This is a genomic window from Streptomyces sp. NPDC053541 (genome assembly GCF_044544705.1).
Lineage (GTDB): Bacteria > Actinomycetota > Actinomycetes > Streptomycetales > Streptomycetaceae > Streptomyces.
In genome coordinates, this window is record NZ_JBITXM010000003.1 from 43,945 (window position 1) to 99,433 (window position 55,489).

The 55,489-nt window shown below is 74.3% G+C and carries 54 protein-coding genes and 1 pseudogene (1 of these 55 cut by a window edge); 33 read left to right on the plus strand and 22 right to left on the minus strand.

Annotated features, from left to right (window positions below):
• The first annotated feature begins 282 nt into the window (after positions 1–282).
• The 8 genes from ACIGW2_RS07505 to ACIGW2_RS07540 all read left to right on the plus strand — a co-directional run bounded on the left by ACIGW2_RS07505 (position 283) and on the right by ACIGW2_RS07540 (position 12,650).
• Positions 283–798, plus strand: coding sequence for a hypothetical protein (locus tag ACIGW2_RS07505; protein ID WP_391652335.1), 516 nt, complete (start codon positions 283–285; stop codon positions 796–798).
• Positions 799–910: 112 nt separating this feature from the next.
• On the plus strand, positions 911–2,236 hold the full coding sequence (locus tag ACIGW2_RS07510) for a glycosyltransferase (protein ID WP_399841807.1): 1,326 nt from the start codon (positions 911–913) through the stop codon (positions 2,234–2,236).
• A gap of 225 nt (positions 2,237–2,461) precedes the next feature.
• Positions 2,462–3,445 carry an alpha/beta hydrolase gene (locus ACIGW2_RS07515; RefSeq protein WP_399841810.1) on the plus strand — a complete coding sequence of 328 codons (984 nt, stop codon included), beginning with the start codon at positions 2,462–2,464 and terminating at the stop codon, positions 3,443–3,445.
• Positions 3,442–5,709, plus strand: a complete 2,268-nt coding sequence (locus tag ACIGW2_RS07520; protein WP_399841813.1) for a hypothetical protein — start codon at positions 3,442–3,444, stop codon at positions 5,707–5,709. Before ACIGW2_RS07515 ends, ACIGW2_RS07520 begins: the two co-directional genes overlap by 4 nt.
• Positions 5,706–6,662 carry a MoxR family ATPase gene (locus tag ACIGW2_RS07525; protein ID WP_361575926.1) on the plus strand — a complete coding sequence of 319 codons (957 nt, stop codon included), beginning with the start codon at positions 5,706–5,708 and terminating at the stop codon, positions 6,660–6,662. The genes ACIGW2_RS07520 and ACIGW2_RS07525 overlap by 4 nt, the downstream gene beginning before the upstream one ends.
• Entirely contained in the window at positions 6,655–11,430 is a 4,776-nt protein-coding gene (locus ACIGW2_RS07530; RefSeq protein ID WP_399841818.1) for a NaeI family type II restriction endonuclease, read from the plus strand. Before ACIGW2_RS07525 ends, ACIGW2_RS07530 begins: the two co-directional genes overlap by 8 nt.
• A gap of 28 nt (positions 11,431–11,458) precedes the next feature.
• On the plus strand, positions 11,459–12,220 hold the full coding sequence (locus ACIGW2_RS07535; RefSeq protein ID WP_399841821.1) for a hypothetical protein: 762 nt from the start codon (positions 11,459–11,461) through the stop codon (positions 12,218–12,220).
• A gap of 52 nt (positions 12,221–12,272) precedes the next feature.
• Positions 12,273–12,650, plus strand: coding sequence for a DUF1304 domain-containing protein (locus ACIGW2_RS07540; protein WP_399841824.1), 378 nt, complete (start codon positions 12,273–12,275; stop codon positions 12,648–12,650).
• Between the two features lie 148 nt (positions 12,651–12,798).
• On the opposite strand, the gene ACIGW2_RS07545 is transcribed toward ACIGW2_RS07540, so the two are convergent.
• From ACIGW2_RS07545 to ACIGW2_RS07555, 3 genes are read right to left on the minus strand one after another with little or no spacing between them, the layout of a single operon-like run.
• Positions 12,799–13,953 carry an NAD(P)/FAD-dependent oxidoreductase gene (locus ACIGW2_RS07545; protein ID WP_399841827.1) on the minus strand — a complete coding sequence of 385 codons (1,155 nt, stop codon included), beginning with the start codon at positions 13,951–13,953 and terminating at the stop codon, positions 12,799–12,801.
• Entirely contained in the window at positions 13,950–14,195 is a 246-nt protein-coding gene (locus ACIGW2_RS07550; RefSeq protein WP_399841830.1) for a helix-turn-helix domain-containing protein, read from the minus strand. Before ACIGW2_RS07550 ends, ACIGW2_RS07545 begins: the two co-directional genes overlap by 4 nt.
• A complete protein-coding gene (locus ACIGW2_RS07555; RefSeq protein ID WP_391652326.1) occupies positions 14,195–14,686 on the minus strand; it encodes a DUF2975 domain-containing protein in 492 nt (163 codons plus the stop codon). Before ACIGW2_RS07555 ends, ACIGW2_RS07550 begins: the two co-directional genes overlap by 1 nt.
• Before the next feature lie 294 nt (positions 14,687–14,980).
• Between ACIGW2_RS07555 and ACIGW2_RS07560 the strand changes: the two genes are divergently transcribed.
• On the plus strand, positions 14,981–15,397 hold the full coding sequence (locus tag ACIGW2_RS07560; RefSeq protein WP_399841833.1) for an EF-hand domain-containing protein: 417 nt from the start codon (positions 14,981–14,983) through the stop codon (positions 15,395–15,397).
• The gene (locus tag ACIGW2_RS07565; RefSeq protein ID WP_399841836.1) at positions 15,398–15,547 is read left to right on the plus strand and encodes a hypothetical protein; all 150 of its coding nucleotides are present in this window, start codon (positions 15,398–15,400) and stop codon (positions 15,545–15,547) included.
• Between the two features lie 59 nt (positions 15,548–15,606).
• Here the strand turns inward: ACIGW2_RS07565 and ACIGW2_RS07570 are convergent, their stop codons facing one another.
• The gene (locus ACIGW2_RS07570; RefSeq protein ID WP_391652324.1) at positions 15,607–15,729 is read right to left on the minus strand and encodes a hypothetical protein; all 123 of its coding nucleotides are present in this window, start codon (positions 15,727–15,729) and stop codon (positions 15,607–15,609) included.
• A complete protein-coding gene (locus ACIGW2_RS07575) occupies positions 15,726–16,502 on the minus strand; it encodes a MerR family transcriptional regulator (protein ID WP_399841839.1) in 777 nt (258 codons plus the stop codon). Before ACIGW2_RS07575 ends, ACIGW2_RS07570 begins: the two co-directional genes overlap by 4 nt.
• Positions 16,503–16,609: 107 nt before the next feature.
• Between ACIGW2_RS07575 and ACIGW2_RS07580 the strand changes: the two genes are divergently transcribed.
• Positions 16,610–17,704 (plus strand): serine hydrolase domain-containing protein, encoded by a 1,095-nt coding sequence (locus tag ACIGW2_RS07580; protein WP_399841842.1) that lies wholly within the window; start codon positions 16,610–16,612, stop codon positions 17,702–17,704.
• A gap of 243 nt (positions 17,705–17,947) precedes the next feature.
• The gene (locus tag ACIGW2_RS07585; RefSeq protein ID WP_399841845.1) at positions 17,948–19,795 is read left to right on the plus strand and encodes an APC family permease; all 1,848 of its coding nucleotides are present in this window, start codon (positions 17,948–17,950) and stop codon (positions 19,793–19,795) included.
• Positions 19,796–19,799: 4 nt separating this feature from the next.
• On the opposite strand, the gene ACIGW2_RS07590 is transcribed toward ACIGW2_RS07585, so the two are convergent.
• Together ACIGW2_RS07590 and ACIGW2_RS07595 are read right to left on the minus strand one after the other, a co-directional pair.
• On the minus strand, positions 19,800–20,120 hold the full coding sequence (locus ACIGW2_RS07590; protein ID WP_399842715.1) for a TetR/AcrR family transcriptional regulator C-terminal domain-containing protein: 321 nt from the start codon (positions 20,118–20,120) through the stop codon (positions 19,800–19,802).
• 390 nt (positions 20,121–20,510) lie between these two features.
• A pseudogene (locus tag ACIGW2_RS07595) lies at positions 20,511–20,748 on the minus strand (potassium-transporting ATPase subunit B); the annotation flags it as partial.
• 328 nt (positions 20,749–21,076) lie between these two features.
• On the opposite strand from ACIGW2_RS07595, the gene kdpF (ACIGW2_RS07600) reads away from it, so the two are divergent.
• The 7 genes from kdpF (ACIGW2_RS07600) to ACIGW2_RS07630 all read left to right on the plus strand — a co-directional run bounded on the left by kdpF (ACIGW2_RS07600) (position 21,077) and on the right by ACIGW2_RS07630 (position 26,699).
• Positions 21,077–21,166, plus strand: a complete 90-nt coding sequence (kdpF, locus tag ACIGW2_RS07600; RefSeq protein ID WP_391652320.1) for a K(+)-transporting ATPase subunit F — start codon at positions 21,077–21,079, stop codon at positions 21,164–21,166.
• Positions 21,167–21,217: 51 nt separating this feature from the next.
• Positions 21,218–21,430 carry a hypothetical protein gene (locus tag ACIGW2_RS07605; RefSeq protein ID WP_391652319.1) on the plus strand — a complete coding sequence of 71 codons (213 nt, stop codon included), beginning with the start codon at positions 21,218–21,220 and terminating at the stop codon, positions 21,428–21,430.
• Complete coding sequence (kdpF, locus tag ACIGW2_RS07610) at positions 21,427–21,516, plus strand: K(+)-transporting ATPase subunit F (protein ID WP_361575965.1); 90 nt, start codon at positions 21,427–21,429, stop codon at positions 21,514–21,516. The genes ACIGW2_RS07605 and kdpF (ACIGW2_RS07610) overlap by 4 nt, the downstream gene beginning before the upstream one ends.
• 8 nt (positions 21,517–21,524) lie before the next feature.
• A complete protein-coding gene (gene kdpA / locus ACIGW2_RS07615; RefSeq protein ID WP_391652318.1) occupies positions 21,525–23,189 on the plus strand; it encodes a potassium-transporting ATPase subunit KdpA in 1,665 nt (554 codons plus the stop codon).
• The gene (kdpB, locus tag ACIGW2_RS07620) at positions 23,186–25,336 is read left to right on the plus strand and encodes a potassium-transporting ATPase subunit KdpB (protein ID WP_391652317.1); all 2,151 of its coding nucleotides are present in this window, start codon (positions 23,186–23,188) and stop codon (positions 25,334–25,336) included. The genes kdpA and kdpB overlap by 4 nt, the downstream gene beginning before the upstream one ends.
• Positions 25,337–25,341: 5 nt before the next feature.
• The gene (locus ACIGW2_RS07625) at positions 25,342–26,025 is read left to right on the plus strand and encodes a potassium-transporting ATPase subunit C (RefSeq protein WP_391652316.1); all 684 of its coding nucleotides are present in this window, start codon (positions 25,342–25,344) and stop codon (positions 26,023–26,025) included.
• A 107-nt stretch (positions 26,026–26,132) separates the two neighbouring features.
• A complete protein-coding gene (locus ACIGW2_RS07630; RefSeq protein WP_399841854.1) occupies positions 26,133–26,699 on the plus strand; it encodes a response regulator transcription factor in 567 nt (188 codons plus the stop codon).
• Between the two features lie 169 nt (positions 26,700–26,868).
• Here ACIGW2_RS07630 and ACIGW2_RS07635 read toward each other — a convergent pair whose 3' ends face one another.
• Positions 26,869–27,054: a hypothetical protein gene (locus ACIGW2_RS07635; protein WP_399841857.1), complete on the minus strand. Its 186-nt coding sequence runs from the start codon at positions 27,052–27,054 to the stop codon at positions 26,869–26,871.
• A 227-nt stretch (positions 27,055–27,281) separates the two neighbouring features.
• On the opposite strand from ACIGW2_RS07635, the gene panD reads away from it, so the two are divergent.
• Positions 27,282–27,707 (plus strand): aspartate 1-decarboxylase, encoded by a 426-nt coding sequence (gene panD, locus ACIGW2_RS07640; RefSeq protein ID WP_361576001.1) that lies wholly within the window; start codon positions 27,282–27,284, stop codon positions 27,705–27,707.
• Positions 27,708–28,134: 427 nt separating this feature from the next.
• Positions 28,135–29,541 (plus strand): transglycosylase family protein, encoded by a 1,407-nt coding sequence (locus ACIGW2_RS07645; RefSeq protein WP_399841861.1) that lies wholly within the window; start codon positions 28,135–28,137, stop codon positions 29,539–29,541.
• Here ACIGW2_RS07645 and ACIGW2_RS07650 read toward each other — a convergent pair.
• Positions 29,422–30,408, minus strand: a complete 987-nt coding sequence (locus ACIGW2_RS07650) for a DMT family transporter (protein ID WP_399841864.1) — start codon at positions 30,406–30,408, stop codon at positions 29,422–29,424. The two genes, ACIGW2_RS07645 and ACIGW2_RS07650, sit on opposite strands and share 120 nt — an antisense overlap.
• 266 nt (positions 30,409–30,674) lie before the next feature.
• Between ACIGW2_RS07650 and ACIGW2_RS07655 the strand changes: the two genes are divergently transcribed.
• From ACIGW2_RS07655 to ACIGW2_RS07665, 3 genes are all read left to right on the plus strand, one after another.
• Positions 30,675–31,445, plus strand: a complete 771-nt coding sequence (locus ACIGW2_RS07655; protein ID WP_391652231.1) for an IucA/IucC family C-terminal-domain containing protein — start codon at positions 30,675–30,677, stop codon at positions 31,443–31,445.
• Positions 31,446–31,497: 52 nt separating this feature from the next.
• Positions 31,498–32,979 carry an SDR family NAD(P)-dependent oxidoreductase gene (locus ACIGW2_RS07660; RefSeq protein WP_361576013.1) on the plus strand — a complete coding sequence of 494 codons (1,482 nt, stop codon included), beginning with the start codon at positions 31,498–31,500 and terminating at the stop codon, positions 32,977–32,979.
• Between the two features lie 281 nt (positions 32,980–33,260).
• Positions 33,261–33,431, plus strand: coding sequence for a hypothetical protein (locus ACIGW2_RS07665; protein ID WP_361576016.1), 171 nt, complete (start codon positions 33,261–33,263; stop codon positions 33,429–33,431).
• A 132-nt stretch (positions 33,432–33,563) separates the two neighbouring features.
• Here the strand turns inward: ACIGW2_RS07665 and ACIGW2_RS07670 are convergent, their stop codons facing one another.
• The 4 genes from ACIGW2_RS07670 to ACIGW2_RS07685 form a co-directional block, all read right to left on the minus strand.
• A complete protein-coding gene (locus ACIGW2_RS07670; RefSeq protein WP_391652230.1) occupies positions 33,564–35,006 on the minus strand; it encodes a lipase maturation factor family protein in 1,443 nt (480 codons plus the stop codon).
• A gap of 55 nt (positions 35,007–35,061) precedes the next feature.
• A complete protein-coding gene (locus tag ACIGW2_RS07675) occupies positions 35,062–35,229 on the minus strand; it encodes a hypothetical protein (RefSeq protein WP_356071312.1) in 168 nt (55 codons plus the stop codon).
• Positions 35,230–35,308: 79 nt separating this feature from the next.
• Positions 35,309–35,860 (minus strand): DUF1990 family protein, encoded by a 552-nt coding sequence (locus ACIGW2_RS07680; RefSeq protein ID WP_391652229.1) that lies wholly within the window; start codon positions 35,858–35,860, stop codon positions 35,309–35,311.
• The gene (locus tag ACIGW2_RS07685; protein WP_399841870.1) at positions 35,857–36,798 is read right to left on the minus strand and encodes a YndJ family protein; all 942 of its coding nucleotides are present in this window, start codon (positions 36,796–36,798) and stop codon (positions 35,857–35,859) included. Before ACIGW2_RS07685 ends, ACIGW2_RS07680 begins: the two co-directional genes overlap by 4 nt.
• A 204-nt stretch (positions 36,799–37,002) precedes the next feature.
• Here ACIGW2_RS07685 and ACIGW2_RS07690 point away from each other — a divergent pair, with 204 nt between their 5' ends.
• The 4 genes from ACIGW2_RS07690 (at position 37,003) to ACIGW2_RS07705 (ending at position 42,210) form a co-directional block, all read left to right on the plus strand.
• A complete protein-coding gene (locus tag ACIGW2_RS07690; protein WP_399841873.1) occupies positions 37,003–38,169 on the plus strand; it encodes a DUF6777 domain-containing protein in 1,167 nt (388 codons plus the stop codon).
• Positions 38,170–38,415: 246 nt separating this feature from the next.
• Positions 38,416–40,455, plus strand: a complete 2,040-nt coding sequence (locus tag ACIGW2_RS07695) for a SpoIIE family protein phosphatase (RefSeq protein ID WP_399842718.1) — start codon at positions 38,416–38,418, stop codon at positions 40,453–40,455.
• A gap of 83 nt (positions 40,456–40,538) precedes the next feature.
• On the plus strand, positions 40,539–41,411 hold the full coding sequence (locus tag ACIGW2_RS07700) for an Fpg/Nei family DNA glycosylase (protein WP_391652226.1): 873 nt from the start codon (positions 40,539–40,541) through the stop codon (positions 41,409–41,411).
• Between the two features lie 40 nt (positions 41,412–41,451).
• On the plus strand, positions 41,452–42,210 hold the full coding sequence (locus ACIGW2_RS07705; RefSeq protein ID WP_356071324.1) for a LytTR family DNA-binding domain-containing protein: 759 nt from the start codon (positions 41,452–41,454) through the stop codon (positions 42,208–42,210).
• 31 nt (positions 42,211–42,241) lie between these two features.
• Here the strand turns inward: ACIGW2_RS07705 and ACIGW2_RS07710 are convergent, their stop codons facing one another.
• From ACIGW2_RS07710 to ACIGW2_RS07720, 3 genes are all read right to left on the minus strand, one after another.
• Positions 42,242–42,718, minus strand: coding sequence for a hypothetical protein (locus ACIGW2_RS07710; protein ID WP_391652225.1), 477 nt, complete (start codon positions 42,716–42,718; stop codon positions 42,242–42,244).
• Between the two features lie 189 nt (positions 42,719–42,907).
• A complete protein-coding gene (locus ACIGW2_RS07715) occupies positions 42,908–43,321 on the minus strand; it encodes a PaaI family thioesterase (RefSeq protein WP_391652470.1) in 414 nt (137 codons plus the stop codon).
• Between the two features lie 20 nt (positions 43,322–43,341).
• The gene (locus ACIGW2_RS07720) at positions 43,342–43,929 is read right to left on the minus strand and encodes a sigma-70 family RNA polymerase sigma factor (protein ID WP_391652224.1); all 588 of its coding nucleotides are present in this window, start codon (positions 43,927–43,929) and stop codon (positions 43,342–43,344) included.
• Positions 43,930–44,158: 229 nt separating this feature from the next.
• Here ACIGW2_RS07720 and ACIGW2_RS07725 point away from each other — a divergent pair, with 229 nt between their 5' ends.
• Entirely contained in the window at positions 44,159–45,358 is a 1,200-nt protein-coding gene (locus ACIGW2_RS07725; RefSeq protein WP_399841878.1) for a CapA family protein, read from the plus strand.
• Positions 45,359–45,729: 371 nt separating this feature from the next.
• On the opposite strand, the gene ACIGW2_RS07730 is transcribed toward ACIGW2_RS07725, so the two are convergent.
• Positions 45,730–46,176, minus strand: a complete 447-nt coding sequence (locus ACIGW2_RS07730) for a universal stress protein (RefSeq protein ID WP_356071334.1) — start codon at positions 46,174–46,176, stop codon at positions 45,730–45,732.
• Between the two features lie 90 nt (positions 46,177–46,266).
• On the opposite strand from ACIGW2_RS07730, the gene ACIGW2_RS07735 reads away from it, so the two are divergent.
• The gene (locus tag ACIGW2_RS07735; RefSeq protein ID WP_399841882.1) at positions 46,267–47,154 is read left to right on the plus strand and encodes a polysaccharide deacetylase family protein; all 888 of its coding nucleotides are present in this window, start codon (positions 46,267–46,269) and stop codon (positions 47,152–47,154) included.
• 67 nt (positions 47,155–47,221) lie between these two features.
• Here the strand turns inward: ACIGW2_RS07735 and ACIGW2_RS07740 are convergent, their stop codons facing one another.
• Positions 47,222–47,881, minus strand: coding sequence for a class F sortase (locus ACIGW2_RS07740; RefSeq protein WP_361576047.1), 660 nt, complete (start codon positions 47,879–47,881; stop codon positions 47,222–47,224).
• A gap of 346 nt (positions 47,882–48,227) precedes the next feature.
• Here ACIGW2_RS07740 and ACIGW2_RS07745 point away from each other — a divergent pair, with 346 nt between their 5' ends.
• Positions 48,228–48,713 carry a hypothetical protein gene (locus tag ACIGW2_RS07745; RefSeq protein ID WP_361576050.1) on the plus strand — a complete coding sequence of 162 codons (486 nt, stop codon included), beginning with the start codon at positions 48,228–48,230 and terminating at the stop codon, positions 48,711–48,713.
• Positions 48,714–48,820: 107 nt separating this feature from the next.
• Here the strand turns inward: ACIGW2_RS07745 and ACIGW2_RS07750 are convergent, their stop codons facing one another.
• The 3 genes from ACIGW2_RS07750 to ACIGW2_RS07760 form a co-directional block, all read right to left on the minus strand.
• Entirely contained in the window at positions 48,821–49,396 is a 576-nt protein-coding gene (locus ACIGW2_RS07750; RefSeq protein WP_399841885.1) for a hypothetical protein, read from the minus strand.
• A 169-nt stretch (positions 49,397–49,565) separates the two neighbouring features.
• On the minus strand, positions 49,566–50,330 hold the full coding sequence (locus tag ACIGW2_RS07755) for a DUF4239 domain-containing protein (RefSeq protein ID WP_399841888.1): 765 nt from the start codon (positions 50,328–50,330) through the stop codon (positions 49,566–49,568).
• 55 nt (positions 50,331–50,385) lie between these two features.
• The gene (locus ACIGW2_RS07760; protein ID WP_399841891.1) at positions 50,386–50,517 is read right to left on the minus strand and encodes a hypothetical protein; all 132 of its coding nucleotides are present in this window, start codon (positions 50,515–50,517) and stop codon (positions 50,386–50,388) included.
• Between the two features lie 1,004 nt (positions 50,518–51,521).
• On the opposite strand from ACIGW2_RS07760, the gene ACIGW2_RS07765 reads away from it, so the two are divergent.
• A complete protein-coding gene (locus ACIGW2_RS07765) occupies positions 51,522–52,334 on the plus strand; it encodes an SAM-dependent methyltransferase (RefSeq protein ID WP_399841893.1) in 813 nt (270 codons plus the stop codon).
• A complete protein-coding gene (locus tag ACIGW2_RS07770; protein ID WP_361576065.1) occupies positions 52,331–54,502 on the plus strand; it encodes an EAL domain-containing protein in 2,172 nt (723 codons plus the stop codon). Before ACIGW2_RS07765 ends, ACIGW2_RS07770 begins: the two co-directional genes overlap by 4 nt.
• Positions 54,503–54,630: 128 nt before the next feature.
• Here ACIGW2_RS07770 and ACIGW2_RS07775 read toward each other — a convergent pair whose 3' ends face one another.
• Positions 54,631–55,489, minus strand: the 3' portion of a protein-coding gene (locus ACIGW2_RS07775) for a LysR family transcriptional regulator (RefSeq protein ID WP_399841896.1). 38 nt of this gene lie beyond the right edge of the window; only the last 859 of its 897 coding nucleotides appear in the window; its start codon lies off the right edge, out of view; it ends in the stop codon at positions 54,631–54,633.

Consider the following 55,489-nt stretch of genomic DNA (forward strand, 5'->3'; position numbering starts at 1 on the left):
GGCCGCCCCGCCTCCCTGGGTGCAGCCCCCCCCGCCCTCCCCGGCGGGGGTTGTTGGGGACTTACTGGCGGGCCCCCCCCCCCCCGGCCCCCCCCCCCCCCCCCCCCCCGCGCCCCGGGGGGGGGGGGCCCGCGGCCCGCCCGGACACCTCGGCGCCCGCGAGCCCCCGCGCGTTCCCCGGGCTCCGCGAGGTGATCTTCACGACACGCGTTCTCCCCGGCACGGCGCCGGTCCGGGTGAAAGGGTGACGGGACGCGGACGCGCGCGAACGGGGGGACGGACATGGAGCTCGACGAGCTCGTCAAGGAGGAACTGGCCCGGCACGACTGGGCCGCGCTGCCCTGCGGCTGCGGCGACAGCGCCGAGCACGTGCCGCTGCTGTTCGAGGCGATCCTGACGGCGGAGACGGAGCAGCAGTTGCGGGGGTACTCCCTCGACGGGCACGTCGTCCGGGACGGTGACCTCTTCGCGTGCACCCCGGCGGCCGTCGGCGTCACGATGGCCGCGCTCTCCGGCGGGGCGTCCGCCCCCGCGAGGGCGGAGCTCGTGCACACGCTGTGGCGGGTGGCCATCGCCGAGTTCGCCCCCGACGAGCTCACCGGGCAGGTCCGGGACGCCGTCACCGAGGGCCTCTGGCCGCTCGTGCGGGCCGGCCTCGCCGGCCGCCCGCACGTCGCCGAGTCCGTCGCCACCGTCCTGGCCTCGCTCGACGCCCGCGGAGATCGCGTCGCGCACTATCGCAAGCTGCTCGACGAACGCGCCGCCTCCAAGGGCAGGCGCTGGACGTCCCGTTCCTGAGGCGGCCGACGCGCCGCGTCCCGCGGACCCTTCGCCGCCACGTCCGCGCGGTTCGTACGCTCGCCCCGCGCGTCGTCCCATCGCCCGCACCGCACCCAGAAGGATCTCCGCCATGACCAAGGTTCTCGTCGCCGCCACGCCCGTCTCCGGGCACCACGGCCCGCTGCTGCGCATCGCGAGCCATCTCGTCGCCGCCGGGCACGAGGTGGTCTTCCTCGGCGGCGCCCGCTTCGCGGCGGAAGTGCGGGCCGCAGGAGCGGAGTTCCGGGCGCTGCCCGCCGAAGCCGACTACGACGACCGGGACTTCACCGCGCGGTTCCCGGAGCGGTCCCGGGTACCCGCCGGGCCGGCCCAGACCATGTGGGACGTCATGCACGTCTTCGGCGACCCGACGCCCCACCAGCACCGGGCCCTGCGGGAGGTACTGGCCGGCTTTCCGGCCACCGCCGTGCTCTACGACAACCTCTTCCTCGGCGGCGTGGCACTCTCGCTCGCCGAGCCGCTGGGCCGCCGCCCCGCCACGTACAGCGTCGGCATCTCCCCGCTCGGCGTCGAGAGCCGGGACACCGCCCCGCACGTGCTCGGGCTGCTGCCGCCGGCCGACGACGCCCAGCGTGCCGAGTACGCGGCCATCGCCGCCCGCATGGCCGAGCAGCGGGCCCCGCTCGTCACCCACCTGCGCGCCTGCTTCGCCGCCGCCGGGGCGCCGCTGCCCGAGGGCCCGCTGGGCCGGACCCTGACCGACGCGGCCGACGCCTTCCTGCAACTGACCGTGCCCGGCTTCGAGTACCCGCGCAGCGACCAGCCCGCCGGCGTCCGCTTCGTCGGCGCGATCCCGATCCCCGCCGCCCCGGGGCAGCGCCCGCCCGTCTGGTGGCCCGAGCTGGAACGGGCCCGCGCCGCCGGGAAGCGGATCGTCGTCACCACCCAGGGCACCCTCGCCAACACCGAGCTCGGCCGGCTCGTCGTCCCCACCCTGCGCGCCCTGGCCGACCGCGAGGACGTCCTCGTCGTGGCCGCCACCGGCCGCCCCGACGCCGCCGAACAGGTCACCGCCGCCCTCGCGCCCGCCTCCCTGCCCGGCAACGCGCTCGTGGCAGGCTTCGTCCCCTTCGCCGAACTCCTGCCGCTCACGTCCCTGTTGGTCACCAATGGCGGCTACGGCGGCACCCAGGCCGCGCTCGCCCACGGTGTGCCGCTCGTCGTGGCCGGCGACTCCGAGGACAAGCCCGAGGTCGCCGCCCGTGTCGAATGGACCGGCACCGGCGTCAACCTGCGCACCGCCGAACCCGCCGACGCCGTGCTGCGCGAGGCCGTCGACACCGTCCTCGGCACGCCCGCCTACCGGGAACGGGCCGCCGCCCTCGCCAAGGAGTACGCCGCGCACGATGCCCTCGGCCTCATCGAGGCGCTGGTCAGCGGCCCCGAGCGCGGCTGAGAAGCCCGTGTCTTCCCGGGGACGCCCGGGAAGACACGGGACGCCCCCGGACCGTCCGCGAACGCCTGAGCACGGCCGGGCGCGGCCCGGAGCGGTGGAGGGCGGCCATCCGGCCAAGCTTGCCCGGAGACATGGCCGAGATCGCTCGGTCCCTCCCCCACCGGCTTGCCCCCGCCGGTCCCACCGGACAGGATCACCCGGAACACCATGTCGAACGGGGGAGCAATGAAGCCACGCCTGGTCTTCGTCCACGGCATCGGCGCCCCCCGCGACGCCGCCGCCGACCTGGACGAATGGCTGCGGGCCGTCGCCGCCGGAGCCCGCGCCGCCGGCCACTCCGCGCAGGTCTCGGCGCTCACCGCAGGCTGGGCCGCGGACGCCCGCTTCGCGTACTACGGCGACCTGTTCCGCACCGCCGAGGCCCAGGGCGCCGGCGCCCCCGCCGCCGGCCCGGACGACTCCCCGGACGACGCGCTGCTCGCCGAACTGCTCCGGGAAGCCGTCGAGGAACGCCTCGCCGGCCCCGCCCCGCTCACCCCCGCCGAGGACGCCGCCCTGCGCGCCGCCCGCACCCGGCTCGCCCCGCCCGCCGGGGCCCAGGGCGCCGGCGCGGCCGCCCGGCGCGTCGTCAACGCCGTCACCAGCCTGCTCGCCGTCCCCGGACTCCGGCTCGTCGGCGGCCGGCTCAGCGCCCGCGCCACCCTCGGCATGCTCGGCCAGGTCGCCCGCTACCTCAACCGCGCCGAGTCCGACGGCACCACCACCCTCGACCAGCGGATCCGCGCCCGCGTCGCCGACTGCCTCGACCCGCACGGCCCCAACGTCGTCGTCGCCCACTCGCTCGGCACCGTCGTCGCCCTGGAGACCCTGCACGAGCAGGCCGCGGGCGAACACCCCGTGGACGTACCGCTGTTCGTCACCCTCGGCTCGCCGCTCGGCATCCGCACCGCCGTCGGCCCGCGGGTCCGCCCCCACCTCGGCACCCCCGACAACGTCGGCCGCTGGCTCAACTTCTGGGACCGCGACGACCTCGTCGCCGCCCGGCCCCGCCTGGAGGACTTCGTCAAGCCCAACGCCGCCGCCGTCGCCCCCGTCAGCCACCGGGTCGACTCCGACGGCCTCTGGGTGCACCCCGCCGCCACCTACCTGGCGCAGCCCGCCGTCGCCGGCCCCCTCGTCGAAGCGCTCACCACCCTCGCGGAGCGATGACCGAACCCCGCCATGTGCTGGTGATCGGGGCCCAGTGCCCCGACCTCGGACCGCTCGACGACCTGGAGACGGCCGCCCGGACCCTGCACGACACCCTCGTCACCCCCTGGGCCGGCGCCTGCGCCGCCACCCCGGACCACGGCACCACCCTCCTGTACGGCCCCGGACTCACCCGCGAGACCGTCGAGAAGGAGGTACGACGGGCCGGCCGCGCCGCCGCCGAGGCCGGCGCCGTCCTCGTGCTCGCCCTGCTCGGCCACGGCATGGGCACCGGCGCCCGCCTCCACTACATGGCCGAGGACTCCCGCGCCGACGAGCCGCTCACCGCCGTCGACATCGGCTCCCTGCTCGGCGACCTCCTCGACACCACCGGACTCGACGGACTCGTCGCCCTCGTCGACACCTGCCACGCCGGCAACGCCCTGCCCGACCTGCCCTCCCTCGCCCACGGCATCCGGCGCGGCGACACCCGGCTCTCGCTCCTCATGGCCGCCGGCGCCGACGAGGAGGCCTACGCCCTGCGCTTCAGCAGCACCGTCGTCAAGGTCCTCAAGGAAGGCATCGCCGACGCCGGCGAGACCCTGACCGGCGCCGCCGTCGTCCGGGCCGTCCGCGAGGACGGCGGCGCGCTCGGCCAGAACGTGCACTGCGCCGACTACGACGGCGCCGCCTTCGCCACCAGCCCGCTGTGGCTCGCCCGCAACGCCCGGCACGCCACCCACGGCACCACCCCCTTCGGCCCGCTCGCCCGCGCCGAACTCGCCCGCGCCCTCGCACCCCTGACCGCCCCGGACGGCACCCCCGGCCCGTACCCCGCCCTCGCCGACACCGTCCGTCACCCCCGCGACCTCGCCGCACTGCGCGAACGGCTGGCCGGACTCGGCGGCCCCGCCCAGCGATGGGCGGCCGGCGTCCTCGACGCCCTCCGGGACACCTCCCGCACCCTCACCCTCCTCGAAGCCTGGCCCGGCACCGACCTCACCACCCCGCTGCTGCGCCGCACCCTCGCCGCCACCCGCACCGGCACCGGATCGGCCGCCGCCCCCGAACCTCCCGACTCCACCGGCACCGAACTCCTCCGCGACGCCGTCGAACACCTCCGGCTGCACGCCCCCGTGCCCCGGCACAGCCCCACCGCACCGCTCGCCGACTTCCTCGCCCGGCTCGCCCGCGCCACCCGGGTCGACCCGAGGGACCCGGCCCTGCGCGCCTGGGCCAAGGACACCGGCGCCGTCATCGACCTCAACGACGCCTTCGCCCGGCTCGCCGAGGACACCGCCGAACTGCGCCTCCGCCTGGTCGTCAGCCTGCACTCCGCCATCGGCGACGAATGGCCGGAAACCCTGGAGGTCTGGCTCCTCGACGGCGGAGAGGTCCGCCACCGCGAGGAGTTCCGCTGCCCCGCCCAGGACCGCGCCGGCACCGAACGCGCCCTCGTCGCCGCCCTGCGCTGGGCCACCCGGCACGCCAAACTCCTCGACGCGCCGCTGCGCCGCGTCGAGATCGCCGCCCCCGCCCCGCTGCTCGCCACCTGGCGCCCCGAGGAGACCGAGATCGGCCGCCGCCTCGGCACCCTCTACGACGTCGTGCTGCGCTGGAGCGACCGGATCCAGCCGCCCGACCACCTCTTCTGGATCAACGACCACGCCCGCGGCATCCTCAAGTCCCTCGACGAGAGCCCCGACGGCCGGCGCGTCGACTGGCTCGGCGAGGGCGACACCCGCCGCGCCGCCGACCTGTCCGCCCGCCTCAGGGACGCCCCGCCCACCCGCGCGGTCGCCCTCGCCCACCGCCCCGCCCAGCTCGCCGGCCTGATGGAGACCCTGCTCGCCTCCTCGCCCATCCTGCTGTGGCCCGACGCGGACCCCGACGCCCCGCCGGCACCCCCCGCCGTACGCCGCTCCGTCGACGCCCACTGGCACCAGCTGCCCGGCGCCTTCAGCCAGGCCTACCGGGCCCGCTGGAGCGCCGGCCCCCAGCCGTCGCGACCGGCCCCCGACGGCCCCGGCACCCTGCACCACCTCGCCGCACTGCGCACGGTCTGGGACGGCACCGAATGGCTCGACTTCTGCGACTGGTTCGAGCAGTACGCCCACACCGGCGACCCCTACGCCGGCGACGCCTGGACCGGTGACACCCACCCCGGCGGCGCCCACACCGGCGCCGCCCCCACCTGCGACGAGCACACCGAACACGACGCGGCCCGGACCGCGGCGGCCCCGCCGGGGCCCCGCCGCCCGGCGCACCGGGAGGAACACGCATGACCTGGCAGCCCTTCTACGCGGGCCACGGCACCCCGCCCGCGCGCCCCGAGGACCGGGTCGACCTGCCGCCCGCCCCGCCCTGGCGCGAATTCCCCCGCCGCTCCCTGCACCGCCAGTTCGTGCCCCCGGCCGGCCTCGTCGAGGCCGTCAACGCCGCGCTCGCACTGCGCCGCCCGCTGCTCGTCACCGGACCCGCCGGCTCCGGCAAGTCCACCGTCATCGAACAGGTCGCCGCCGAACTCGACCTCGGCACCGTGCTCCGCTGGCACATCACCTCCCGCAGCGCCCTCACCGACGCCCTCTACCGCTACGACGCCCTCGGCCGCATCCACGCCCAGCGCCTCCAGAGCCCCGACGGCACCGCACCCGGCGCCGACGACATCGCGCCCTTCCTGCGCATGGGCCCCCTCGGCACCGCCCTGCTCCCCGCCGAACGGCCCCGCGCCCTGCTCATCGACGAGATCGACAAGAGCGACCTCGACCTGCCCAGCGACCTCCTCGACGTCCTGGAACGCGGCGAGTTCGAGATCCCCGAACTCGCCCGCTACGGCACCGACGTCGTCGCCGTGCGCGCCTGGCAGGGCGACACCCACCACGAGATCCGGCGCGGCCGCGTCCAGTGCACCGAGTTCCCCTTCATCGTCATGACCAGCAACGGCGAACGCGACTTCCCCGCCGCCTTCCTGCGCCGCTGCGTCCGCTACACCATGCCCCTGCCCACCCCCGAGACCCTGCTCCGCATCGTCGAGGCCCACATGGGCACCGAACGCGCCGGCACCCCCGAGGCCGGCCGGCTCGTCACCGCCTTCCTCGAACGGCTCCGCGCCGGCGAGAGCCTCGCCGTCGACCAGCTCCTCAACGCCGTCCACCTGCTGGCCGGCACCGACGCCCCCGACGAGGCCCGCCGCCAGGCCGTCGAGGACCTCATCCTGCGCGAGCTCTCGCATGCCTGAACCCCTGCCCCGGCTGCTCGCCGCCCTGCGCACCGCCGTCCCCGAACTGGACGGCACCGCGCTGGCGGAAGCGCTGTGGCTGGCCGCCCACCGGGCCGCCGAGGACCCGGACGCCGCGCCCCGGCCCGTACCCGATCCCGCCGCCGAAGAGGACGACGGCGCCCCGGCACGGGCCGGGCGACAGCGCCCCGCACCGCCCGCCGACGACCCCCACACCGCCCCCGGCGCCCCCGCCGGGCGGCCACCGCAGCCCCGCACCGCCGCGGACGACGCCCCGCCCGGCACCCCCGGCGGCCGCGCCCTGCACGAACGGCTCGCCGGCAGCACCACCCCCGTCCGCGGCCAGGCCGTCGCCGCCCCGCACACCGGCGCACTGCCCCGCGCCCTGGAACTCACCCGCGCCCTGCGCCCCTGGAAACGGCGCTGGCCCGAAGGCCGCGGCAGCACCCTCGACATCGACGCCACCGTCGACGGCTACGCCCGCAGCGGCGAACTCATCCCCGTCCTCACCGCCGCGCCCGAGCGCTGGTTCGACCTCGTCCTCATCGTCGACCGCTCGCCCGGCATGCGCGTGTGGACCGAGACCGTCGCCGAGTTCACCGCCGTCCTCGACCGCCTCGGTGCCTTCCGCACCCTCCACGTCACCGACCTCACCTTCGACCCGGACGGCACCCCCCGCGCCCCCGGCCCGCTGCGCGCCGCCGACGGCCGGCGCCTGGTCGTGCTCGTCTCCGACTGCATGGCCGAGGCCTGGCGCCGCCCCGGGATCTGGCACCTGCTGCGCGACTGGGCCGGGACCCACCCCACCGCACTCCTCAACCCGCTGCCCACCAAGCTCTGGCGCCGCGGCGGCCTCAACCTCCCCACCGTCCGCTTCACCCCCGCCGCCCCCGGCAGCCCCCGCAGCCGGGTCCCCGTCGAACCGCCCGCCCTCGCGCCCCGCGGACCCGACGAGGACGGCGCGTGGCTGCCCGTCCCCGTCCTCTCCCTCACCCCGCACTCCCTCGGCCGCTGGTCCCAGACCCTCATGCGCGGCGACCCGGACGGCTGCACCGCCGTCCTCGTCCCCCCGACCGGCCGCCCCGCCGGTGCCGCCCGGCCCCCCGCGACCCCGCTCCCGCCGGCCGAACGCACCCGTCGCTTCCTGCGCACCGCCTCCCCGCGCGCCGCCCGGCTCGCCGTGCTGTGCGCCCCCTTCGACCGGCTGAGCCTGCGCCTGCTGCACCTCGTGCGCGCCCGGCTGGTGCCGGACGCGGCGCTCGCGGACGTGGCCGAGGTCGTCACCAGCGGCGTCTTCGACGTGGTCGACGCCGGCGGCCCCGTCGAACTCGTCCTCGCGCCCGAGGCCCAGGAGGTCCTGGCCGAACACCTCCCCACCCACGAGGTGTGGGCCCTCCACCGGGCCCTCGACCAGCACCTCGCCAACCGCGGCACCGGCCCCACCCGGCTGCCCGCCGTCGCCCACGACGGCGACGGCCCGCACACCCTGGAGGCCGAGCGCGCCGCCTTCGCCCGCGCCTCGCGGCGAACCCTGGAGCTGCTGGGCCTGGCGGAACCGGAGGCGGACGCGGGCGGGAGAGGGGGCGCGGGGGAGGCCCCCGCACCGGTGGTGGAACTGCCGCCGGCACCGGAGCCGTACGTCGTGCGGGACGACGGGGCCGTGGAGGAGCTGGCCCTGCACCTCGCGAGTCGGCCGCGGTACGCGACCATGTGGGTCACCGCGCGGGAGGCCGTCCCCGGCGCCGGACGGACCGCGCTGGCGCTCGCCGTCGCTCACCGCGCGGCCCCCGACTTCCCCGACGGCGTGTTCTTCGTGCCGCTCCGGGCCTCCGGTCGCTGCCCCGTGGAACCGCTGGCGGCACTGCTCGGGCTGCTCGCCGACCTGGGTGGCGAGACGGAGCAGGAGCCGGTCACGAGCGTCCCCGACGGTGTCGACGCCGTGCTGGCCCGGCTGCAGGGTCGCCGCGTCCTGCTGGTCCTGGACGACGTGGGCGCCGAGGAGTTCGTCGGTCTGCTCGCCGACGGAGTGCCGGACGGCTGCGCCGTCCTCGCGACGAGCCGGCTGCCGGGTATCCCCGACCACGGCTTCGGGGCCGTGGCCGAGCTGTCACCTCTGACCGGCGGGGACGCCGGCCGCCTCCTCGGCGCGGTGCCGGAGATGGAGGGCGACTGGTGGCCGCTCAGCCTCCGCGTGCTGGGGGCCGTACGTGACTCCGACGAGGAGGACGTCGTCCTGCGCGTGCACCGCCTGGTCTCCGACGCCCTGGCCGACGGCTCGGCCGTCGACCCCGAGACCGCCGTCCGCACCGTGCTCGACGGCTCCGTCAACAGCCGCGTCCTCGTCCGCCTCGCGGAGATCACCCCCGGCGAGTTCACGGCCGAGGAGGCCGCCGCCGTCCTGGACATCGGGCCCGACCGCATCCACCGGCGCCTGGACGCCCTGGTGGCCGAGGGGCTGCTCGAACCCGCCCGGCGCGGACGCTACGCCTTCCGCCCCCTGGTGTACGAGGAGATCGCCGCCCTCCCGGGCTACGACGAGCGGCGCGAGCTGTCCCGGGCCCGCATCCGGGAGTTCCACCGCCGGGCCGCCGCCGGCCTGTACCGGGAACGGCACCCCGACAGCATCCTGCCCGGACTCCTCGGCATCGAGCCCCGGTTCGCGCCCCACCCCGAGACGTGGGTGCCCAACGCCCTGGCCTCCCCGGGCGTCGACGCCGACACGCTGCTGCTGCTCCAGGACCTCGGCTCCACCCCCGTCCACCGCGTCCGCTTCGCCCACGCCGCCCTCCGGCACGTCGACACGTCCGCCCCCGGGCCGGCCACCGCCCGGGCCGTCCTCGCGCTCGCGAGCTCCCTCGACCGGGTCGGACTGCACGACGAGGCCTGGGACACCCTGCACCACGTCTCCGCCGCCGTGCTCCGGGCCGACACCGCGACCCACGGGCACAGCGCGCTCCTGACGGCCCGGCTGGCCCTCGCCCTCCGGCCGAACCGCGCCGAGGACGCCCCCGCCCGGGCCAGGGCCGCCCTGGCCCGCTTCGAGCGGACCGGCTCCCTCGAACTCCTCGACACCCTCCGCGTCCTCGAACAGGCCCTGGCCGTGACCGGCGAGGACCACGAACGCCTCTCCGTCCAGTACCGGCTGGCCCGGGAGCTCCAGGCCCGCGGCGCCCGTTCCGAGGAGGCACAGGTCCTGGTGCGGATCGCCGACACCCACCTGCGCCTGGGGCGCCCCCACGAGGTGGAGGTCACCGCCGACCGGGTCCTCGCCCTGCTCGACGGCACCGAAGGACCCGAGGACGAGGCCACCCGCGAGGCCGCCCTCCGGCTGCGCCGCGAGGCCGCCGCGCCGCCCCGCGAACCGATCGTGCTCGCGCTGCGCGCCGCCACGCCCACCCGCCTGCTCGCACCCGCCGTCCGCGCCCTGCTCGCCGAGCTGTCCTTCCTGGGGCCGCAGCGCGCCCAGGCCTTCACCCTCGACGACGACCTCGTCCTGCTCGTCGACGGCGCCACGCCCCTCGCCCGCCTTCTCCTCGCGCTCGCCGAGCGGCTGCCGCTCCGGCTCGACCGGGCCGCCGTGCGCCTGGCGGTCCACAAGGGGCCGGTGCTCGGTGACCCCGAGGACGACCTGGGCGTCGAGTACACCCGGACGATGCTGCGCTCGGCCGAGTTCGGGCGGGTGCGCGCCAACTACCCGGACGACGTGGTGCTGTGCGTCTCCCCGGAGGCGTACGAGACGCTGTTCCGCGAGGAGACGGACCGGGACCGGGCCGGCACCCTGGACGGCGCCTACAGCCCGCGCGAGGTGCGCACCGCGAACGGCGACGTGGTGTGCGTGATCCTCACCCCCCGCGTGGACCTCTCCGCGTACGACGCCCGACTCATGGACCTGGCGAGGGTGTTCAACGAGCTGGACCCGGACGGCACGCACCTGGCCGGGCTCGTCAGGGACGCCCTCGACACCGTGCTCGACCCGCTCGCCTCGGGCCGCTTCGACCCGGAGGGGCTGACCGGGGCCGAACGCGAGCGGGTGGCGGAGGAGTTGACCCGGTCCCTCGACCGCGGCTCCTTCCCCTTCCGGGCCGGCGAGTCGGCCGTCCTGCTCCGGGAACGACAGGCGCTGGCCACCCGGGTGCTGCCGCACGCGCCGCGCGGGGCCGAGGAGCCCGCGCCCGGCGGGCACGCCGACGGCACGCCCCACCTCCTCGTGTACGCGGAGGACGCCCGCGCCCGCTGGTCGGCCGGGCTGGTCCGGGTCCGCGACGGGCGGCTCAACCCGGGCGCCGTGCTCTGGCTGCACCGCAACGCCCCGTTCCCCGAGAACGTCCTGCTCTCCCTGCCCGAGCGGAGCCGCGAGGCCGTCCTCGGGCGGTCCGGCGACGTGGACCGGGTCGCCGAGCTCTTCCGCTGCGAGCGCCTCCGCGCCGTCCCCGCGAGCGCGCTCCGCCCCCTGCTCGCCGAGCACGACCGGGACCGGGACAGGGACCGGGCGGCGCTGGAGCGGGTGGTGCGCCTGGCCGGCCGGGCGCTGCGCGACGAGGGCGTGGTCCTGCTGGCCGGAAACCCGCGCGGCCGGGCCATGGCCGAGGCCCTGCGGCTCCCCGTACCGCCGCCGGGCAGCTACCTCAGTGCTCCGCTCGTCCGCCAGTCGCCCGCCCACACCGGGCGCCCCGCGGTCCTCGTCGACGGCGCCTCCTGGGTGGTGGCCCAGGACGGGGACGCCCTGGCTCCGCTGCCCGCCGGCTTCCCGGGCCTGCGGATGCGCTGACCCCGGCGGGCGAGGCGAAGGAGACACGATGAGACTGACGATCGACGACGACTGGCTCGCCACGGTGACGGACGAGCCGCTCGCCCACGCGCCCCGGTTCGAGGGCAACTGGGTCGACCTCGCACCCCCCGCCGACACCATGGAGCGCGAACGGTTCCTCGGGGCCACCTTCGGCAGCAGGGAGTGGCTGTGGGACGCCCCCGACACCCTGCGGTTCGACCGGGACACCCGCAGACTCGTGGGGGCACGGCTCCAGATGCCGTACCTGAGCGCGGACACCGAGACCACCCGCCGCGTTCCCGTCCTGCCCCCGACCCGCCCCGGCGGGCTTCTCGCCGACGAGGTCCGGGACTTCCGGATGGAGATGTGCGCCGTCCTCTGCCGCGCCCCCGGCGACACGGAACTGATCTGCCTGCGCGACCCGGACGTCCTCGACGCCCCGCTGGAGGCCCGGATCGGCATCGCCCCCGACGTCGGCCTCCTCGTCCGGCGGGGCACCGTCGTCGGCTGGAGCATCACCGACCCGGTCCGTCACCTGACCAGGGGAGCGCCCGACCCCACCCCGCCCGCCGCCGGCACCCACCGCCTCTTCAGCGCCTGCCTGGACCTGGTGACCCAGCCCCTCTTCGACGCGGTGGACGACGGCGACCCCGCCGCCCTCGGCCGCCTCCGCGCCACCCACGAGGCCCTGCGCGACCGGACCGAGGACCGCGCCCGGGCCGAGGCGCTGCTCGACCTGATCTCCACCATGGTGGAGGACCACGGCGGCGACGCTCCTGCGAGCGGGTGAACGGGGCACGCGACGGCTTCCCCGGCTCCCCGGCCCGTACGAGCATGGGGGCATGCACATCGTCAGCCAGGTCTTCGCGCTGGTCGCCGCGGCCGTCCACCTCTTCGTCTGGCCGCTGGAGAGCTTCCTCTACAGCCGCCGGGCGTGGGTGCGGGAGTTCCTCACCGGAAGCACGGCGGACGCCCCCGAGGTCCGCCTCTGGCGGTTCAACGTCGGGTTCTACAACCTCTTCCTGGCCTGCGGCATGATCGCCGGCTTCGTCGCCCTGCACCTGGGCCACGAGACCGTCGCCCGGTCCCTGATCCTCTACGTGGCCGCCTTCATGACCGGCGGCGGGATCATGCTCTTCGTCTCCGAGCCCGCGCTGTGGCGCGGCGCGCTGAGCCAGGCCGTCCCGGGCGTCGTCATCCTCGTCGCCGAACTCGCCTGAAGGGGCGCGGGGTTCGGCCGTCCGTCGGCCGGAGGGGGCGAGAGAGGGCCGGTTGGTCCGGGACGCGGTGCGCGGGGGACAGGGCCGACAGCGGGCCCTGGCGGCCCCTTCGCCGCCGGAACCGGGCGCGCCGTCAACGGACGCGCCGTCAACGGGCGGGCGTCGGGAAGGACCTGTCGCCGAACAGGACCCGCCCCGCCGCGGCGCGGCCGAACGGGGTGCGGAGCAGGGCGAACGCCGCCTGCGCCACGGCCGGGGTGCGTACCTGGGCCAGACCCCGGCGCAGCGTCAGCCGGCCCCGGAACGCGCGGCGCAGGGCGGCTCCGTCGTAGGCGGCGAGGACGTCCCGCCGCCCGGTGCGCAGCGCCTCGTCCAGGACCTCGGCCGCGAACTCCGACAGGCGCAGACACGGGTCCAGGCCGCCGGCGGTCAGCGGGGAGACGGCGCCGGCCGCGTCCCCGACCAGAAGGCCGTCGGCGCAGCCGATCCGGCGCAGCAGGCCCCCGACGGGAATCGGGCCGCCGCGCCGCTCCAGCGCCTCCGGACGGTCCGCGCCCGCCAGGCCGGGAGCCGACGCGCCGAACCGCCGCAGGGCTCGGCGCATTCCGCCCGGAAAGCGGTCCGCGTAACCGGCGACGCCCACGTGCGCGTGCTGCCCGTCGTCGACCACCCAGGCCAGGTAGCCGGGAGCGAGCGAGGGATCGAGCACGCAGTGGAAGGTGGGCGGCTCGTCGTGTCCGGCCGACGCGAAGACCTCCTCGGCGCCGACCAGCAGGTGCTCGTTGCGGTCGAGGAAGAGGTCGCGGGCGACGCGGGAGCGGGCGCCGTCCGCGCCGACCACGAATCGCGCGCGCACCGCCGTCGGCCCGCCGCGGCCCTGCAGGTCGTACGTGTCGCCCCGGCGTCCGGCGTAGCGCGTGCCCAGGGCGATCCGCACGCCGGCGGCCTTCGCGGTGGCCGCCGTCGCCGTGTAGAGGGGCCCCATGTCTCCGACCCGGTACTCGTCGCGTTCGCTGGTCAGGGTGACCGGGCGGCGCAGATCGGGCGGGTAGAGGACGACCCGTCGAATCGGCGGGCCGAGGTGCTCGGGCGGCAGCGGGAAGTCGTCGAGGGTCTTGCGCACGAAGATGCCCGTGGTGCGGACGGCGCCGGCGAGGACGGTGCGCCGGTCGACCAGCAGGACGTCGTGTCCCTGCCGTGCGAGGAGGGTGGCGGTGTGGAGGCCGGCCAGGCCGGCGCCGACGACGAGGACGTCGGTACGGGTCGTGGATCCGAGGCGGTCGTTTCCGGTCGGAGTCGTCACGGCTGCCGCCCCGCGGGCGCGGCCTCGTCGGTGAGGCCCTCGGCCTCCCAGCGCAGCAGGTCGCCGGGCTGGCACCCCAGCACCTCGCAGAGCGCTGCCAGCGTGGTGAACCGGACCGCCTTGGCGCGCCCGTTCTTGAGGACCGCCAGGTTGGCGGGGGTGATGCCGACGCGTTCGGCGAGCTCGCCCACGGACATCTTGCGCCTGGCCAGCATCACGTCGATGTCGACGACGATCGGCATCAGATCACCCCGTCCAGCTCGGCCCGCATCCGGGTCGCCTCGACCTCGCGGGCGACCGCCTGGGCGAGCAGCATCCGCAGTACGAGCACGATCAGGGCGACCGCGAACACCGACAGGGACACCCCGCCGAGCAGCAGGACGACGCCCGGGGCCACGGCCTCGCCCGGCGCCAGGACGGCGCCCAGGGCGAAGACCAGGAGGGCGGCGGCGGTGAAGGCACCGATCACGACGTGCACGTACCGGAAGGCGCCGTCGGAGAACACGTTCCCGCGCCGCACCATGGCCACCAGCTGCCACACGCAGACCAGAACGGTCTGCGCCGCGCCGATGCCCAGCACCACGATCGTCAGGATCGGCACGCGCCGGTCCGCGAGCACACCGCCCTCCATGTCCTCGGCGAGCAGCGCGACCATCACGGTCTGCGTGAACAGCGAACCGGCGAGCAGCACCACGAGCACGGCCCGCAGCACCAGCACGGTGATCTTTCCCATCAGGACCCCTTCGATCGAAACACGATGAGAAACTATCGATATTCGATAGGTGAGGCAAGGGGTGGGCCCCCGTCCGCCGTGCCCGTGGTCTCCGGCCGCGCCCCGGACGCCATGACGGGCCGGGCCCGCTCCGTGGCCCGCGCTCACACCCCGCTCCCGCGGATGGCTGTGGTCCTGCCAGGCCCAACCGATTCCGTAAGAAAGTGGGCCAGTTCCGATCTTTTGGCAATACTCGCTACAAATCGCCCCATATGCTTCACCGAAACGGACCGGAACGAGCGAGTAGGGAAACCCTTGTCTCCTCAGGAATTCATCACCGCGAAGATTCGCACCGGCTTCGACCACCTCGACCGGGACGGCGACGGCGCACTGACCGAAGCCGACCACCATCTGATGAGCCGCAGCGTCGCCCGGGGACTGGGATACGAGGAGAACTCCCCGGAGGAACAGTCCATCGTCGACGCCTACCTGCGGATCTGGCACGAGGTGCACGTCCCCCTGGACGCCGACGGCGACGGCCGGATCACCAGGGAGGAGTTCGTCGCCTCCACCTCGGCACTGGCCGGCGACGCCGCACTGGCCGACGCCGCGCTCGGCGGGCTCGCCGACCGGATCGTCACCATCGCCGACCGCGACGGCGACGACCGCATCGACGTCGACGAGTACACCGCCTTCATCCGGGGCCACGCCCCCGGCCTGAGCGAGACGTAGGTGCACGAGGCGTTCCGCCACCTCGACCGCGACGGCGACGGCACGCTGACCCGCGCCGAAGTCCGCACGGCCGTCATCGAGTACTTCACCAGCCCCGACCCGAACGCCCCCGGCAACTGGTACTTCGGCACCCCGGCCCACCGGCGCTGACCCGAGCGAGCAGCGCTTCTCGGAGCGTGCGGACCGGGCGGCGGGCCCGGCGGGCGCGGTCAGCCGGCCTCGGGGCGTGCCCGCGGCACCTCCACGGCGAGCTCGCAGGGGTGCTCCCGCCCCTCGCGCGGGAAGGCGAGGCGGACCGTGAGGACACCGACCCCGCAGGGCAGTCGCGTCACTGACGCGGGATGTCGATGCCCGCCGCGCGCAGGTGCCCTTCGATCAGCCCGTTCAGCCGGGCGACGGACGGTGCCTCGTCCTCCCGGTGGTGGTTGACCACGCCGTACCGGGAGGCCGCGTCGGGCCCGTGCGGGCGCTTGGCGGGCAGCGTCAGCAGCGCGCGGCCGGTGAGCAGGTTGGTGGCCATCGCGGAGGCCAGCTCCTCGATCCGCGGGTCGTCGGGATCCCAGGACCGCGCCTCCCAGCCGCGCTTGATGAGCGCGACGAACTCGGGGTCGCCGAGCCGGTGTTCGAGGTTGTCCAGGAACGGCTGGAAGACCTCGGGGGCCAGCGCCCTCGACAGCACCAGGGCCTCCCGCTGGGTGGTGACGTAGTCGGGGCTGAAGCCGAGCTCGACGAGTCGGTCCAGGACCGCGCAGGCCCGGTCGGGCAGCAGGGCGCGGTCACCGTGGGCGAGCCGGTGCAGGGTGTCGCGGCGGGTGGTCAGCTCCTCGATCTGTTCGGTGAGCCGGCGGTGGACGTCCTCCAGGGCGGTGGCGAAGCGCTCGGGCTCGGCGTCGAGCAGCTCGCCGATCTCGGCCAGCGGCACGCCCGCCCCCGCCAGGGCCCTGACCTGGACGAGGCGCAGCAGATCGGCCGACCCGTAGCGCCGGTAGCCGGAACGGTCCCGCTCCGGTTCGGCGACCAGACCGAGCCGGTGGTAGTGCCGCACCGTCTTGACGGTGATCCCGACGAAAGCCGCCGCCTGACCGATCGTGAGCCCCTCTGCCATGGGGCGAGAGTAACGCTCCTCCGTCGCCTTGACCGGGACCTTGACCTTGACCTTGGGTCAGGGTCCACGCTCACCTCGCACCCGCTGACGCGAGATGAGGAATCACCATGAGCGAGCAGAACACCGCCGCCGCCCAGGACCGCCCCGAGCTGCGGAAGGCCATGCAGGAGATCGTCGACGCCGGTTTCGCCGGCGTGCAGCTGCGCGTGAACGACGAGCTCGGCGAGTGGGCCGGCAGCGCCGGCGTGAGCGAGCTGGGCCGGACCGCGAAGCCGCCGACCGACGGGCACTTCCGGGTCGGCAGCGCCACCAAGACCTTCGTCGCGACCGTCGTCCTGCAGCTCGTGGACGAGGGCAGGCTCCGCCTTGAAGACCTGGTGGCCGATCACCTGCCCGAGCTCGGGCTCGACCGGCGGATCACCGTACGGATGCTCCTCCAGCACACCAGCGGGCTGTTCAACTTCACCGGCGAGTTCGCCGAGGACGGTTCGGTCGAACCCGGTGTGGTCGCCGGATGGGGCAAGGACTGGGTGGACCTGCGGCACGCCACCTTCCGGCCGGAGGAGCTGGTGCGGGGGGCGCTGGCGAAGCCGGCGCGGTTCGAGCCGGGGACGGCCTGGAGCTACTCCAACACCAACTACGTGCTGGCCAGGCTGCTGATCGAGCAGGTCACCGGTCGCCCCCTGCCCGAGGAGACGCACCGGCGGATCCTGGGCCCGCTCGGGCTCACGGGCACCCTGCTGCCGGAGACCGGAGAGGACATCCCCGAGCCGCACGCCCACGGCTACTTCGGCTACGACGACGCCGGCGAGTGGAAGGTGGTCGACACCACCCGCTTCAACCCCTCCTGGATCTCCGCCGCCGGCGACATGATCTCGACCAGCCGGGACCTCCACACGTTCTTCGCCGCGCTGAACGGCGGCAGGCTCATCCCGTCCGGGCTGCTGGCCGAGATGCGCGTCCCGGACCCCACGATGGGTTACGGACTGGGGGTCTTCGTGGAGGAGCTGGAGGGCGGCGGCACCGTCCTCCACCACAACGGAGGGTTCTGGGGCTGGGGCGCGCTGATGTACAGCACGCCCGACGGCACCAAGACCCTGACCGGCTCGCTGACCTCCGGGGACGCCGAGATGGATCTGCCCACCATGGCCGGGACGTTCGAGAAGGCGAAGCGGACCCTGGTCGAGGCGGTGTTCGCCTAGAGGGCCTCCCCGGGAGCGCCCCCGGGGCGTGTCCGGCGGGTTCGGACAGTCCGGAACGGCTCCGCCCGGCGTCCGGGCGGAGCCGAGCCTGGGATCGGTGGGGGGGCTGCTTCCGCACCGTCGGTCCGTGTCAAGAACACGCGAAGACGGGGCACCCGGGCGCAAAGAACCCGCCAGGAACGGCAGAGGTCGCCCTCGCCGGGGCTCACGCTGAGCGGACATGAGTCCGAAGGAGTCGACCGCATGACCACCCTGACCACTGAGACGGACGCCGTATCCGGTGCCGACGAGCCTCCCGATACCGGTACACGGCACAAGCTGACCGCCGTGACCGGACTCGCCGCGCTGTCGCTGGACGCGATGGCGTCGGTGGCGTACGGGCCCGAGGCCATCGTGCTGGTCCTCGCGGCGGCCGGCGGCCACGGGCTCGGGTTCACGCTGCCGGTCACGCTGGCCATCGCCGGTCTGCTCGCGGTGCTGGTCGCCTCGTACCGCCAGGTCATCGCGGCCTTCCCGGACGGCGGCGGTTCCTACGCCGTGGCCAAGAGCCACCTGGGACGCCGTGCGAGTCTGGTCGCGGCCGCCTCCCTGGTCCTGGACTACGTCCTCAACGTGGCCGTCGCCGTCACCGCCGGCGTGGCCGCGCTGACCTCCGCCCTCCCGGGCCTCCACGACGAGCGGCTGGTCATCTGCCTCGGCGTGCTCGTGCTGATCACGGCCGTGAACCTGCGGGGGATCGTGGACTCGGCCCGGGCGTTCATCCTGCCCACCGCCGTCTTCGTCGGCGCGATTCTGGGGCTGATCGCCGTCGGCCTGTTCCGTGACGCCCCGGTCTCCGTGGCGGCGTCTGCCGGCCACGCCCCGGTCCTCGCCGACCACGCCGCCACCGTGGGTGCTCTGCTGCTCCTGAAGGCGTTCGCCTCCGGCTGTTCGGCGCTGACCGGTGTGGAGGCCATAGCGAACGCCGTGCCGTCGTTCCGGGCTCCGGCCGCCCGGCGCGCGATGCGGGCCGAGGTGGCGCTGGGCGCGCTGCTCGGGGTGATGCTGATCGGGCTCTCGGTGCTGATCGCCCGCTTCGGGCTGCAGCCGGTGGAAGGCGTCACGGTCCTCGCCCAGCTCGCCGATGCCTCACTGGGCCACAACTGGGCCTTCTACGTGCTGCAGTTCACCACCATGGTGCTCCTCGCGTTGTCGGCGAACACGTCCTTCGGCGGGCTGCCCGTCCTGCTGAAGCTGTTGGCGCGCGACGACTACGTGCCGCACGTCTTCGGTCTGAAGGCCGACCGCCAGGTGCACCGGCACGGAGTCGTCTGGCTCGCCCTCGTCTCGGCCGCGCTGCTGGTGTTCTCCGGAGGCGACACCAACGCCCTCGTTCCGCTGTTCGCGATCGGTGTCTTCGTCGGCTTCACGATCGCCCAGACGGGCATGGTCCTGCGCTGGCGCGAGGAGCGCGGAACCGGGTGGGTGGGGAAGGCGCTGCTGAACGGGGCCGGAGCGGTGCTGACCGGGGTCTGCGCGGTCGTCGTCACCGCCACGAAGTTCCACGACGGGGCCTGGCTGATCGTGATCGCCCTGCCCCTGCTCGTCGTCGCCTTCGAGACCGTCCACCGGGCGTACGGAAGGATCGGCGAACGCCTGGGCGTGGGGCGGATCCCCGAACCGCCGCACCGCGAGCGCTCCCTGGTCCTGGTGCCGGTCTCCTCGCTGACCCGGCTCACCAGCGAGGCCCTCACCGCCGCCGTCTCCCTCGGCGACGAGGTCCGGGCGGTGACCGTCTGCCACCCGGACCCCGAGGACCGCGCGCAGACCGACGCCCTGGAGCGGGACTGGGCGCTGTGGAGCCCGGGCGTTCCACTGGTCCGGCTGCCGGCCGAGCGACGCTCGCTCGGCCGGCCCGTCAGCGCGTACATCCGCGAGCTGCGATCGACCGAGCCGCGGACCCGGGTGACCGTCCTGATCCCGGAGGCCGAGCCGCACCGCCTGTGGCAGCGGCTGCTGCAGAACCAGCGGGGCGCGGTCGTCGCCCACGCCGTCCGCCGGGACACGGATGCGGTGATCTGCCGGCTGCGGTTCCGGCTCGGGGCCCGCTAGCCGGCTACTTCGTCCCGGCCGGCTGCGCCTCGAAGCCGTCGAGGATGGTCTCCAGGCCGAACTCGAAGGTGCGGTCGGGGGCCGCGAGGTATTCGGTGGCGGCCGTCCCTCCCAGACGTTCGCGCAGCCGGGGGAAGTTCCCGGCGACCTCGGTGGCCGCCGCCATCGTGTCGGCCGGTTCCTTCTCGGGGTCGCCGCTCCTGCCCAGCCGGCGGGTCAGCGAGACCTGCGCGGCGGCGCCCGGCGCACTGCCCAGGACGTGGACGAAGACGGTGGCCGCGGCCCGGTCGGCGTCGGCGGGGGCGAAGCCGGCCTTCTCGTACAGGGCGACCCGCGCCCGCGAGGTCGCCGGGCGCTACGAGATCGACGCCATGAACCTCGACATCGCCACCGACGGGCAGCGGCTCCCCCTCGCCGTGGAGATCAAGCCGGAGCTCCGCCAGGCCTCGGACGCGGACATGCCGCCGGACATCGCCCCGGCCGCCATGGGCTTCCTGCCCGGCGACGGTGACGAGTACGTCCTCACCGAGGGCACCCTCGCGGGCCGGCGCGGCTTCTTCACCCGCGGCCCCGACGGCCGGGTCACCGGCGTCGACCTGGGCGGCCGCCTCTTCGGCCGGACGGCCGGCTGACGGGCCGACGTGGACGCGCGGGCGGCGGTCCCCGTCGGGCTCCGCCTCGCGCAGGACCGCGCGGGTCACCGGGGCGATCTCGCCCCGGCCGAAGAGGAAGAAGCGCAGGAAGCCGCGAGCACACTGCGCCGCACGAGACGGTCCACGCCGGCGATGCCGATCGCCGACAGCGGCGCGCCGACAGCAGCGCGCCGATCGTCGTCGGGATCAGGGTCACGAGCAGGGCGACGAGCACCGTGGTGGACGGAGCGGCCCCGCGTACGCGGCCATCGGCCGCAGGGCGACGGTGACGAGGACGAAGACCACGGTGAGGGCGATGAGCGGCGGTTGCCGAATCCAGTCCGCGACCCGACTCGCGTCGGGGGCCGTTGACGCCTCTCTGATGGCGGCGGTCGCGGCGCCGACGGCTTCTTTGCGCGGTCGCGCTCCCGGCACGGCACCCCGGCCGGTCTCTGCCTCTCCGCTGGCGGCGGGCCGGGGGCAGCGCCCGTAGGGAGGGCGTCAAGAGCTTGTCAGCGTTTCCGCCTGGCGCGCCGGCGAGGCGTCAAAGTGATGGCGCGGGCCCGGCGGGAGGCGTCTCCTCCGAAGGGGCGCGCGATACGAGCACACTCCGAGGAAACGCGGGGCAGTCGAAGGGGGTGTCTGGAGCATGAGCGTCGAGAACGTCGTCGGTCTGATCGTCGCGGTGGCGCTGGTCGGCTACCTGGTGGCCGCCTGCGTCAAACCGGACAGCTTCTGAACGGGGCGGCCGGCGAGGTGGCGGACCGGTCCGGAGCGGGGCGCGTACGGGATGCGTCAAGACGACCGCAGCGCACGTCAGGAGGGCGTCAACGCCGACGGTGTGCCGGCTGACATGAGTTTTCCTCTCACTGGTCCGTACGGACCGCTCATCTCATCCACACACATTCGGGAGCTCACGATGGCCGACGTGGCCTTCGTCGTCACCACGGTCGCGGTCTTCGCGCTGGTGGCTTTCGTCGCCAAGGGGGTGGCGAAGCTGTGACTGTCGAGAACATCGTCGGTCTGCTGGTCGCCGCCGGCCTGCTGGTCTATCTCGTCCTCGCCCTCGTCAAGCCGGAGAGGTTCTGAGTACGGTCATGAGTCCCGTCCTGGCTGGAGTCCTCCAGCTCCTCGCCCTCGTCGTCGCCCTCGGTCTCTCCTATCGGCCGCTCGGTGACCACATGGCCACGGTGTACTCCTCAAAGAAGCACTACGAGCCCGAGAAGTGGATCTACAAGGCGATCGGCGCCCAGCCGAACGTCGAGATGCGCTGGCCCGCGTATCTGCGCGGTGTGCTGGCCTTCTCCGCGGTGAGCGTCCTCTTCCTCTACCTGCTGCAGCGGCTCCAGGGTTCGCTGCCCGGCTCGCTCGGCTTCGTGTCGATCGACCCGGACCAGGCGTTCAACACCGCCGCGTCGTTCGTCGCGAACACGAACTGGCAGTCGTACTACGGCGAGCAGGCCATGGGTCACGTCGTGCAGACCGGCGGCCTCGCGGTGCAGAACTTCGTGTCGGCGGCGGTCGGCATGGCAGTGGCGGTCGCGCTGGTGCGCGGCTTCGCCCGGTCGCGCACCGGTGAGCTGGGCAACTTCTGGGCCGACCTGGTGCGCGGCACCGTGCGCGTCCTGCTGCCGATCGCGGTGATCGGCGCGCTGGTCCTCGTGGCGTGCGGTGCGATACAGAACTTCTCCGGCATCCACGAGGTCGGCCAGTTCACGGGCGGTACGCAGCAGTGGAACGGCGGGGCGGTGGCCTCGCAGGAGGTCATCAAGGAGCTGGGCACGAACGGTGGCGGCTACTTCAACGCCAACTCGGCCCACCCCTTCGAGAACCCCAACGGGCTGTCCAACCTCTTCGAGATCTACCTGATCCTCGTCATCCCCTTCGCGCTGACCCGGACCTTCGGCCGGATGGTCGGCTCGCTCAGGCAGGGGTACGCGATCCTCGGCACGATGGCCGTGATCTGGCTCGGGTTCACCGCGCTGATGATGTGGACCGAGTTCGCGGGGAAGGGACCGGCCTTCGAGCTCGCCGGCGGCGCCATGGAGGGCAAGGAGACCCGGTTCGGCATCGGCGCGTCCGCGATCTTCTCGGTCGCCACCACGCTGACCTCGACCGGCGCCGTGAACTCCTTCCACTCCTCGAACACCGGCTTCGGCGGCGGCATCAACCTGCTGGGCATGCAGCTCGGCGAGATCGCCCCCGGCGGTGTCGGCTCCGGCCTCTACGGCATGCTGATCATGGCGATCATCGCGGTGTTCATCGCCGGTCTGATGGTCGGCCGCACTCCCGAGTACCTGGGCAAGAAGATCGGCACCCGCGAGATCAAGTGCGCGGCCTGCTACATCCTGATCACCCCGGCGCTCGTGCTCTGCTTCACCGCCGCCTCGTTCGTCCTGGACACCCCGGCGCACTCGATGACGAACTCGGGCGCCCACGGCTTCTCCGAGATCCTCTACGCCTACACCTCGGGCGCCAACAACAACGGCTCCGCGTTCGCGGGTCTGAACGCCGACACCCAGTGGTTCAACTCGACGATCGGCATCGCGATGCTGCTCGGCCGGTTCCTCCCGATGGTGTTCGTCTTGGCCCTGGCGGGCTCGCTCGCCGAGCAGACGCCCGTACCCGAGACCGCGGGCACCCTGCGCACCGAGAAACCGCTGTTCACCGGCCTGCTCGTCGGCACCATCATGATCATCGCCGGTCTCACCTACTTCCCGGCCCTGGCCCTCGGCCCGCTCGCCGAAGGACTCGCGGCATGACCATCGACGTACAGAAGCACGAGGACGCTGTGAACCAGCCGTCTACCCCCACGGCGACCACGGCGCCGCACGACGACCTGTCAGCCGGACACCAGGCTCCCGGCCGCGTCGGCGGCGGTCTGTTCGGCCCGAAGCAGCTGGTGAAGTCCTTCCCTGACGCGATCCGGAAGCTCGACCCGCGGGTGATGGTCACGTCGCCCGTCATGTTCGTCGTCCTGGTCGGCTCGGTGGTCACCACCGCGCTCGCGATCAAGAACCCCGGAGACTGGTTCGGCTGGGCGATCACCGCCTGGCTCTGGCTCACCACGATCTTCGCCAACCTGGCGGAGGCCGTCGCGGAAGGCCGGGGCAAGGCGCAGGCCGACACCCTGCGCAAGGCCAAGACCGACACTGTCGCCCGCCGTCTCACCCAGGACGGCAAGGGCGAGGAGCAGGTTCCCGGCACCGAGCTCAGGATCGGCGACCTGGTGGTCTGCGAGGCCGGCGACGTCATCCCCGGCGACGGCGACGTCGTCGAGGGCGTGGCCTCCGTCGACGAGTCCGCCATCACGGGTGAGTCGGCTCCGGTCATCCGTGAGTCCGGCGGCGACCGCTGCGCCGTCACCGGCGGTACGAAGGTGCTGTCCGACCGGATCGTCATCAAGATCACGACGAAGCCCGGCGAGACCTTCATCGACCGGATGATCAACCTGGTCGAGGGCGCCGCCCGGCAGAAGACGCCCAACGAGATCGCCCTCAACATCCTCCTGGCGTCGCTCACCATCGTCTTCCTGCTCGCGGTCGTCACCCTGAAGCCCTTCGCGATCTACGCCGGGGCCGACGAGCAGACCTCGATGATCGTCCTCACCGCGCTCCTGGTCTGCCTCATCCCGACGACGATCGGCGCCCTGCTCTCCGCGATCGGCATCGCCGGCATGGACCGGCTCGTGCAGCGCAACGTCCTCGCCATGTCCGGCCGCGCCGTCGAGGCCGCCGGCGACGTGTCGACCCTGCTCCTGGACAAGACCGGCACGATCACCCTCGGCAACCGCCAGGCATCGGAGTTCGTTCCGGTCAAGGGCACCACCGAGGCCGAGGTCGCCGACGCCGCGCAGCTCTCCTCGCTGGCCGACGAGACGCCCGAGGGCCGCTCGGTCGTGGTCCTCGCCAAGGAGAAGTACGGGCTGCGCGAGCGCCACCAGGGCGAACTCGCCCACGCCGAGTGGATCGAGTTCACCGCCCAGACCCGGATGTCGGGTGTGGACGTCGACGGCCGCAAGGTACGCAAGGGCGCGACCGGTTCGGTCGTGAGGTGGGTGGAGGAACGCGGTGGCGAGGTCGCGCAGGACGCCCAGGAACTCACCGACGCCATTTCCCAGGCTGGTGGCACGCCGCTCCTTGTGGCTGTGGAGGACGACGAGGGCGCGCGTGTCCTGGGGGTGATCCACCTCAAGGACGTCGTCAAGGAAGGCATGCGCGAGCGGTTCGACGAGCTGCGCCGCATGGGCATCAAGACGATCATGATCACGGGTGACAACCCGCTGACCGCCCAGGCCATCGCCGAAGAGGCCGGTGTCGACGACTTCCTCGCCGAGGCCACCCCCGAGGACAAGATGGCCCTCATCAAGCGGGAACAGGCCGGCGGCAAGCTCGTCGCGATGACCGGCGACGGGACGAACGACGCCCCGGCCCTCGCGCAGGCGGACGTCGGCGTGGCGATGAACACCGGCACGTCGGCCGCGAAGGAGGCCGGCAACATGGTCGACCTCGACTCCAACCCCACCAAGCTCATCGAGATCGTCGAGATCGGCAAGCAGCTCCTCATCACCCGGGGCGCGCTGACCACCTTCTCGATCGCCAACGACGTCGCGAAGTACTTCGCGATCATCCCGGCCATGTTCGCCGTGGCCTACCCGTCGCTCGACAAGCTCAACATCATGGGCCTGGCCTCGCCCGAGTCCGCGATCCTCTCCGCGGTCATCTTCAACGCGCTGATCATCATCGCCCTGGTCCCGCTCGCCCTGAAGGGCGTGCGGTACCGACCGTCCAGCGCGGACTCGATGCTGCGCCGCAACCTGGGCCTCTACGGCCTGGGCGGCCTGATCGCGCCGTTCATCGGCATCAAGATCATCGACCTGCTCATCTCCCTCATCCCCGGGATCGGCTGACGACCATGAACAACTCCGTCGGAAACGCGGCGCGTCTGCTCTGGGCCGGGCTCCGCGCCCTGCTCGTCCTGACCGTGGTGACGGGCGTGCTCTATCCCCTCGCCGTCACCGGCGTCGCCCAGGTGGCCTTCCCCGGCAAGGCCAACGGCTCCGAGATCAAGGACGCGAGCGGCGAGGTCGTCGGCTCCGAGCTGATCGGCCAGACCTACCACCTGCCGAAGAAGAACCCGCACGACGCGGACGAGGCCGTGGCCCCGGACCTGAAGTGGTTCCAGCCGCGCCCCTCGAACGGCCTCGGCAGCAACAGCGTCAACACCCAGTACTCGATCATCCTGTCCGGCGCCACGAACCGTTCGGGCGACAACGCCGACCTGATCAAGTGGGTGACGGACGCCAAAGCGGCCGTCGTCAAGGACAACTCCACTGCCGACCACCGGGTGAAGCCGTCCGACGTCCCCGCCGACGCCGTCACCTCCTCCGGCTCCGGCCTGGACCCGCACATCTCGCCCGCGTACGCGAAGCTCCAGGTCCACCGCGTCGCGGAGAAGAACGGTCTCGACGTCGGACAGGTCGAGAAGCTGGTCGCCGACCACACCGAAGACCGCATCCTCGGCTTCATCGGCGAGCCGCGCGTCAACGTCCTCCAGCTCAACCTCGCGCTGAAGAACCTCGTGGCGGCCAAGGGCTGATGGCCGCCTGAGGCCCCACACCCGGGAGCCGGCAGTCCGGGACCGCCCCGGCCGCCGGCTCCCGGCACGCATCCGACGCCACGCCCACAACGAAAGGCAGTACGCCGATGACCCGCGTCCTGGTCGTCGAGGACGACGCGCAGCTCGCGCGTGCGCTGACGATCAACCGCACAGCACGCAAGTACGACGTGGACGCGGCCCACGACGCCGCCACCGCGCTCCGGCTCGCGGCCGGCGTGCAACCGGACGCGATCCTGCTGGACCTCGGACTGCCGGACATGGACGGCATCGACGTCATACGGGCGCTGCGAGGCTGGAACCGGAGTCCGGTGCTCGTGCTGTCCGCCAGCACCGGGTCCGAGGACAAGATCCGCGCGCTGGACGCGGGCGCGGACGACTACATGACCAAGCCGTTCAGCATGGACGAGCTCCTCGCCCGGCTGTGGGCGGCCACCCGCCGGATCGCGGAGGCGCCCGCACATGTGCGGCCGGGTGTGGGAGCGGCGGCCGGCGCCGGGGTCACGACCGACGACTTCACCGTCGACCTCGTGAGGAAGAAGGTACGGCGCGGTGACCGCGACGTCAGACTGACCCCGACCGAGTGGCATCTGCTGGCGTCGCACCCCCGCTACCTGATCACCGAGCCCGGCATGGGGTATCGCTTCGAGGCGTGACCCCGCCCACGCCCCCCTGCCCCTCACCCACACGAGAAACGACAGTCTTCGGCGCGCCGCTGTCTGCCAGGACTGCGTCGAGCGCCTGAACGGGGGAGCGGTACAGCGAGAAGCGCAGAGGTTTTCGGGTCCGGCGGCGCAGCAGGGGCTGCTGTGCCGGGTGCCCCGTTCATCGTTCGTCCGACCAGGCGTCTAGTTGGGCGAAGATGAGGGTGAGGCCGCCACCGACGGCCGCGATGAGGGCGTATCCCGCGAACAGCGTCGTCTGATCGTCCTTGCGCAGGGCTTCGTAGGGGCGACCACCGTCGCTGCCGGCCCTCACCCGGACCGCCGGAGTGACCGTGATCACGGACACTCTTCGCAGTGTTGCTGCGTAGGCTTGTGAGGTCGTCGCGGTGGGGCAGGGGAGCGTGCGAAGCCCCTGGCCGCAGCCTGACGAAATGTCAGCAAAGTCGGCAAGTGGTCAGCACGAGTCCTGGAAAACCTGGGACAACCGCCCGGACCCGCGACTCGTTGTAGGGTGTGGAAACAGCCCTTGACCTGCAAAAACGCAGGCAGGGAGCCTAGTCCAGGAGTACCTCCATGATGCGCACCATGTTCAAGTCCAAGATCCACCGCGCCACCGTGACGCAGGCCGATCTCCACTACGTCGGGTCCGTGACCGTCGACGCCGAGCTGATGGAGGCCGCCGACCTGCTGCCCGGCGAGCTCGTCCACATCGTCGACATCGACAACGGGGCCCGGCTGGAGACGTACGTCATCGAGGGCGAGCGCGGTTCCGGGGTGATCGGGATCAACGGTGCGGCCGCGCATCTGGTGCACCCGGGGGACCTGGTCATCCTCATCAGTTACGCGCAGGTCAGCGACGCCGAGGCGCGCACCCTGGTGCCGCGCGTCGTGCACGTGGACGGGGCGAACCGGATCGTGGAGCTCGGCGACGACGCCTCGGCGCCCGTGCCCGGGACCGACACCGTGCGGCCGCCGCACGCGGTGCCCGCGCAGGTCTGACGCGGGCCCCCGGCGCGCCCGCCCCGCCACCCGAAGGAATGGGTCCGGCGCGCCGGGGCACACGGACGGGGGGACGCTGGGAGCCGGGACCACCCTTCCCTCGGGCCTCGGCACCCCGCGCCCCCGCCCGAACCGCCGACCGGGAGTCGTCATGACCCAGCCCCCGATCCCCGAACCGCTGCCCTCTCCCGGGCCCGTGCCGCCCGGACCGCCGTCGCCGGTGCCCCCGCCGGTCCCGCCGCCCGTGCCCCCGCCCAATCCCGTGCCCGTACCGGAGCCCGAACCGCAGCCGCAGCCCGGGCCCGCCGGGGGCGCGAGGTGACCGGAAGGACCTGACGGAAGGGGTGGGGGATCGAGCCGAAGCCCTTGTCACGCACGGTTGCCAGCCCCTACCGTGGGCGACTGCCGAGGCGTTCGAGGGGGGCCCATGCCAGCCGTACGCGGGAATCGCGAGAATCGCGGAAAGCACCGTCGGTACCAGCCGAGCCGGATCAACCGCGCCTCGCTGACCGTCACCGCGGGCGGCGCGGGCATCGCACTGCCGCTGATCGGCGCCGGCACGGCCCAGGCCGCCTCGCTCGACGTCTGGGACAAGCTCGCCTCCTGCGAGTCCTCGTCCAACTGGCAGATCAACACGGGCAACGGCTACTTCGGCGGACTCCAGTTCAGCCAGTCCACCTGGGAGCGCTACGGCGGCACGCACTACGCCCCGCGCGCCGATCTCGCCTCCAAGGACCAGCAGATCGAGATCGCCGAGCGGGTCCTCAAGGGCCAGGGTCCCGGCGCCTGGCCCGCCTGCGCGCCGCGCGCCGGCCTCCAGCGCGGCGACGCCCCCGCCGGCGCCACCGGCCTCGCCCCGCAGACCGAGCGCACCCGCCCGCTGACCGGCGCCCCGCAGGCCCGCCAGGCCGCGTTACCCGCCCAGCGCAGCGCCCCGGCCGCCGCCCCGGCGAGCCCCACCACCGTGCCCACGGTCCGCGAGATGTACACCGTCGCCCCCGGCGACTCGCTGTCGAAGATCGCCCGCGACGAACACGTACGCGGCGGCTGGCCCCGGCTCTACGCGGCGAACCGCGCCGTCGTCGGCGACGACCCCGACCTGATCCTCCCCGGCCAGCGGCTCACCCTCCGGATCAGCGCCCCCGCCGCCCCGCAGAAGCCCAAGCCCGCCACCCCCGCGCCGGCGAAGCCGCCGTCCGCGAAGACCCCCGTCAAGCCGCCGACCGCGACGACCCCCGCCAAGCCGCCCGCCCCGGCCCCGCCCGCGACGAAGGCCCCGGCCCGCCCCGCGCCCCGGCCGAGCGCCCCGAGGCCCGTGACGAAGCCCGCGGCCAAGCCCGTCACCAAGCCGGTCGCCGCGAAGCCCGCGCCCAAGCCCGCCCCGCGCCCGGCCGCGAAGCCCGCGGCGAAGCCCGCCCCCGCGCGCGCCCGCTTCGTCAGCCCCGTCGCCGACACCGACATCGGCACCCGCTACCGCAAGGCCGGCTCCGCCTGGTCGAGCGGCTACCACACGGGCGTCGACTTCCCCGTGCCCACCGGCACCTCCGTACGGGCCGTGTCCGACGGCACCGTCGTGTCGGCCGGCTGGGGCGGGGCCTACGGCTACCAGGTCGTCATCCGGCACCAGGACGGGCGCTACAGCCAGTACGCCCACCTCTCCGCGCTCTCCGTGCGCGAGGGCCAGCGGGTCGGCGCCGGACAGCGGATCGCGCGGTCAGGGTCGACCGGCAACAGTTCGGGACCGCACCTGCACTTCGAGATGCGCACGGGTCCCGGGTACGGGTCCGACATCGACCCCCTGGCCTACCTCAGGGCCCGCGGCGTCGGCATCTGACCTCCCGGCCCGCGCGGATGACACCGCGAGGGAGTCCTCGGGCCGGGTCAGCCGGTCGGTGGTGAGCCGCACCAGGCCGCCCGCCGCCACCGCGCCGCAGATCAGCGCGGCCACGGTGCCCGCCGCCCCGTACCGGAAGGACTCGCCGAACAGGGTGAGCCCGACGGCCGCGGCGATCACCGGGTTGACCACGGTGACCGTGGCCAGCGGCGCCGCGAGCCCCGCGCCCCGGTAGGAGGCCTGGGAGAGCAGCAGCCCGGTGATCGCGAGCGCCGACAGGACGAGCAGGCTGGTCCACTCGGCGAGCGGGGCCCGCGGCGTCCACTCCTCGGCCACCGTCTTGGTGAAGACCGAGGCGATGCCGAAGGACACCCCGGCCGCCGCGGCCAGGATCACCGCGCGCAGCGCCGAGCGGCCCACCAGGTGCGCGAGCGCGAAGAGCAGCGCCACCGCGCCGAAGGTCACCGCCGCCAGCAGCCGCCGGTCGGGGTCGGACAGCGGATGGGCGCCGGGCCCTCCGGTGAGGCTGAGCAGCCCGGCCAGGCCCACGGTCGCCATCAGCGCGCCGCGCCAGGCGCTGCGGCCCACCCGGCGGCCCACGAAGAGCGCCGCCATGGGCAGTGCGAACACGATGGTCAGCGCGCCGAGCGGCTGCACCAGACTGAGCGGGCCGTACGCGAGCGCCGCCACGTGCAGCGCCGCGCCGACGCCGTTGAGCAGCACGGCGCCCCACCAGGCGGGGCGGCGCAGCGGCGCGTAGCGCGGGCCGTCGGCCGCCGCCGCGACCCGCTCCTGCACGATCGCCGCGGCCGCGTAGGCGACCGCGGAGACCAGGGAGAGGAGCACGGACAGCACGAGGGGGCTCATGTCTCCACGATCTCTCTTCCGGCCGCCCGCGTCGTCGTACCTGGGAACGCGATCTCCCGTACCACGGACGCAGTACGAGGCCGGGCCGTACACCGCTGGATGTACGGCCCCGCAGGTCAGCGGTGCCGGCGCGGCACCCCACCGGGGCGCGTCCCGCCGCCCTGGCGCCCCCTCGCGCACCGCGCGGGCTCTCCATTCCGAGCCACCCCGGCCCGCGCCCGGTCCACATTGGCCCGCGCCGGCGCCCGTTCCGTACGGTGTGCTCCGTGGACCTCGACGCGAGCGCACGGATCGGCGGCTTCTTCACCCTGCGCACCAGCCCGCCACCCGCCCCCGCCCCTACACCCGCCCCTGCCCCCGCCCCTGGCGCCGTCCCCGGGCTCGCCGCCCCGGCCGCCGTCCCGCTCGCCCGGCTCTACGCGGGCACGGCCGACACCGCCCTCGCCACCCGGGTCGACCGGGTCGCCGCCGGGCTGCGCGCGCCCGAGCGCCGGGTCGCCGCCTCCGCCGCGCACCTCGGGCTCGCCGCCCGGCTGTGGTCCGTCGTGCTCGGCCCCGCCGCGCTCTCCGGCCGCTTCCCCGACCTCGCGCCCGCGACCCTGCACTGGGACCCGACGGCCGGCGCGCCCGACGAGCTGTGGTGGACCGGCACCGGCAGCCGGCCCGCCACCGTCGAGGAGCTGCGGGCCGCCGTCCTGGAGGCCCACCTGGTGCCGCTGCACGCCGCCTTCGCCCGCGACGGGCGGATCTCGCCCAGGCTGCTGTGGGGCAACGCTGGCTCCGCGCTCGCCGGCGCGCTGCGCGAACTGCTGCGCTGGTCCCGGGCGCACGGCCGGCCCGAGGCCGCCGAGCGCGCCGTGCCGCTGGTCCGCGGTCTGCTCGCCCACCCCGATCTGGAACGCACCGTCCGCGGCCCGGCGCTGCGCCGCACCACCTGCTGTCTCTACTACCGGCTCCCGTCCGGCGGACTGTGCGGCGACTGTGTGTTCGACCACGCGCCCCGAACGGGTTTGGAGCGGCGCCCCCCGGCTCCGTAAAGTTTCCTCTTCGGGAGTACCAGACGCGAGCGATCGAGGAACGACGAAGGCCATGACGGTGACCGAAGAGACCCAGTCCCAGGAGTACGGACCGGGCATCGACCCCGAGCGCCTGGCCGTCTGCCTCAGCGTCCTCGACGAGCTCGACCGGATCGAGGTCGACCACCCGGACGCGATCGCGGTCCGCCGCGCGACCGCCGGCATCTACCGGACCGTGAAGCAGCGCCGCCGCCAGGAGCGCCGGGCCGCCAAGACCGCCCACGACAAGGCGGTCACCGAGGCCACCGCGACCGGCTCCGCGCAGCGCATCGACGACGAGACCGAGGGCCTGCTGCCCTCGTCGGTCACCGAGGCCGGCAAGATCGCGGGCATACTCCAGCGCCCGCGCTCCTGCTACACCTGCAAGACCCGCTACGTCGAGGTCGACTACTTCTACCACCAGCTGTGTCCGGAGTGCGCCGCGCTGAACCGCGCCAAGCGGGAGGCCCGCGCCGACCTCACCGGCAAGCGCGCGCTGCTCACCGGCGGCCGCGCAAAGATCGGCATGTACATCGCGCTGCGGCTGCTCCGCGACGGCGCGCACACGACGATCACCACCCGCTTCCCGAAGGACGCCATCCGCCGCTTCTCGGCGATGGAGGACTCCGCGGACTGGATGCACCGCCTGGAGGTCGTCGGCATCGACCTGCGCGACCCGGCCCAGGCCGTGGCCCTCGCCGACCAGGTGGCCGCCGCCGGCCCGCTGGACGTCCTGGTGAACAACGCCACGCAGACCGTGCGCCGGCTGCCCTCCGCGTACGCCGCCCTCGTCGACGGCGAGAACGCGCCGCTGCCCGCCGGCGAGCTGCCCGCCCACCACGTCATCGGCGCCTTCAACTCCGGCGCCGTGGACGGCCTGGCCGCGCTCCCGCTGGGCACCAGCGGCATCGACGCGCAGGCGGTCGCCGACCTCGCCCTCGTCGCCGGCAACGCCAGCATCGAGCGGCACCACGCCGGCACCGCGATCGACGCCGGCGGCCTGGTGCCGGACGTCGTCGACACCAACACCTGGGTGCAGACCATCGACCAGATCTCCCCGGTGGAGCTCCTGGAGACCCAGCTCTGCAACTACACCGCGCCCTTCATCCTCATCAGCAAGCTGCGCCCGGCGATGGCCGAGGCCGCCGCGCGGGCCAAGAGCGGGCGCGCCTACGTCGTGAACGTCTCCGCCATGGAGGGCGTCTTCAACCGCGGCTACAAGGGCGCCGGGCACCCGAACACCAACGCCGCCAAGGCCGCGATCAACATGGTGACGCGGACCAGCGCGCAGGAGATGTTCCAGTCCGACGGCATCCTGATGACCTCCGTCGACACCGGCTGGATCACCGACGAGCGCCCGCACTTCGACAAGCTGCGGCTCGCCGAGGAGGGCTTCCACGCCCCGCTCGACCTGGTCGACGGCGCGGCCCGGGTCTACGACCCGATCGTGCGCGGCGAGGCCGGCGAGGACCTGTACGGCGTGTTCATGAAGGACTACGCGCCCGGCAAGTGGTGAGCCGGTCAGGGCAGGGTTCTGATCGATGATCGGGCGTTTGACCTCGGTAAACGGGGCCGAACGAGCCACTTTCACTCGATCGCGTCACACTTTCGTGCCCCATAGAGCGCCGACGCGCTCAGATGGTTAGTCTGAGGTCCACGGTTGGCCACCGGACGTTTCACCGAACGTCCACGGCCGGCCAGGGGACAGGCCTGACAGGGCCGCGGTCCCGCCCCGAGACGGCGCCACCGCGACCGAACGGCCCCGACCCATCGACTCGCGACACGAAGGAGTGCGCGGTGACACCCGAACTGACCCAGCAGGAAAAGTCTCCGTCCGAACCCACGGAGCGGCCCCGCCGCTCGGGAGAGCTCGGCAGCCTCGAAGTGTGGGCCCGCTCGGCCCCGATCCGGCTGGCCGGCTACGAGGACGACCTCGCGGAGCCGCACATCCTGCCCGGCATCGACTGAACGCGCCACCGCGTCGGACATCCCTCCAGGCCCGGGCCACGTCCGACCCGACGCGCCTCCCCGCGCCCCCGCCCGCCCCGTGCGGTACCGGGGGCGCGGGCATGTCCGGCCCAGGGACTCGACGGCCCCGGCTCAGCGGGGCCGTCCGCGCCGCCCGGCGGAGTCCTGGAGCCCGACCGGCGGCAGGTACTCGCGCAGCAGCGTCCGGTGCCACCAGGCCCCGGTCTCCCGCAGCTCCCGCCAGGTGGTGAAGCGGTAGCGGTAGAGCCGCGCCCGCACGAGCGCCGGCGGGGCGTCGGGGAAGGGGTTGTGCCGGAGCAGCCGCAGGGTGTCCCGGTCGTTGGCGAGCAGCCGCTCCACGAACGGGCCGAACCAGTCGCGGGCGTATCCGGGGGAGAGCGCCGCGAACCACATCAGCCAGTCGAGCCGCAGGTGGTACGGGGCGAACTGGCGCGGCAGCCGGCGCGGGTCGCCCGGCTTGCCCTTGAAGCCGTACTCGCGCCACTCGGTGCCCGGGTGCGGCGGGCCGGGCTCGGCGGTGCCCTCCACCACGATCTCGTCGCGGACCCGGCCGACCGTGCCGAAGGCGCCGTACGTGTTCACCAGGTGCAGGGAGTCGTACGAGCGGTTCATCGCCTGCCGCTTGGAGAGCAGGTTGCGCACTGGGCGGTGGCTGAGGAAGAGCAGCCCGGCGGCGACGGCGCAGACCAGGACCACGTACCAGAGCGGGGCGCCCGGCTGCGGGTGGTCGTGGCCGGCGAGGAGCGAGCCGTCCACGGCGGAGAGCGCGAGCACGATGGTGATCCAGTTCAGCCAGGCGAAGTTGCCGGAGAGCACCAGCCACAGCTGGGTGACGATCATCAGCCCCGCGGCGACGGTCGCGACCGGCTGGGGGGTGAAGAGCAGCACCGGGACGCCGAGCTGGACGACGTGGTTGGCGGCGCACTCGACCTTGTGCAGGGGGCGCGGGAGGCGGTGGAAGAACCAGCTGAGCGGGCCGGGCATCGGCTGGGTCTCGTGGTGGTGGTAGAGGCAGGTGAGGTCGCGCCAGCAGCGGTCGCCGCGGATCTTGATGAGTCCGGCGCCGAACTCCACCCGGAAGAGCAGCCAGCGCAGCAGGAACAGCACGACGACCGGGGGTCCGGTGTCGTCGTTGCCGAGCAGCACGGCGAGGAAGCCGGTCTCCAGGAGCAGGGACTCCCAGCCGAAGGAGTACCAGGTCTGCCCGACGTTCACGATCGACAGGTACAGCCCCCAGGCCAGCAGCCACAGCAGCATCGACACCGGCAGCGGCACCGCGTCGCCGGCCCCCGCGAGCAGCGCGAGGGCGAGCGCCGCCCCGCCCCAGGCGACGGCGGCGAAGAGGCGGTCCGAGTAGCGCCACTGAAAGAGGCTGGGTGCCCGGCGGGCCGGCACCACGCGCACGTACGCGGGCACCGGCAGCATGCCGCGGGACCCGATGAGCGCCCGGAACTGGAGCGCCGCGGACAGGAACGCGACGAGGTAGAGGCCGGCGAGTCCCCGCTGGAACAGGATCCGGCTCAGCCAGTAGTCGGAGTCGGTGAACCAGTCCATCGCGGTCGGTGAACCAGTCCGTCACGCCGGGCGCGGGCGACCGGCCCCGGCCGTCTCAGCGCTTCCGTTCGTCCTCGTCCGCCAGCCGCTCGCCCTCCGCCTGGGAGGGGGTGGTCCGGCTCACCTGGGGGTGGATCTGGGCCTTCTGCTGGGCGTCCAGGTCCTCGTCGAGACGCTCGCCCTCGGCCTGCGAGGGGTTGGTGTACTCGTCGTACTGGCTCATGGCCGCCTCCTCGGAGCGGGGCACGGATGAGTACGCATCGAGCGTAACTCTCCTCGGCCCCGGTCTCCTGGGCCGGCGGTCAGCGGCCGGCGGCGAGCGCGGTGAGGGCCCGGCCGAGCCGGCGGGCGTAGGCGTGCTGGAGGGCGCGGACGACGGGCCCGCCGAGCCGGGTGTACCAGACGGCGGCGCGGCTGAAGGCGGTGACGGTGAACCAGACGTCGCCGTTGTCGTGCAGGTCGACCACGAAGGACTCCTCGCCGTGCTCCGGGTGTCCGGCCCGGGTGCCGTAGGCGAAGCCGGTCTCGCGGTCGGTGTACGTCGTCCAGATCACCCGGCAGGGCGCGGTGAAGCGGACCGGGCCGAGGCCGAGCGAGACCTCCAGGGTGACGCCGGGCGCGGCCCGGCCGGCCGCGCTGTCCACCCGGGCGCCGGTGGCGCGGTGCATGGCCCAGGTGGTGACGGCGGTCCCGGCCCGTTCGTAGGCGGCCCGGCCGTGGCCGATCCGCACCGTGTGGTGCAGGTGGTGGTAGCCGGCGGGCAGCGGACCGGTGCGGGTGGCACCGACCTCGGGGTAGTTGGTGTCGGTGGCGGGGGCGGGCCGGTCCGAGAGGCTGCGGATGAGGCGGGTCATGCCGGGAGCTCCGTTCGGTGGGCGGGGACGGCGGGGACGGCGCGGTGGGTCAGGGGGCCGCGTGCGGACGCGGCGGTACGGGACCGGGCGAGCCGGCGCCAGGCGAGCAGCGAGCAGACGGCGAAGCCGAGCGCGTTGCCGAGGCCGTGCGTGGCGGCCATCCAGGTCAGGCTGGGGTGCGGGAGCCCGGTGGCCTCGCCGAGCGCCCAGCTCAGGGCGAGCAGCATGGTGGCGACCAGGACGGCGGCCGAGGTGCCGAGCAGCGCCCGGGTGACCCGGTCGGGCGCGGCGGGGCGCAGCTCGCGCCAGGTGGCGAGGGCGACGGCCCACATCCCGGCGGTGAGCACGAGGGCCCCGGCGAGCTCGGCCCAGTCGTCGACGAAGTAGCCGAGCAGCACCAGGAGGGTGCCGAGCGGGACGCTGAGCGCGGCGAACCGGGTGCCGCGGCTCTCCGCCGCGCGGCAGACGAGGCCGGCGACGAGCGCGGCGGCGAAGCCGGCGAAGTGGAAGTGCGGCACGGTGAGGGCCAGGATGCCGAGCTCGAAGCCGAACAGTTCGTGTCCGGCGCGCTCGGCGACCAGGGCGAGCCCCGCGACGGCCGGGGTGGCGAGCGCGGTGAGCGCGGCGACCTCGGCGGGGGCCGGGAGGCGCGGCGCGCTGCGGGCTCCCGCGGCCGGGGACCGGGGGAGGGTGAGCGCGAGCCGGGCCGGTGCGTGCAGCGCGAGGGCCAGGGTGGCGAGGGCGTAGACCCCGGCGAGGGCGGCGGCGAGCGGGCCGCGGGGAAGCCAGAGGGAGACGGCGCCGGGCAGGGCGAGCAGCGGCCAGGCGCGGCGCAGCAGCCGCAGCGAGGCCGGCTGCGGGCCGTCGAGCAGTCGCAGCCCCACCGGCACGACGGCCGACATTCCCAGCGTCACGATCAGTCCGACGAGCACGGACATGGCACCGCCACCCCCCTCGGGCGAGGTGGGTTGAACGTGTTCAACCCTTCCGTGGTGAGCGTAGAGCCTCGCTTGAACGTGTTCAAGTGGCGGCGCGTGGCGGGGGCGACGTCCGTGCCGCCGGATGGACGCGCCCGCATTGCGCGGGCCCCGGCGCTGCGGCAGACAGGAAGGAACGACCGGGGGCGACAGGCGGGAGACCCAGTGCGCGACGCAACACGACCACGGCCCTCGACACCCCGCGGGACCGCGCGCACCCTCGCCGCGCTGGCCGCCGCCCTGCTCCTCGCGGGCTGCTCCGGCGGCGACCCCGGTGAGCCCGGCGCCCAGCAGAACGCCACCTCGCCCGCCCGAGAGGTGCTGCTCCAGCCCGCCGGCACCCAGGGCCCGGCCCCCTTCACCGCCTCCACCGCCCAGGAAGGCGCCCCCGTCAGCCAGGAGACCCCGCCGGTCACCGGAGTCTCCGACCCGGCGCCCGCCGGCCACGCCCTCACCGGCTCCACCCCCGGCCTCTACGGCGGCACCCGCCGCGTCGCCAGCTGCAACGTCGAGCAGCAGGTCTCGTACCTCACCGCCGACCCCGCCAAGGCCCGCGCCTTCGCCGAGGCCGCCGGCATCCCCGAGGGCCACCTCGCCGACTGGCTGCGCGGCCTCACCCCGGTCCTGCTGCGCGCCGACACCCGGGTCACCGGCCACGGCTTCCGGAACGGGCGCGCCGAGCCCCACCAGGCCGTCCTCCAGGCCGGCACCGCCGTCCTCGTCGACCGCTACGGCACCCCCCGGGTGCGCTGCGCCTGCGGCAACCCGCTGCGCTCCCCGGCCGCCGTCGAGGGCGCCGTGCACACCGGCGAGGCCTGGCCCGGCTACCGCCCCGAACGGGTCGTCGTCATCACCCCCACCAGCGCCACCGTCGGCAGCCTGCTGATCGCCAGCGCCACCGACAACACCTGGCTGGAGCGCCGCACCGGCACCGACGGCGACCACGACCGCAGACCAGACGTGCTGCCCTCCTGCGCCCCCGCCTCCTGCGACCTGCTCACCGACCCGCCCCGGCCGGTCCCGGAGTCCTCCGCCCCGACCACCGCCCCCGGGCACCCCCAGGCCCCGTCCACCCCGCCCTCGGTGCCGCCGGCGCCGCACCACACCCCCGCCGCGCCCCGCGAGGAGGAGCGCCCGCGCGAGCCCGTCGCCCCGCCGGTGCCGGACGGCGGCGACACCGCGCCCGTCCCCGACGCACCGCCGTCACCCGACGTGCCGCCCGTGCCCGACGGGCCCGCCGAGCAGCAGCCGCAGCCGGAGCCGCCGCCCTCCTTCGAGGAGCTGATCCCCGGCGACACCGCTCCCCGGCAGCCCGAGACCTTCGAGGGCTGAGCGGTGCGCGGAGCCGTCGTGGCGGCCGGCCCCGCCCGGACGGCGGACGGTTCCGGCGCGCACGGTTTGTTGCCAAGCTGTGCCGATCTTCGCCGTGCGCACGGCGGGGACGGCGCCTAGCGTGGCCCCATGACTGCGGGCAGAGGGGGCGGGACGGCGGCCGAGCGGTGCCGCTGCACGGTGGATCCGGCGGGCTCGACGGTGCCGGACTGCTGTTTCCTGCACGCGTTCGGCCGGGAGTTCCGGATGGGCGGCTTCGACTGGGACCTGCTCACCGGCCGGATGACCATGGACGAGGGTGCCCTCGACGTCTTCGACATGAGCGCGGCGGAGTACGACGGCGACCCGTCGACCCTCGGCTCCCGGGTGCTGACCGACGAGGGCCGCCGGCTCGACGCCCTGGTGGCCCAGGCCCTCAAGGACGGCAGCGCGCGCTACGGCGCCTACTTCCGCATCCGCACCAGGAACGGCGCGCAGCGCTGGACCCACACCCAGGGCGTGATCCGCCGCGACGCCGACGGGCGCCCGGTGCGGATCGTCGGCATCGTCCGGGACGCCTCCGAGGAGCTCAGCGAGTCCGCCGCCCGGCTCGGCCTCGACGAGGGCCGGCGGCAGCGCACCAGCGTCGTCGAGGGCATGACCGCCGCCCTCGCCCACGCCCGCACCGTGCAGGACATCATCGACCTCCTCAACGACTCCCAGGGCCTGGAGCAGTTCGGCGCCGCCAGCCTCGTCATGGGCCTCCTGGAGGCCGGGCGCATCCACCTGGTCGCGGAGGGACCGGCCGGCGCCTTCGTGCCCGGCACCCGCTTCACCCGGGTGGACGAGCAGTACCCGATGAGCGAGGTGATCCGCACCCTCGCCCCCCGCTTCATCGAGTCCCCCGAGGACTTCGCCACCTCCTACCCGGTCCTCTGGCCGCACATCAGCGGCCTCGGCATCACCTCCGCCGCCTACCTCCCGCTGATCGCCCAGGCCCGCCCCATCGGGGCCCTCGGCCTGCTCTACAGCGACCGGACCGGCTTCAGCGCCGACGAGCGCAACCTGCTCGTCGCCCTCGGCAGCTCCATCGCCCAGAGCCTCCAGCGCGCCATGCTCTACGAGCAGGACCACGACCTCGCCGAGGGCCTCCAGCAGGCCATGCTGCCGCGCCGCATCCCGGACGTGCCCGGCACGCAGATCGCCGTCCGTTACCGCTCCGCCCGGCTCGGCCGGGACATCGGCGGCGACTGGTACGACATCATCCAGCTGCCCGGCGGCCGGGTCGGCGCCGTCATCGGCGACGTCCAGGGCCACGACACCCACGCCGCCGCCGTCATGGGCCAGCTGCGGATCGTGCTGCGCGCCTACGCCGCCGAGGGCCACACCCCGGCGACCGTCATGGCCCGCGCCTCCGTCTTCCTCCACGAGCTCGACACCGAGCGCTTCGCCACCTGCACCTACGCCGAGGCCGACCCGGCCACCGGGCTCGTCCAGATCGTGCGGGCCGGCCACGTCGACCCCATGGTCCGCGACCCCGGGGGCGGCGCCCGCCGGCTGCCCGTCGAGGGCGGCCTGCCGCTCGGCCTGTCCGCCGAGTTCGGGCGCCTGGACTACCCCGTCACCGCCGTCGAGCTCGACCCCGGCCAGACCCTGCTGCTCTACACCGACGGCCTGGTCGAGAAGCCGGGCGCCGACCTCGACGAGGGCCTGGAGTGGCTCACCTCGCTGGTCCGGCGCGGCCCCCGGGACCTCGACCTGCTCGCCGACCGCCTGTGCGACGTGGTCGACGAGCGCGGCGGCGAGGACGACGTCGCCGTGCTGCTGCTGCGCCGCGAGGGCGACCGGTCGCCGCAGTCCGGCGGACGGCTCCAGCAGCACGTCGGCCAGAACGACCCCGAGGCGCTCAGCTCGGCCCGCCACATGATCCGCGCCGCCGTGCGCGCCTGGGGCGCGGGCGGCCGCTCGGACGAGATCGAGCTGGTCGCCGACGAGCTGATGACCAACGCCCTGATGCACACCGACGGCGGGGCCGTCGTGACCCTGCGGATGCTCGCCGGGCCCGAACACCGCCTCCGGGTCGAGGTCGAGGACCGCTCCAGCGCCCTCCCGCGCCGCCGCGAGGCCGGCGACGCGGGCGTGTCCGGCCGCGGACTGCTGCTCGTCGAGCGCCTCTCCGACCGGTGGGGCGTGGAGCCGCGCGGCGGCGGCAAGTGCGTGTGGTGCGAGTTCGCCACCCGAGAGCACGATGAGCCCGGGAAGCCGGAGGAGCCCGATGAGCCCGGGGAGCGGGCCGCGGACTCCTGAGCACGCGGTACGGGAGTGCGGAGTACGGGAGCGGGGCGCGCGTCCGACGGGCGCGCGCCCCGCCCGTACGGCAGGGTGGGGGCATGCCCGAACTGCCCGAGGTGGAAGCCCTCCGCGCCTTCCTCGACGAGAACCTCGTGGGCAAGGAGATCGCCCGCGTGCTGCCCGTCGCGATCAGTGTGCTCAAGACCTACGACCCGCCGGTCACCGCGCTCGACGGCGCCCGGGTCACCGGCACGGCCCGGCACGGCAAGTTCCTCGACCTCGCGACCGAGGGCCCGTCCGGCGAGCTGCACCTGGTCACCCATCTCGCCCGGGCCGGCTGGCTGCACTGGAAGGACGTGCTGCCCTCCGGTCCGCCGAAGCCCGGCAAGGGACCGCTCGCCCTGCGCGTCGCGCTCACCGGCGGCGACGGCTTCGACCTCACCGAGGCCGGCACCACCAAGCGGCTCGCCGTGTACGTGGTCCCCGACCCCGCCGAGGTCCCCGGCGTCGCCCGGCTCGGCCCCGACCCGCTCGCCCCCGACTTCGACCTCCCCGCCCTCACCGCGCTGCTGGCCGACGAACGGCGCCAGATCAAGGGCGCGCTGCGCGACCAGAGCCTGATCGCCGGCATCGGCAACGCCTACAGCGACGAGATCCTGCACGCGGCGAAGATGTCCCCCTTCAAGCCCGTGCAGAACCTCACCCCCGCGGAGACCGCCGCCCTCCACGAGGCGATGCGCACCACCCTCACCGAGGCCGTCGAGCGCTCCCGCGGCCTCGCCGCGGGCCGCCTCAAGGCCGAGAAGAAGAGCGGCCTGCGGGTGCACGGCCGGGAGGGCGAGGCCTGCCCGGTGTGCGGCGACACCATCCGCAGCGTCTCCTTCAGCGACTCCTCGCTGCAGTACTGCCCCACCTGCCAGACCGGCGGCCGGCCGCTCGCCGACCGCAGGCTGTCCCGGCTGCTGAAGTAGACCCCGGCCGCCGCGATCCGGCTGAAATAGACTCGCGCGCATGCTGCGCGTACTGGCCGTCGACGACGAGGCGCCGGCCCTCGAGGAACTGCTCTACCTGCTGCGCGCCGACCCGCGCGTGCGCACCGCCGAGGGGGCCGGGGACGCCACCGAGGCGCTGCGCAGGATCGGCCGGGCCGTGGAGTCGGGGCCGGACGGGCCCGAGGGCATCGACGTGGTCTTCCTCGACATCCACATGCCCGGGCTCGGCGGGCTCGACCTGGCCCGGGTGCTCGGCGGGCTCGCCCGGCCCCCGCTCATCGTGTTCGTCACCGCCCACGAGGGCTTCGCCGTCCAGGCCTTCGACCTGGAGGCCGTCGACTACGTGCTCAAGCCGGTGCGCCGGGAACGCCTCGCCGAGGCCGTGCGCCGGGTCCGCGAGCTGGTCCGCGGCGGCGCGGGGACGGCACCGGCCGCCGCGCCCGCGGCCGAACAGATCCCGGTCGAACTCGGCGGCGTCACCCGCTTCGTGGACGTCGACGACATCGCGTACGTCGAGGCGCACGGCGACTACGCCCGGCTCCACACCGACCAGGGCAGCCACCTGGTGCGCATCCCGCTGTCGGTCCTGGAGGAGCGCTGGGCCGCGCGCGGCTTCGTACGGATCCACCGCAGCCACCTGGTCGCCCTCGGCCGGATCGACGAGCTGCGCCTGGACGGCGGCGCGACCTCGGTCCGGGTCGGCGAGGCCGTGCTCGCCGTCTCCCGCCGGCACGCCCGCGAACTGCGCGACCTGCTGATGCGGCGCGCCCGGGGCTGACCGGCACCGCCCCGGCGGCACCGCCCGCCGGTCAGCACAGGTGCAGCGCGAGATGGCTCAGGGCCACGCCCAACTGCCAGGCGGGAAGCCACACCTGACGCTCCTCGTCGAGCGTGCCGCCGGCCGGGCCGAGCCCCGCGAGCCCGGCCAGGTCCGCGGCGCGCAGCTCGGTCCCCCGCAGCTGCCGCCAGGTGTCCCGGGCCAGCGCCAGATCGGGCCCGGGGACGGCCGGCCCCGGCTCGGCGAGCCGGGCGGTCACCCAGGCGTCCCACGGGTGGTCGTGGGCGGTGCGGCGCAGCCAGCCGTCGAGGCCCGGCCCGGCGGGGCCCGGTCCGTCGAGCAGGACGGTCAAGGCGAGGGTGCGCATGCCCGCCCGGAACTCCAGCGAGCCGGGCGCGACGAGCCCGCCGGCGCGCAGCACCTCGTCGGCGACGTACTCGGCGCACAGCCAGTCCATGGGGACGGCGAGTCCGCCCCCGCCGGCGCCGTTCGTGCTCTCGGGCAGCACGGCTTCCACCTTCTCCCGGTTCTCCTGGACGCGGGGTCCGCCGCGCCCCGGGGACGAGCCTCCTCCGAGAAGGCCGCGCGCGGGGGCGGTTCGGGCAACTGGAGCGGACGGATCCGGATACCGGGCCCGCCGCATCGGTGCTGGTGGGCGCCGTGGGACGGGGGTGAACAGCGGGGCGGGGGAGCCGGTTCAGCCGAGCAGCGCGTAGACCGCGGTCGCGTGCGCGGCGGGCTCCTCGCCGCCCTCGGCGGTCATCGTGATGTCGGCGAAGGCCATGCGCTTGCCCGCCTTGGTGAGCCGGGCCCGCACCAGGACGTCGGTGCCGACCACGGGCCGCTGGAAGCTGATCGACTGCTGCACGGTGGTCATCGGGACGAAGCCGCCGCGGGCGGCGGCCACCGCGATGACGGTCGCCGTGTCGGCGGCGGCCATCAGCGCCTGGCCGGAGAGCCCGCCGCCCTCCCGGGCGAGCCGGTCGGACCAGGGCAGCCGGAGCACGGCCCCGGAGTCGTCGACGGCGTCGACGCTCAGCCCGAGGTCGAGCACCCAGGGGGCGAAGTTGTCGGCGAGGATCTTCTCTGCGGCGGCGGGCGTCAGCGCCACGGGCGTCGTTGTCACGGGCGTCATTGTGGGGCCCCGGCCGAGGGCCGGGCAACGGGCGCGCGGTGGCGCGGCCGGTAGCCGGGGAGCCGGTGGCCGAGCTGGCGCAGGGCGTAGTGGGAGCGGGACTTGACGGTGCCGGCCGGGATGCCGAGCTCGGCGGCGGCCTCGTTGACGGTGAGCCCGTGGAAGTAGAGCCGCACGAGCACCGCGCGGTGCTCGGGTCGCAGTCCGCGCACCGCCGCCCGGACGTCGAGCGCGGCGACCGCCGACTCGGTGGCGTCGGCCGGGTCGGCGGTGACGGCGAGCAGCTCGTCGCCGATTTCGGTGGGCCGGGAGAGCCGGGAGCGGCGGGCGTCGATGGCGAGCCGCCGGGCGACCGTGAACAGCCACGGCCGCATGGACGCGTAGCGGGAGTCGAAGGCCTCGGGGTGCAGCCAGGCGCGGACCAGGGTCTCCTGCACCAGGTCCTCGGCGCGCTGCCGGTCGCCGCCGGTCAGCCCGAGCAGGAAGGAGAACAGGGCCGGGCCGTGCTCGCGCTGGAGCTCCTCCAGGGCCCGCTCGTCGGTGGTCGCCCCGGGTGCGGCCGGTGGCGTCAGTGCCGTCGTCATGCGCCGTATGTGAACGCATCCGGACGCCGGGCGACAGGGAACGGACAGGGATCTGCGACGAACGGTCGCACCGAGCGGTGAGTGGTCCGGTGAGCGGACGGACGGAGGTCATGCGTCCGATTCAGCGGGTTTGTGGCGAGCTGCGGCATTGGACCTTGACTGAGGCTTATCGCCACCCGTGAATTCACAGGAACAGATGTTCATCCTACGAACCAGCGGAGTCCGGCAGATGACCCCACGCACCAGACCCGGCACGCTCGCGCTCGCCGCCCTCCTGCTCACCGCGACCGCCGGCTGCGCCGCCGCCGACCGCGCCGCGGAACGCCCCGGCGGAAGCCCCGCGCAGAGCCGGGCGCCGCAGCGCCCCGCCGCCCCCGGCGGGGCCTCCGCCCCCACCCCCTTCACCCTGGTGGCCTCCGGGGACGTCCTCCCGCACGACTCGATCATCCGGCAGGCGGCCGCCGACGCGGGCGGCGCCGGCTACGACTTCCGCCCCATGCTCTCCGGGGTCCGGTCCGTCGTCTCCCGCGCCGACCTGGCGATCTGTCACATGGAGACCGTGTACGGCGAGCCCGGCGGCCCCTACACCGGCTACCCCGCCTTCAAGTCCCCGCCCGAGGTCGCCGCCGCCCTGCGGGCGACCGGCTACGACTCCTGCTCCACCGCCTCCAACCACACCCTGGACGACGGCGCCGGCGGACTGCGCCGAACCCTGGACGCCCTGGACGCGGCGGGCGTACGGCACGCGGGATCCGCCCGCAGCGCCGACGAGGCCGCCCGCCCCACCCTGCTCAAGGCCGGCCGGGCCACCGTCGCCCAGCTCGCCTACACCTATGACACCAACGGCTATCCGCTCCCCGCGGGGCAGCCCTGGGCCGTCAACCTCATCGACGAGCAAAAGATCGTCGCCGACGCCCGGGCCGCCCGGAAGGCCGGTGCCGACGTCGTGGTCGTCTCCCTCCACTGGGGCACCGAGTGGCAGACCGCCCCCGACGAACGCCAGCTCTCGCTCGGCCGGGCCCTCACCGCCTCCCGCACCGGCGACCGCCCCGACATCGACCTGATCATCGGCACCCACGCCCATGTGCCGCAGGCCTACGAGAAGGTCAACGGCACCTGGATCGTCTACGGCATGGGCGACCAGATCGCCGGCGACATGATCAACTATGAGGGAGCCTACGACCGCCGCGGCAACATGGGCACCCTGGCCCGCTTCACCTTCGCCCCGCCCACCGCGCCCGGCCGGCGCTGGGAGGTCTCCCGGGCCGAGTTCGTGCCGCAGTTCTTCGACACCGCCCGCGGCCGGGTGGTCAACCTCAACGAGGCGATCGGCAAGGGCCAGGCGCAGTACGCCGAGCCCCGCGACGCCATCCGCGCGGTCGTCCTCGACCGGGGCGCGGCCCGCGACGGCCTGACCATGGGGCAGTAGCCGGAGAGTTCGGGCCGCTAGGGGGTGTCTCGCCGATCATGCCGGGCTCTCGTCGCCCGGCACCGCGCCTCGCCGCGTTGTCGTCGGTCGCCGATGGCCCCCTGGGCTTCGCCTGGGTGGGGGTGCCCCCGGGCGAGGCCCAGGGGGAGTACCCCTACCGCATCGCTTCCGCCCCCTCGGCCTGGCGGCCGGGGAGGTGCCCTCACCTCCGCCTTGCGATCCTTCCCCTGGGGCCCTGGCGGGCCCGGGGAGACCCCAACCCTCGGCCCTGACGGGCCTGGGGAGACCCCATGCACCGGACGCCGCTCTCCCCCGTAGCCCTCCGGGCACGGGAGGTGCCCCCAGATCCGGCCTGATCGACAAGACACCCCCTAGGGCACGACCGTGACCGGCCAGCGGCCCGCCTTCACCAGGCGCACCGCCACCGAGCCCACGAAGCGGTGCCCCGCCGACTCCGACGCCCCGACCACCACCGCGTCCGCCTTCAGCTCGTCGGCGGCCGAGACCAGACCCGCGTACGCGTCCCCGCGGAAGGTGTGGAACTCCCAGCGCACCCGGAAGATCTCCTTGACGCGCTCCGCCGACTCCCGGATCTCGGCCACCAGGCCCTCGGCGATCTCCTCGGTGGCCCCGGCGATCGGCGCCCCCATCGAGGCGCCGGCCGCGAGCACCGGCTGCACGTAGACGAGGGCCAGCAGCGCGTTCTGCCGCCGGGCCAGCCCGGCCGCGTACGCCGCCGCGCGCAGCGAGGAGGCCGAACCGTCGACCCCGGCGACGATCACCTTCGGGCCGTCCGTACCACGTTCGAATCCACTCACCCTTCGAGGCTATCGGCTCATCAGGTGTTTTCCGACGGGGGACCGGTGTCGCTGCGCGGCCGCCGCCGTCCTCCGTTCGCACCATTGGTCATGAAAAAGGATGAGACGATCACAGGGCGCCGGGCGCTGCTGCGCCTCGCCGCCGCCCTGGGCGCCACCGCCACCGTCGGGGTCTTCGCCGCGGACCGCATGGGCGGCCCCGACTCCGGGACGGCACCCGGCGCCGCCGCCGGGGCGCCCGCCCGGCCCGTACGCCCGGCGCCCGCCGCCGGACCGCAGGCGCAGGCCCAGGCGCGGGCCGCGCGACTGCGGCCCGCCGCGTACCGGCTCCAGCCGATGACCGGCTACGCCCCGCCCGCCTTCCGGCGCGCCCTGCCGCCGGTGCGCACCCGGCCCTTCCTCCACCTCACCGGCGTAGGACGCTCGATGGTGCTCACCTTCGACGACGGCCCCGACCCCCGCTACACCCCGCAGATCCTCGCGACCCTGCGCCGCTACGGCTGCCGGGCGATGTTCTTCGTGTGCGGCGAGATGGCGGTCGACAACCAGGACCTGCTCCGGGAGATGTCCGAGGACGGGCACGTGGTCGGCAACCACTCCTGGTCCCATCCGCTGGTGCCCAAGCTGCGGCCCTCCCGGATCCGCCAGGAGCTGGGCTCGACCAGCGACGTCATCGAACGAGCCCTGGGCACACCGCCGTTGTGGTACCGGGCGCCCTACGGGGCGTGGAACCGCCTGTCCTTCGAGATCGGCGCCGAGCTCGGCATGGAGCCGCTGGCCTGGACCGTGGACACCCTGGACTGGAAGGAGCCGCCCGCCGACACCATCGTCCGGCGGGTCCTGGCCGGCGCGGGCGAGGGCGTGGTCGTCCTCAACCACGACGCCGGCGGCAACCGCGCGCACACCGTCGCCGCCCTGGAGCGCTACCTGCCGCGGCTCCTGGACGCCGGGTACAGCATCACGGTGCCGCGCCGCTGAGACCGCGCGAAGGGCCCCGGCACCGCGAGCGGGTGCCGGGGCCCTTCGCCGTGCGCCTCGGGGGCGCTCAGCGGGTACGGACGAGCTTGGCGTAGACGACCACGTTGCCGTCGTAGCCGTGGGCGCGCGAGTAGCCGCCGCCGCAGGTGATCACCCGCAGCTCGGGCGCCCCGGTGTCCCCGTACACCTGCGCGCCGGGGAAGTCGTTCTTGGAGTACACCTCGACGCCGTAGACCTCGAACACGGCGACCCGCCCGTCGTAGCGGTCGACCTCGACGTGCTGGCCCTTCTGGAGTGAGCCGAGGCCGTAGAAGACCGCCGGGCCCGCCATGTTGTCGACGTGGCCGACGATCACCGAGGTGCCGCGCTGGCCCGGCGCGATGCCGTTCTGGTACCAGCCGGCGATGTTGGCGTCCTGCGGCGGCGGCGCCGCGATCAGGCCGTTCTGGTCCAGGCCCACGTCCATGATCGGGGCAGCCACCCGGATCGCCGGGATCCGGATGCGGGAGGCCGGGGCGAAGGGCAGCGGCTGCACGCCGTCCACGGTCACCGGGGGCGCGCTGGGCCGGACGGCCGGGCGCGCGGCGGCGGCCGGCTGCGGCGGCCCGGACTCGAAACCCACGCCGTTGCGCATTATCGCCAGGCCGGACAGCATGACGAGAGCCAGCGCGCCCCAGGGTTGGCGTCTCCTGGCGGCGTCGAAGAGGCTGAAGTCCTTGGGGCTCATGGTTCTCCCTTGATGGCGTCACGGGAACGGTAAGGGCGCGGCGGCGAACCGGCCCGCCGGGCGGGGCGAACGGGTGTCCGCCGCCGGAGCGACCCGTACCGGAGGCCCCTGCACGGGGGAACGGGTGATCGGCCATCCGAGTCATCATCAGATGATCGACCTGACGCTCTGTGACCTGCGGCTCCGTCAGATTCTCGCCCCCATTCGGCCGGTACCCGGCCTCACCGGGGCGGCCCAATCCCGAAATGCGCAGGTCGCCGCCGTTTGTGAGGGTTCGTCATGGAAGGCGTACTCGTCGAATCTCCCGGAGCACCGCTTTGGGGCGTCTTCCACTGGAGGTTCAACCATGCGTGTTGCACGCACTCTGGCGGTGACGGCGACCGCGTTCGCGGCGCTCGGGCTCGCGGCCCCCCTCGCCACCGCCACCAACGGGCCGTCCAACGTCCAGGTCAATCCGTACGACGTCCACGCGGGCTCGACCATCACCATCACGGCCAAGGGCTGCGGCCACGGCGGCACGGTCACGTCCAACGCGTTCCCGCAGACCAACCTGTCGGTGAACTCCAACGGACTGTCCAGCGCCATCGCCCGCGTCTACAACAACGCGACGCCCGGCCAGTACAACCTGTCCGTGAAGTGCAGCGACAACACCGCCGTCGTGACCCACCCGTTCCGCGTGCTGCCCGGCCGCGGCGCGTCCGGCGGTCTGGGCGGCTCGCTCGCCCCGAGCTCCACCGAGATGGCGGTCGGCGGCAGCCTCGTCGCCGCCGCAGCGCTGGGCGGCGGCGTCTTCATCGCCCGCCGGCGCCGCATGACCGGCGCGGGGGCCTGACCGGCCGAACCTCCCGGTCGGCCCGCAACGCCCGTCGCCCCCGAGTCCCTTCCAGGGCTCGGGGGCGACGGGCGTCACGGGTGCGGGGCCCGGCACCGCCGGCGCCGTCAGTGGCGCCGGCCGTCGGAGGCCGACGACCTGCGACGGACCACGAAGACCAGACCGCCGGCCGCGGCCAGCACCAGCGCGCCGCCGGCGGCGAAGGTCCAGGAGTCGGTCGCGTCGACGGAGCCGCCGAGCCCGCCCGCGACCCCGCGCGGAGTGGTGAGCACGGTGGAGCGGGCCGTCGGCGTCGCCGTCGTCCCGCCGCTGACCGTCAGGTCGACGGTGCCCTGCACGCCGCCGGTGCAGTTGAACGACACCGTGTAGACGGCGCCGCGCTTGGCGTCCGAGTCCACGGTGGCGGTGACCGCGGAGCCGGGGGCGATGGTCACGGTGTCGAAGATGCCGGCCGAGGCCGTCGCCGTACTGGCGCAGCCGGGCGCGCTGAGCGTGATCCGGCCGCCGGGCGCGACGACCCCGGGCGACACGACGAAGTCGCCCGGAGCCTTGGCCGGGGGCGCCTGCCGGGCAGGCGCCGGGGCGCCGTCGGCGGCGAGGGCGGACGGGGCGGCCAGGGGGGCGGCCAGGGCGAGGGCGGCCGCCCCCAGCACAGCGGTGGACGCGGCACGTATCGCGCGCATGGTCATTCCTCCGGGTCCCCGAGGAGCAGCCGCGGACGGGATGCCCGCGAGAACGGCGGGGCGTGCCCCTCGATGCCCGAAACGCTAGGAGCCCCCTACCACAGCCGCGATCCCAGACGTGCGAATGGGGCACCGATGTCCCCCACTCGGCCCCACCGCTGCCCGTTGGTCAGCCCGTGACCTGCGGGAACAGATCCACGAACGGCGCGGCGGTGGCCGCCAGACCGCGGCTGAACGGCGCGTCGAAGTCCCAGATCAGGAAGAGCAGGAAGGCGATCAGGGCGCTGAAGAGCCCGGCGAGCAGCAACTCGCGGCCGGTGCGCCGGATCTGCAGCGTGAAGATCAGGCCCACCGTCACCAGGGCGCCGATGACGAGGCCGAACCACACCACGCCGGGCATCGTCGCGCCCGCGTTCTGGCCGCGCGCGTTGCGGGCGTCGTCGGCGACCGCGACCTGGTCCACCAGCGGCTGGTAGGCCTGGCCCTCGAAGTCGTTGGCCGGCTGGTAGTCCGTGACGCCGCGCCGCACCTTCTGGAGCAGCTCCGTACCGGTCGGGCTCAGCGCCGCGTGATCGGCCATGTACGGGAACTCGTCCTCGACGACGAACCGCACGTACGCGTCGACGTCCGCCCGGATCCGCTCCCGGGTGGCGAGCGGGTAGACCTCCACCCGCTGGGAGATCTCGTGCATCGCCTGCGCCTCCTGGCGCACGGTCTCCTGGGCGGCGCTGCGGGCCTCCCAGACGCCGGCGATGGCGAGGCCGAGGACGATCGCGTAGACCACGCCGATCATCATCGTCATGTACTCGATGACGTCGGGGGTCTCGCTGGGGTCGTCGTCCTCGGTGATCCGCCGGTTGTTGATGACGACGATGGCCAGCACGACGGCGCACGCGGCGGCCATCGCGATGGTGAGCACTACCCATTCGGACAAGGGGGTTTCCTCCGTTGAGAGCTGGTCGAGGGGGCGGAGCCGCCGAGCGCCGGCGTCAGCGGGACCGCGGGCGCAGGATCGCGGTCGCGAACACCGCGGGGGCGGTGACGAGCAGGGTCGTGGTGAGCACGTTGGGGGCGCTCTTCGGCTTGACCCGGCTCGTGCGCTTGTAGTGCGGCAGGGCCACCGGTGCAGGCCGCGGCCGCACCGTGGGGACCGGCGACGGGCTCGGGGGCTCCGGCGCCGGTTCGGGCGGCCGCGGCGCGGGGCGCGGCGGCGGGGGAGGGGCGGGTCGCGGCGGCGCGGTGCGCACCGGGGGCGGCGGGGCCGGCGGCTTCGGGGGCGGGGTGGGCCTGGGGGTGGGCGTGGGCTCAGGGGTCGGCTCGGGCGGCTTGGACGGGTGCGGGGGATGCGTCGGGTGCGGCGGATGGGTCGGATGCGGGGGGTGCGTGGGGTGCGGGGGATGGGCCGGATGACACGGCCCCTTCCCCGCGATCGCCACCCCGCTCGATCCGCCGGGCCCGGTCACGGCCCAGGCGCACGCGTCGGCGGTCGCCGGCGCGGCCGGTGCGGTCAGCAGCCACACCAGCGCGCCGGCCGCGAGCGGGCGCGTCAGCCGCGTTCCGTAGCGGGAGAACCGGTACTGAGGCAAGAGGGACACGCCGAGCAGCATGATCAGACGGGGTGGCCGAACGGGCCGGAACGGCCCCGGATTCCCCTGTTGGAGCGGATCTGGGGGTGCGGGGGTTTGACGTTTCCGTCGACTCTGTCGTCTCACGGGCTGCCCAACGCGCCAAGAGGCCCGTCGTTGCGGGGGATTGACCACCGATCGGCGGCGCCCGGCCGGACGGCGTGTGAGGGTGGTGCGCGAGCGGCGCGCGCGGTCCGGCCTGCCCGAATCCGGGAACTGGCCGGTTGTCGCCGCAGGTTGGTGTCGGACATCCCTCGGTGTTGCCGTCTGACCGGGAGGGAGCGCAGGTCACGGCCCCGCACGATCATATGCACGTGAATGTGCACGCCCTGAAGGCGTGAACTCTTCCTTACCCCGAGCACGTGCCAAAGGCGTGTGACCAAGAACGGATCGCGAATTTCCGTTTCCTCTCGCTCTCTCGGCGGGCGATCAGTAGCCTCAGCTCGAACACAGGCCGCGAACACCTGGCCACATCTCACGGCGACTTGTTGGAGACTTTGATGGAGCGTCCCGCCTGGGCCCCGCCGGGCATCGATATTTCGGTGCCGAGCGTGTCCCGTATGTACGACTTCTATCTGGGCGGCTCGCACAATTTCGAAGTGGACCGGGAAGCGGCCCGCAAGGCCATGGAGTTCCTGCCGGGACTGCCCAAGATCATGCAGGCGAACCGCGCCTTCATGCGCCGCGCCGTGCGCTACGCCGTTGACAACGACGTCACGCAGTTCCTCGACATCGGCTCCGGGATACCGACCTTCGGCAACGTCCACGAGATCGCCCAGGCCGCCAGCGAGGCCGCCCGGGTCGTCTACGTGGACCACGACCCGGTCGCCGTGGCCCACAGCCGGGCCGTGCTCGCCGACGACCCCCGCTCGGCCGTGGTCGCCGCGGACCTGCGCAAGCCGCGCGAGATCCTGCACAGCCCCGAGGTCACCGGACTGCTCGACCTGGACCGGCCGGTGGCCCTGCTCCTGGTCGCGGTGCTGCACTTCCTGGAGGACGCCGACGAGCCGCACGCCGCCGTCGCCGAGCTGGTCGACGCGCTCGTGCCCGGCAGTCTGCTGGTCCTCACCCACGCCTCGTACGAGGGCATCCCCGTGCCGCAGGAACGGGCCGGCGGCGCCGTCGGCGTCTACCGCGACATCCGCAACCCGCTGGTGATGCGCTCCCACGAGGAGGTCAGCCGCTTCTTCGACGGCACCGGGATCGTCGAACCGGGCGTGGTGCCCATGCCGCTGTGGCGGCCCGACAGCCCGGACGAGGAGGAGGACCCCTTCGCCTTCTCCGGGTTCGCAGGGGTGGGGCGCAAGGCGTGAAGGTGCCGTCCCAGCCTGCCGGTTCCGTGGCCGACGGACCGGAGGACAGACTCAGGCGGTTCGTGACCATCTGGAGCCGCGCCGTGTTCCCGGTCACCGCCACCTCGATGACCCGTCAGGAATTCGAGCGGCACCTGCTGCCGCCGGCCCGCGAGCTGTGCGAGGCGCTGCACGCCCGGCCGTTCGAGACGGCGCCCGCGCACCGGGTCGGGCAGGCCCTGGTGGCCGCGCACTGCACCGACCCGGACGCGCTCGCCCGCAGCCTCGGCGTCGTCGACGCCTACCTCGTGCTGTACTGCGGCGACGAGCAGGGCGTGGGCGCCGAGGAGCTGCGCGCCCGCTGCTCCCGGCTCCAGCACGCCATGGCCGCCGGCTTCGCGCAGGCGCTGCGCGAACGCACCCTCGTCGAGCAGGAGTCCATCGCGCACTCCGCGCTCTCCGCCCGCAGCGCCGCCGAACTCGCCCTGCACGCCACCGAGAGCCGCTTCCGCGCGGTCTTCGACGGCGCCGCCATCGGCATCGGCATCGCCGACCTCGACGGCAACATCCTGGAGGTCAACGAGACCCTCACCCGGATGTTCGGCGGCCTGGAGCACACCGTCACCAGCAAGAACATCCTCGAATGGGGGCACCCGGAGGACGGCCCGCACGTCTGGCGGCTCTACGACGAACTGGTCCGCGGCGAGCGCGAGTCGTACCGGGTGGAGAAGCCCTTCTACCGCGGCGACGGCACCGTCCTGTGGACCAACCTCACGGTCTCGCTGCTGCGCGACGCCGCCGGCCGGCCGCAGTACCAGCTGGCCCTGATGGAGGACACCACCGAGCGGCGGCTGCTCAACCTCCGGCTGCGCTACGAGGCCACCCACGACGCGCTCACCGGGCTGCCCAACCGCACGCTGTTCTTCGAGCGCCTGGAGAAGACCCTCGCCCCGGGCGGCGACACCAGCTTCGGCCTCGCCTACCTCGACCTCGACGGCTTCAAGGTGATCAACGACAGCCTCGGGCACTCGACCGGCGACCGGCTGCTCGTGGAGGTCGCCGACCGGCTGCAGAGCTGTGTCACCGCCCCCGGCGAGATGGTCGCCCGGCTCGGCGGCGACGAGTTCGTGGCGCTCACCACCGGCGCCGGCAGCGAGCGCAAGGTCGGCGAGCTGGCCGACCGCATCCTCGCCTCGCTCGCCACCCCGATCAGCATCGACGGACGCGAGCTCACCGTGCGCGGCAGCGTCGGCGTCGTCGAGGGCCCGGCCGGCGAGCGGACCGCGGCCGAGGTGCTGCGCAGCGCCGACATCACCATGTACCGGGCCAAGTCGGCGGGCGGCAACCGCTTCGAGTACGCCGACGAGGAGGCCGACGCGCGGGCCATCACCCGGCACGGGCTGACCACCGCGCTGCCCGCCGCCCTGGAGCGCGGCGAGTTCTTCATCGAGTACCAGCCGCTGGTCCACCTCGGCGACGGCAGCGTGCACGGCGCCGAGGCGCTGGTCCGCTGGTGCCACCCGCAGCACGGGGTGCTCGGCCCCGACCGCTTCATCCCGCTCGCCGAGAACACCGGGCTGATCGTGCCGCTGGGCCGCTGGGTGCTCCAGGAGGCCGTGCGCCAGGCCCGGTTCTGGCAGGACGAGGCCCCCGGCGGACACCCCGCGACCGGTCCCCTGCGGATCAACGTCAACCTCTCCCCGACCCAGCTGCACCACCCCGGCCTGGTCGCCGAGACCGTCGACGTCCTGGAGCGCTCCGGCCTGGAGCCGGGCGCGCTCTGCCTGGAGGTCACCGAGTCCGCGCTCATCGGCGCCGACGACGACCTGCTCAAGCCGCTGCGGCAGCTCGCCGAGATGGGCGTGGACATCGCGCTCGACGACTTCGGCACCGGCTACTCCAACCTGGCCAACCTGCGCCGCCTCCCGGTGAGCGTGCTCAAGCTGGACCGCTCCTTCACCCAGGGCATGCAGCAGCACCCGGTGGACCCGGTCGACATCAAGATCGTCGAGGGCATCGTGCAGCTCGCCCACAGCCTGGAGCTCGCGGTCACCGTGGAGGGCGTCGAGACCGGCGCGCAGGCCCAGCAGCTGCGCGAACTGGGCTGCGACACCGCCCAGGGCTGGTACTACGCCCGGCCCGGCGCCCCGGACCGGATCCGCTCGCTGGCGCTGGTGGACGCGGTGTAGCGACACCGGGCACGGGCACGGTGCGGCGGGCCCGCGGACGGGGCCGCGCCCTTGCACGGGGGCGGCGGACGAGGGCGCCGTCCGGTGCGCCGCCGGGGCCTGCCGGATCCGAGGCCGCCGCGCCCGGGCTACTCCGCCGGGGTGCCCCGGCGGGTGGCCATGAGCAGCTTCTGCAGCTCCCGGGCCGCCCGCGGCGGGGCCACGTCGCTGCGGTGGGCCAGCGCGATCGTCCGGCGCAGGCCCGGCCGCGCCAGGGCCGTGACGCGCAGGTCGCGGCCCGCCCGGGCGGCCACCATGGCCGGCACCACGGCGAGGCCGAGCCCGGCCCGTACGAAACCGAGGACGGCGTCCAGCTCGCCGCCCTCCACCGTGAAGGAGGGCTCGAAGCCCTCCGCGCGGCAGGCCGCCACGGTCAGTTCCCGCAGGTCGTAGCCGTGCCGGAACATCACGAGCGGCTGCTCGCGCAGATCCGCGACCCGCACCGGCCGGCGGGGCGCCGGCGCCGAGGCGGAGGACACCACCACCAGGTCCTCGGTCAGCAGCTCCACGGTGGTCAGCGCGGGTGACGGGGTGGGCAGCGGCAGCACCACCAGGGCCAGGTCGAGCGCCCCGCGCGCCAGCTCGCGCACCAGGTCGTGGGAGCCGCCCTCCTCGATCAGCAGCCGGATCCCCGGGTGCAGGTCGTGGAAGTCGCGCAGCACGTCCGGCAGCAGCCCGGTGCACAGACTGGGCGTCGCGCCGAGCCGCACCCGGCCGCGCCTCAGCTGCACCAGCTCCTGCACCTCGTGCCGCGCGGTGTCCGTGTCGGCGAGGATCCGGCGGGCCAGCGGCAACAGGGCCTCGCCCGCGTCGGTGAGCGCGATGTTGCCCCGGGCCCGGCTGAACAGCTCCGCGCCCAGCTCCTGCTCCAGGGCCTTGATCTGCTGGGACAGCGAGGGCTGCGAGACGTGCACCCGCTCGGCGGCCCGGGTGAAGTGGCGGGTCTCG

Coding starts and splice junctions, on each gene's coding strand:
- ACIGW2_RS07575 (WP_399841839.1), bottom strand. CDS start 16,502: ATGGCAGAGGGGCTCACGATCGGTCAGGCGGCGGCTTTCGTCGGGATC.
- ACIGW2_RS07740 (WP_361576047.1), bottom strand. CDS start 47,881: ATGAGCCCCAAGGACTTCAGCCTCTTCGACGCCGCCAGGAGACGCCAA.
- ACIGW2_RS07525 (WP_361575926.1), top strand. CDS start 5,706: ATGACCTGGCAGCCCTTCTACGCGGGCCACGGCACCCCGCCCGCGCGC.
- kdpB (WP_391652317.1), top strand. CDS start 23,186: ATGACCATCGACGTACAGAAGCACGAGGACGCTGTGAACCAGCCGTCT.
- ACIGW2_RS07515 (WP_399841810.1), top strand. CDS start 2,462: ATGAAGCCACGCCTGGTCTTCGTCCACGGCATCGGCGCCCCCCGCGAC.
- ACIGW2_RS07555 (WP_391652326.1), bottom strand. CDS start 14,686: ATGGGAAAGATCACCGTGCTGGTGCTGCGGGCCGTGCTCGTGGTGCTG.
- ACIGW2_RS07670 (WP_391652230.1), bottom strand. CDS start 35,006: ATGGACTGGTTCACCGACTCCGACTACTGGCTGAGCCGGATCCTGTTC.
- ACIGW2_RS07580 (WP_399841842.1), top strand. CDS start 16,610: ATGAGCGAGCAGAACACCGCCGCCGCCCAGGACCGCCCCGAGCTGCGG.
- ACIGW2_RS07630 (WP_399841854.1), top strand. CDS start 26,133: ATGACCCGCGTCCTGGTCGTCGAGGACGACGCGCAGCTCGCGCGTGCG.
- ACIGW2_RS07650 (WP_399841864.1), bottom strand. CDS start 30,408: ATGAGCCCCCTCGTGCTGTCCGTGCTCCTCTCCCTGGTCTCCGCGGTC.
- ACIGW2_RS07680 (WP_391652229.1), bottom strand. CDS start 35,860: ATGACCCGCCTCATCCGCAGCCTCTCGGACCGGCCCGCCCCCGCCACC.
- ACIGW2_RS07685 (WP_399841870.1), bottom strand. CDS start 36,798: ATGTCCGTGCTCGTCGGACTGATCGTGACGCTGGGAATGTCGGCCGTC.
- ACIGW2_RS07765 (WP_399841893.1), top strand. CDS start 51,522: ATGGAGCGTCCCGCCTGGGCCCCGCCGGGCATCGATATTTCGGTGCCG.
- ACIGW2_RS07540 (WP_399841824.1), top strand. CDS start 12,273: ATGCACATCGTCAGCCAGGTCTTCGCGCTGGTCGCCGCGGCCGTCCAC.
- ACIGW2_RS07660 (WP_361576013.1), top strand. CDS start 31,498: ATGACGGTGACCGAAGAGACCCAGTCCCAGGAGTACGGACCGGGCATC.
- ACIGW2_RS07695 (WP_399842718.1), top strand. CDS start 38,416: ATGGGCGGCTTCGACTGGGACCTGCTCACCGGCCGGATGACCATGGAC.
- panD (WP_361576001.1), top strand. CDS start 27,282: ATGATGCGCACCATGTTCAAGTCCAAGATCCACCGCGCCACCGTGACG.
- ACIGW2_RS07625 (WP_391652316.1), top strand. CDS start 25,342: ATGAACAACTCCGTCGGAAACGCGGCGCGTCTGCTCTGGGCCGGGCTC.
- ACIGW2_RS07705 (WP_356071324.1), top strand. CDS start 41,452: ATGCTGCGCGTACTGGCCGTCGACGACGAGGCGCCGGCCCTCGAGGAA.
- kdpF (WP_391652320.1), top strand. CDS start 21,077: ATGAGCGTCGAGAACGTCGTCGGTCTGATCGTCGCGGTGGCGCTGGTC.
- ACIGW2_RS07520 (WP_399841813.1), top strand. CDS start 3,442: ATGACCGAACCCCGCCATGTGCTGGTGATCGGGGCCCAGTGCCCCGAC.
- ACIGW2_RS07645 (WP_399841861.1), top strand. CDS start 28,135: ATGCCAGCCGTACGCGGGAATCGCGAGAATCGCGGAAAGCACCGTCGG.
- ACIGW2_RS07605 (WP_391652319.1), top strand. CDS start 21,218: ATGCGTCAAGACGACCGCAGCGCACGTCAGGAGGGCGTCAACGCCGAC.
- ACIGW2_RS07735 (WP_399841882.1), top strand. CDS start 46,267: ATGAAAAAGGATGAGACGATCACAGGGCGCCGGGCGCTGCTGCGCCTC.
- ACIGW2_RS07530 (WP_399841818.1), top strand. CDS start 6,655: ATGCCTGAACCCCTGCCCCGGCTGCTCGCCGCCCTGCGCACCGCCGTC.
- ACIGW2_RS07675 (WP_356071312.1), bottom strand. CDS start 35,229: ATGAGCCAGTACGACGAGTACACCAACCCCTCGCAGGCCGAGGGCGAG.
- ACIGW2_RS07535 (WP_399841821.1), top strand. CDS start 11,459: ATGAGACTGACGATCGACGACGACTGGCTCGCCACGGTGACGGACGAG.
- ACIGW2_RS07725 (WP_399841878.1), top strand. CDS start 44,159: ATGACCCCACGCACCAGACCCGGCACGCTCGCGCTCGCCGCCCTCCTG.
- ACIGW2_RS07505 (WP_391652335.1), top strand. CDS start 283: ATGGAGCTCGACGAGCTCGTCAAGGAGGAACTGGCCCGGCACGACTGG.
- ACIGW2_RS07550 (WP_399841830.1), bottom strand. CDS start 14,195: ATGCCGATCGTCGTCGACATCGACGTGATGCTGGCCAGGCGCAAGATG.
- ACIGW2_RS07745 (WP_361576050.1), top strand. CDS start 48,228: ATGCGTGTTGCACGCACTCTGGCGGTGACGGCGACCGCGTTCGCGGCG.
- ACIGW2_RS07510 (WP_399841807.1), top strand. CDS start 911: ATGACCAAGGTTCTCGTCGCCGCCACGCCCGTCTCCGGGCACCACGGC.
- ACIGW2_RS07750 (WP_399841885.1), bottom strand. CDS start 49,396: ATGCGCGCGATACGTGCCGCGTCCACCGCTGTGCTGGGGGCGGCCGCC.
- ACIGW2_RS07700 (WP_391652226.1), top strand. CDS start 40,539: ATGCCCGAACTGCCCGAGGTGGAAGCCCTCCGCGCCTTCCTCGACGAG.
- kdpA (WP_391652318.1), top strand. CDS start 21,525: ATGAGTCCCGTCCTGGCTGGAGTCCTCCAGCTCCTCGCCCTCGTCGTC.
- ACIGW2_RS07585 (WP_399841845.1), top strand. CDS start 17,948: ATGACCACCCTGACCACTGAGACGGACGCCGTATCCGGTGCCGACGAG.
- ACIGW2_RS07720 (WP_391652224.1), bottom strand. CDS start 43,929: ATGACGACGGCACTGACGCCACCGGCCGCACCCGGGGCGACCACCGAC.